This is a genomic window from Bacteroides sp. OM05-12 (assembly GCF_003438995.1).
Lineage (GTDB): Bacteria > Bacteroidota > Bacteroidia > Bacteroidales > Bacteroidaceae > Bacteroides.
Genome location: NZ_QSUN01000005.1, coordinates 1 through 57671 on the forward strand (window position 1 = coordinate 1; position 57671 = coordinate 57671).

General features: G+C 41.5%; 39 protein-coding genes and 1 tRNA gene (1 of these 40 running past the window's edge). 21 read left to right on the forward strand and 19 right to left on the reverse strand.

Features of this window, described 5'->3' with window-relative positions:
* Positions 1 to 30 precede the first annotated feature (30 nt).
* The 8 genes from DXB63_RS06045 to DXB63_RS06080 form a co-directional block, all read right to left on the reverse strand.
* Positions 31 to 924, reverse strand: a complete 894-nt coding sequence (locus tag DXB63_RS06045) for an IS3 family transposase (RefSeq protein WP_122125512.1) — start codon at positions 922 to 924, stop codon at positions 31 to 33.
* A complete protein-coding gene (locus DXB63_RS06050) occupies positions 855 to 1394 on the reverse strand; it encodes a helix-turn-helix domain-containing protein (RefSeq protein WP_122125513.1) in 540 nt (179 codons plus the stop codon). Before DXB63_RS06050 ends, DXB63_RS06045 begins: the two co-directional genes overlap by 70 nt.
* Positions 1395 to 1778: 384 nt before the next feature.
* Positions 1779 to 2954, reverse strand: a complete 1176-nt coding sequence (locus DXB63_RS06055) for a metallophosphoesterase (protein WP_122125514.1) — start codon at positions 2952 to 2954, stop codon at positions 1779 to 1781.
* A gap of 79 nt (positions 2955 to 3033) precedes the next feature.
* Positions 3034 to 3627, reverse strand: a complete 594-nt coding sequence (locus DXB63_RS06060; RefSeq protein WP_122125515.1) for a hypothetical protein — start codon at positions 3625 to 3627, stop codon at positions 3034 to 3036.
* 10 nt (positions 3628 to 3637) lie between these two features.
* On the reverse strand, positions 3638 to 4126 hold the full coding sequence (locus DXB63_RS06065; protein ID WP_122125516.1) for an RNA polymerase sigma factor: 489 nt from the start codon (positions 4124 to 4126) through the stop codon (positions 3638 to 3640).
* Positions 4127 to 4223: 97 nt separating this feature from the next.
* On the reverse strand, positions 4224 to 5108 hold the full coding sequence (locus DXB63_RS06070) for a vitamin B12 dependent-methionine synthase activation domain-containing protein (RefSeq protein ID WP_122125517.1): 885 nt from the start codon (positions 5106 to 5108) through the stop codon (positions 4224 to 4226).
* Between the two features lie 6 nt (positions 5109 to 5114).
* Entirely contained in the window at positions 5115 to 6458 is a 1344-nt protein-coding gene (locus DXB63_RS06075) for a dihydroorotase (RefSeq protein WP_122125518.1), read from the reverse strand.
* A complete protein-coding gene (locus DXB63_RS06080) occupies positions 6455 to 7198 on the reverse strand; it encodes a polyprenol monophosphomannose synthase (protein ID WP_122125519.1) in 744 nt (247 codons plus the stop codon). The genes DXB63_RS06075 and DXB63_RS06080 overlap by 4 nt, the downstream gene beginning before the upstream one ends.
* A gap of 118 nt (positions 7199 to 7316) precedes the next feature.
* On the opposite strand from DXB63_RS06080, the gene DXB63_RS06085 reads away from it, so the two are divergent.
* Positions 7317 to 8240 carry a site-specific integrase gene (locus DXB63_RS06085; RefSeq protein ID WP_233522809.1) on the forward strand — a complete coding sequence of 308 codons (924 nt, stop codon included), beginning with the start codon at positions 7317 to 7319 and terminating at the stop codon, positions 8238 to 8240.
* A 46-nt stretch (positions 8241 to 8286) separates the two neighbouring features.
* Positions 8287 to 11658, forward strand: a complete 3372-nt coding sequence (gene mfd / locus DXB63_RS06090) for a transcription-repair coupling factor (protein WP_122125521.1) — start codon at positions 8287 to 8289, stop codon at positions 11656 to 11658.
* 515 nt (positions 11659 to 12173) lie between these two features.
* Here mfd and DXB63_RS06095 read toward each other — a convergent pair.
* The 3 genes from DXB63_RS06095 to DXB63_RS06105 all read right to left on the reverse strand — a co-directional run bounded on the left by DXB63_RS06095 (position 12174) and on the right by DXB63_RS06105 (position 14692).
* Positions 12174 to 12250: transfer RNA gene (locus tag DXB63_RS06095), tRNA-His, on the reverse strand.
* Positions 12251 to 12417: 167 nt separating this feature from the next.
* Positions 12418 to 13203 (reverse strand): NAD(+) diphosphatase, encoded by a 786-nt coding sequence (nudC, locus tag DXB63_RS06100; protein ID WP_122125522.1) that lies wholly within the window; start codon positions 13201 to 13203, stop codon positions 12418 to 12420.
* A gap of 115 nt (positions 13204 to 13318) precedes the next feature.
* A complete protein-coding gene (locus tag DXB63_RS06105; RefSeq protein ID WP_122125523.1) occupies positions 13319 to 14692 on the reverse strand; it encodes an FAD-dependent oxidoreductase in 1374 nt (457 codons plus the stop codon).
* A gap of 172 nt (positions 14693 to 14864) precedes the next feature.
* On the opposite strand from DXB63_RS06105, the gene DXB63_RS06110 reads away from it, so the two are divergent.
* From DXB63_RS06110 to DXB63_RS06120, 3 genes are all read left to right on the forward strand, one after another.
* The gene (locus DXB63_RS06110; protein ID WP_122125524.1) at positions 14865 to 16715 is read left to right on the forward strand and encodes a hypothetical protein; all 1851 of its coding nucleotides are present in this window, start codon (positions 14865 to 14867) and stop codon (positions 16713 to 16715) included.
* Between the two features lie 102 nt (positions 16716 to 16817).
* Complete coding sequence (locus tag DXB63_RS06115) at positions 16818 to 17216, forward strand: hypothetical protein (RefSeq protein ID WP_122125525.1); 399 nt, start codon at positions 16818 to 16820, stop codon at positions 17214 to 17216.
* 43 nt (positions 17217 to 17259) lie between these two features.
* Positions 17260 to 22824: a T9SS type A sorting domain-containing protein gene (locus DXB63_RS06120; protein WP_122125526.1), complete on the forward strand. Its 5565-nt coding sequence runs from the start codon at positions 17260 to 17262 to the stop codon at positions 22822 to 22824.
* Positions 22825 to 23688: 864 nt separating this feature from the next.
* Here the strand turns inward: DXB63_RS06120 and cdd are convergent.
* Entirely contained in the window at positions 23689 to 24168 is a 480-nt protein-coding gene (gene cdd / locus DXB63_RS06125; RefSeq protein WP_122125725.1) for a cytidine deaminase, read from the reverse strand.
* Positions 24169 to 24275: 107 nt separating this feature from the next.
* Here cdd and DXB63_RS06130 point away from each other — a divergent pair, with 107 nt between their 5' ends.
* From DXB63_RS06130 to DXB63_RS06195, 14 genes are all read left to right on the forward strand, one after another.
* Positions 24276 to 25175, forward strand: a complete 900-nt coding sequence (locus tag DXB63_RS06130; protein ID WP_122125527.1) for a glucosaminidase domain-containing protein — start codon at positions 24276 to 24278, stop codon at positions 25173 to 25175.
* Positions 25176 to 25456: 281 nt separating this feature from the next.
* Complete coding sequence (locus DXB63_RS06135) at positions 25457 to 26704, forward strand: efflux RND transporter periplasmic adaptor subunit (RefSeq protein ID WP_122125528.1); 1248 nt, start codon at positions 25457 to 25459, stop codon at positions 26702 to 26704.
* Positions 26705 to 26731: 27 nt separating this feature from the next.
* Complete coding sequence (locus DXB63_RS06140; protein ID WP_122125529.1) at positions 26732 to 28039, forward strand: ABC transporter permease; 1308 nt, start codon at positions 26732 to 26734, stop codon at positions 28037 to 28039.
* A 1-nt stretch (position 28040) separates the two neighbouring features.
* On the forward strand, positions 28041 to 29330 hold the full coding sequence (locus tag DXB63_RS06145; RefSeq protein ID WP_122125530.1) for an ABC transporter permease: 1290 nt from the start codon (positions 28041 to 28043) through the stop codon (positions 29328 to 29330).
* 13 nt (positions 29331 to 29343) lie between these two features.
* A complete protein-coding gene (locus DXB63_RS06150; protein WP_122125531.1) occupies positions 29344 to 30597 on the forward strand; it encodes an ABC transporter permease in 1254 nt (417 codons plus the stop codon).
* Positions 30598 to 30603: 6 nt separating this feature from the next.
* On the forward strand, positions 30604 to 31824 hold the full coding sequence (locus DXB63_RS06155; protein WP_122125532.1) for an ABC transporter permease: 1221 nt from the start codon (positions 30604 to 30606) through the stop codon (positions 31822 to 31824).
* A gap of 23 nt (positions 31825 to 31847) precedes the next feature.
* A complete protein-coding gene (locus tag DXB63_RS06160) occupies positions 31848 to 32516 on the forward strand; it encodes an ABC transporter ATP-binding protein (RefSeq protein ID WP_122125533.1) in 669 nt (222 codons plus the stop codon).
* Positions 32517 to 32532: 16 nt separating this feature from the next.
* Positions 32533 to 33786 (forward strand): ABC transporter permease, encoded by a 1254-nt coding sequence (locus DXB63_RS06165; protein ID WP_158563646.1) that lies wholly within the window; start codon positions 32533 to 32535, stop codon positions 33784 to 33786.
* An 11-nt stretch (positions 33787 to 33797) separates the two neighbouring features.
* Positions 33798 to 35015 (forward strand): ABC transporter permease, encoded by a 1218-nt coding sequence (locus DXB63_RS06170; RefSeq protein ID WP_122125535.1) that lies wholly within the window; start codon positions 33798 to 33800, stop codon positions 35013 to 35015.
* Positions 35016 to 35038: 23 nt separating this feature from the next.
* On the forward strand, positions 35039 to 36331 hold the full coding sequence (locus DXB63_RS06175; RefSeq protein WP_122125536.1) for an ABC transporter permease: 1293 nt from the start codon (positions 35039 to 35041) through the stop codon (positions 36329 to 36331).
* 14 nt (positions 36332 to 36345) lie between these two features.
* Positions 36346 to 37590, forward strand: coding sequence for an FtsX-like permease family protein (locus DXB63_RS06180; protein WP_122125537.1), 1245 nt, complete (start codon positions 36346 to 36348; stop codon positions 37588 to 37590).
* Positions 37591 to 37757: 167 nt separating this feature from the next.
* Positions 37758 to 39233, forward strand: coding sequence for a TolC family protein (locus DXB63_RS06185; RefSeq protein WP_122125538.1), 1476 nt, complete (start codon positions 37758 to 37760; stop codon positions 39231 to 39233).
* Positions 39234 to 39276: 43 nt separating this feature from the next.
* Positions 39277 to 40644: a sigma-54 dependent transcriptional regulator gene (locus DXB63_RS06190; RefSeq protein ID WP_122125539.1), complete on the forward strand. Its 1368-nt coding sequence runs from the start codon at positions 39277 to 39279 to the stop codon at positions 40642 to 40644.
* Between the two features lie 19 nt (positions 40645 to 40663).
* Positions 40664 to 41965, forward strand: a complete 1302-nt coding sequence (locus tag DXB63_RS06195; RefSeq protein ID WP_122125540.1) for a PAS domain-containing sensor histidine kinase — start codon at positions 40664 to 40666, stop codon at positions 41963 to 41965.
* 800 nt (positions 41966 to 42765) lie between these two features.
* Here the strand turns inward: DXB63_RS06195 and DXB63_RS06200 are convergent.
* The 4 genes from DXB63_RS06200 to DXB63_RS06215 all read right to left on the reverse strand — a co-directional run bounded on the left by DXB63_RS06200 (position 42766) and on the right by DXB63_RS06215 (position 48647).
* On the reverse strand, positions 42766 to 45027 hold the full coding sequence (locus DXB63_RS06200; RefSeq protein WP_122125541.1) for a T9SS type A sorting domain-containing protein: 2262 nt from the start codon (positions 45025 to 45027) through the stop codon (positions 42766 to 42768).
* A 97-nt stretch (positions 45028 to 45124) separates the two neighbouring features.
* Positions 45125 to 46462, reverse strand: coding sequence for an MATE family efflux transporter (locus DXB63_RS06205; protein ID WP_122125542.1), 1338 nt, complete (start codon positions 46460 to 46462; stop codon positions 45125 to 45127).
* Positions 46463 to 46560: 98 nt separating this feature from the next.
* The gene (locus DXB63_RS06210; RefSeq protein WP_122125543.1) at positions 46561 to 48135 is read right to left on the reverse strand and encodes an Rne/Rng family ribonuclease; all 1575 of its coding nucleotides are present in this window, start codon (positions 48133 to 48135) and stop codon (positions 46561 to 46563) included.
* A gap of 236 nt (positions 48136 to 48371) precedes the next feature.
* Complete coding sequence (locus tag DXB63_RS06215) at positions 48372 to 48647, reverse strand: HU family DNA-binding protein (RefSeq protein WP_122125726.1); 276 nt, start codon at positions 48645 to 48647, stop codon at positions 48372 to 48374.
* A gap of 268 nt (positions 48648 to 48915) precedes the next feature.
* Between DXB63_RS06215 and mutY the strand changes: the two genes are divergently transcribed.
* Positions 48916 to 49962 (forward strand): A/G-specific adenine glycosylase, encoded by a 1047-nt coding sequence (gene mutY, locus DXB63_RS06220; RefSeq protein WP_122125544.1) that lies wholly within the window; start codon positions 48916 to 48918, stop codon positions 49960 to 49962.
* 701 nt (positions 49963 to 50663) lie between these two features.
* On the opposite strand, the gene DXB63_RS06225 is transcribed toward mutY, so the two are convergent.
* The 3 genes from DXB63_RS06225 to DXB63_RS06235 are packed head-to-tail and all read right to left on the reverse strand — an operon-like array spanning position 50664 to position 56756.
* On the reverse strand, positions 50664 to 53204 hold the full coding sequence (locus tag DXB63_RS06225) for a choice-of-anchor J domain-containing protein (RefSeq protein WP_122125545.1): 2541 nt from the start codon (positions 53202 to 53204) through the stop codon (positions 50664 to 50666).
* A 25-nt stretch (positions 53205 to 53229) separates the two neighbouring features.
* Positions 53230 to 54975, reverse strand: coding sequence for a T9SS type A sorting domain-containing protein (locus DXB63_RS06230; protein WP_122125546.1), 1746 nt, complete (start codon positions 54973 to 54975; stop codon positions 53230 to 53232).
* A gap of 44 nt (positions 54976 to 55019) precedes the next feature.
* Positions 55020 to 56756 carry an Omp28-related outer membrane protein gene (locus tag DXB63_RS06235; RefSeq protein WP_122125547.1) on the reverse strand — a complete coding sequence of 579 codons (1737 nt, stop codon included), beginning with the start codon at positions 56754 to 56756 and terminating at the stop codon, positions 55020 to 55022.
* A gap of 627 nt (positions 56757 to 57383) precedes the next feature.
* Here DXB63_RS06235 and DXB63_RS06240 point away from each other — a divergent pair.
* Positions 57384 to 57671, forward strand: the 5' portion of a protein-coding gene (locus DXB63_RS06240; protein ID WP_122125548.1) for a single-stranded DNA-binding protein. Its footprint extends 168 nt past the window's final position; 288 of the gene's 456 nt are visible here — the first part of the coding sequence; it begins with the start codon at positions 57384 to 57386; the stop codon falls past the right edge of the window.

The window sequence follows — 57671 nt, forward strand, 5'->3', positions numbered from 1 at the left end:
TGAACTGCACCCCAAAAGTTGGACAGTTAATTATTTGTTTCTATAATTGATTCTATATTTAACAGGACTCATTCCTTTCAACTTACTTTTGATTCTTTTATTATTGTAATATTTGATATATTTATTAAGTTCTTCAATGAATAGTTTGAGAGATTGAAACTTCTGCAAATATATCAATTCTGATTTTAAAATACCAAAGAAGTTTTCAATAACCGCATTGTCCAGACAGTTCCCTTTCCTTGACATACTCTGTGTGATTCCCCTTTGCTGTAAAAGGGATCTGTATGCTTTTGACTGGTACAGGCATCCCTGATCCGAATGCAGGAGTATTTCTCCCTGTTTTGGGAGTCTGGGGAATGTCTGCCTCATCATTCTCCTGACCATCTCCATATTTGGTTGGCGACTAATGGCATATCCGAGTATTTCCCTGTTGTACAGATCAAGTACGGGGGAAAGGTACACCTTCTGTCCGCAGATGTGGAACTCTGTCACGTCCGTGACCAGTTTCCTGCCGGGCATTGCGGCATGGAAACAACGCTTCAACAGATTGGGTGCGGTCTTTCCCACTTCCCCCTTGTAAGAGAGGTGGCGTTTGCATCTGACCTTGCAGCGTATATCCAATTCCCTCATCAGCTTGAGTACGGTTTTAGGGGTTATCCGTATCCCGGCCATTCTCAATGACAAGGTTATTCTGCGGTGTCCGTACCTGCCGCGGTGGATACGGTTAATTTCGGCTATCTGTTGCTTGATACCGGCATATTTATCCTCTTGGGAGAGTCGGGACAAGCAATAATAAAACGTACTGCGTGCCATCCCTGCCACTTCCAACAAAGCCGGAAGAGGATGGAAAGGCCTTAATTCCCGGATGACAACGGCTTTTTGGAGGATGACTTCTTTTCCTCCGCCAGAAGTAAGGCCCGCAATTTTTTTAAGTAGGCGATTTCTGTCCGGGCTTTTTCAAGCTCCAGCTCAAGTTCACGCTCACGGGGAGTCCGGGCACGACGGGATGTTTTGTTGCTTTTCATTGGTGCTTCTTTTATCCTTCCCCGCCTGCCTAAATACATGAAACCCGGCAGACCAACGCTACGGTATTGACGGAGCCAGTTATAGAGGCTGGTCAGGCTGACACCATAACGGAGGGAAGCTTCACACAAAGATAAAACATTTGATGAGATATCACGAACAATGCGCAATTTATATTCCGGACTGAAACAACAAGGAGATTGGAACTCCAAACCGGAAACGCCATGGGCCAGATAACGACGGATTAACGTACCCACATAAGAAGAGGAAATACCCGTGAGAGAGGAGATTTCTTTCTGACTCAAACCCGAGTGGTAAAGACGAATGACCTCTTTTTTCTCGGACAAAGAATAACAATAACTTAATTTCATGTGTAAGACTCTTTTTTGTCCAACTTTTGGGGTGCAGTTCAAAAAAAAATACCTTCACTTCAACTACTTATACAGCAATCTTTTAATCCGAATAGTGAAGAGGTGAAGGCAGTTTCAAGTAATTTAAAATATGTACAAATACGTGGATTTCAAGCCCCTACACAACAGCGTCTTCAATATCCTGAAGTTCCACCTATTTGGGGGCAATTGCATAAATGGTTAACCCCGCGGGACTATGAATTTGGAGTTTCTTTTCTTGCAGGTTCAAGATTCTCTTGGTAACTTGTCACTGTGTTTCTTCTAAATCCTGCAATATATTAACCATATTAATGGAAAACCGATTGGTAGAGTTAAATATGCGCTAATTTAATTCCGCCAACGGGTTTAACTATTTTCTTTTTCTAATGTAATAACAGTAATTTCGGGCCAAGCTCCAAATCGAAATGGCATACCGATAAATCCTAATCCTACATTTACATACAGGTTTTGCTTTCCCTTTGTATACATTCCTTTCCATTCTTTATATACCCATGAAGAAGGAGAATGTTGCCCTATTGCAAACTGCATAGCATGTGTATGTCCTGCCAACATTAATTCTATATCTGTCTTGGAAAGAACTTCAGCTTCCCAATGAGTAGGATTGTGGCTTAATAAAATTTTAAAACCGTCATCAACTCCCTGCATTGCTTTCTGCAAATCGCCTTTTCCGTTGAATGGAGGTATTCCCCAGTTTTCTACACCTATGAGTGCAATACTGTCATTTCCTTGATGCAAGTAAATATGTTCATTATTGAGTAGTTGCCATCTCATATTGGTTTCTCGCTGTTCAAGCTCTGCCAGATTATCAGCTTTCTCTCTTTGGCTATTCCAATGATAATATGGACCATAGTCGTGGTTGCCTAATATAGAAAAAATACCGTCTTTGGCTTTCATTTTAGAAAGAATATCTTCAAAGCCATTTAATTCTGTGGCACGATGATTAACTAAATCGCCGGTAAATACAATTAAATCCGGTTTTTGTGCATTGATTAATTGAACGGCTCTTTCCAACTCTTTTTCATTATTAGTCCAGCTTCCGATATGAATATCTGATAATTGAATAATTTTGTATCCATTGAATGATTGAGGAATATTAGGCGAACGAAATGTAATGTCTTTTACGTCGAACTTTGTTTTTCCTATAATTGAACCATATAAAATACCTATTAAGCATGTTGAAGCAATTATTACTCCTAACCATGAAAAAGGCATGAAACTCCATTTGGCAATATATTTTAAAGGTAAGTCAAAGATTGAACAAACAAAGAACATTAGTTTAGGCAAGGCAAATACCATGAAAGTAATAATAAACCATCCTAAACAATAGTTCTTATCAATCGTAAACCTCTGGTCTGCAAAACATACAATCCAGATCAGGCCGATTAACAAAAATAGTGATGGTATGAAGTAAAGCACCTTCAATAGTGTGCTATCTGTTGAGCGTATAATAAACATCCGGTAAATGTAAATATCCGGGATGATAAGGATTAATGTCAGAATAAAGAATAATTTATTTATCATATTGTTTTTAATGTGAAAGTTCTCCGACTCACGCCGGAGAAACTTTCTTGTTAGAGAGTATTATTAAAACGGCTTAGGTCTACTTAATGTCCTGTAAGTCTGCAAGATTTTTCTTGATATTTATGATCTTGTTATGAAAAGCCTTTTTTATAATCCAGAAAGCAATACATCCTCCCAATAGCCACAGAACGATAAACATAACTTGTTGTTGCCAGGTTTTATGAATAAGATCAGATGTATAAGCTTGAATAATAATGCAGGATAAGAAGAAAATGGCACTGACATAATATTCGCATATCAGATACTGATGACAGCGGGTAATCCTTTTTACTACGGTTTTTACAGGCATCTTTTCGATATTTGTATTACGTAAATAATAATATGTATAAGAATCCCATAGACATCCTAAAAAGAGAAAAGTAATAAAGTAAACAATAACAAAGCTCACATTATGATTTTGTTGAATGAAAAAGCTTGTAATAAGTATTACCATTAATAAAAGTCCGATGATAAGAGTTCTCCGGCCATTACGCAATAATTTGGCTTTGGAGTAATCCGCTAGTTCCTTATGTTCTCGGATTAGTTTATCTACCGATTCTTCATTTATCGGATTGTTTTTCTCCAATCGTTCATTTAGAACATTCCATGATTTTTTTAATTCATCCAATTCCATATCTTCATGTTTATTCGTTCTTCATTTTTCTAAGTTTATCCTTTATCCGATTTAGTTTTGTAGCAACATTTGTTGTTGTCAATCCTGTTATCTCAGCTATTTCTTCATAGCTTTTCTCTTCCAGATAAAGTAAGATGATGGATTTGTCTAATTGTCCGAGCTTGTTTATCAATCGATATAACTCTCTTAACATTTCTTTGAAATCGTCTTTTTCATTTGACATCCATTCAGCTTCATGAGTAAGAGTTACAATTTCCGGTATGTTTTTTTCCTTACGGATAAAGCTGATACAAGTATTTAAAGCAATGCGGTATATCCAAGTCGAAATTTTACATTCTTTCCGGAATTTGGGAAAAGCCTTCCATAGATTTAATACAACATCTTGATAAAGATCACTTAGTGGAGCTGATGGAGTGGTGTAGAGATAGCAGACTTTATATATTACCCGTTCGTATGAACGGATAACTGTAATGAATTCCTGCTCTACCGTTTGTTCCATTGTCCGTTTCTTCTCTTTTTGTTTATTTGTCGCCGTTAGGCCTTATTTATCACAAAATGATTGATATTTATTGGAGGATATTGGCATATTTGTCCGATTATAAGTTTGCAGCAAGGAATTGACGCATTCTTGAAATTGGCATATTTCTTCGTGAAGCATAATCCTGCAACTGATCTTCTCCTATTTTTCCTACAGAAAAATAAAATGAGTCCGGATGTGAAATCATAAACCCACTTACCGAAGCATGTGGGTTCATAGCTCCGTTTTCTGTCAAAGTAATGCCTATTTGTTTCATATCCAGAAGCTCATCCAGCAGAAAGTTGATCGATTGATCCGGTATGGATGGGTAGCCTACGGCAGGACGTATTCCTTGATATTTTTCGATAAGCATATCTTTCATGTTCAGATTTTCATCTTGAGCATATCCCCATACCTCTTTTCGCACATATTCATGCATTTTTTCAGCTGCAGCTTCGGCTAAACGGCTGGAAAGCGTTTGGACTAATAAATGTTTATAAGAATCATTTTTATAAAAATCGTCAGTTTCGGCATTAAAGCTTGTGGCGAATACACCTATCGTATCTTTAATACCGGAAGAGAGCGGACGGATAAAATCACTCAGACAAAGATAAGTCTCATTATTGTTATGAGGAGTTTGTTGCCGAAGAAAAGGAATTGTTTTATTATTTATGATAATATCGTTTCCATTAGAGTTGGCATCTAATAGTTGGAAAACAGTTTTTACTTCAAAGTCCTCATCCAGTTCATTTAGCATTCGATTAGCTTCTTTGAACAGTTGCATGACTTCTGCTGCTTTAGTACGTTCTTCTTCCGGGAAGTCGGCTAGCCATCCGGCCCTACAAGCATCGCATCCGTGTATATCTACGATAGTAGCGAAACGGGGCTGGAATCCCCATGCATGGAAAAAATATATCCAGTTAATGTATTCTGTTAGTTGATGTATTTTGTAGGTTATTACCATAAAATATTATTGTAGTCTGAATTTTAGCTCTTCTCCTCTGTAAGTCTCGTCTACCAAGCCGCTATCATAAACCAATTTACCGTTAACAAATGTCTTTTCTACTTTGGAAGTGAAGCGATGTCCTTCCAAAGGACTCCATGCGCATTTACTTAGTATATTTTGTGAGGTCACTTCCCATTCTGCATTTGGATTGACGAGGACTAAGTCTGCCTGATAACCTTCCCGTATATATCCGCGATGATGTATCTCATATAGTTCTGCGGGAGCATGACACATCTTTTGCACTAATTGCTCTATGCTTAATATCCCTTCTTTTACCAACTCCATCATAGTGACAAGTGAAAACTGAATCATGGGCATACCTGATGCGGCTTTTAATGTTCCTCCTATTTTTTCAGTGAGTAAATGAGGGGCATGGTCGGTTCCTATGACGTCAATTAAATTGGAATTTAGTGCTTTTCTGAGTGCATCCCTGTTTGTAACCTCTTTGATGGCAGGATTACATTTGATGCGTGTACCAAGCGTTGCATAATCGTCTTTCGAGAAGAATAAATGTGCGATACAGGCTTCGGAAGTAATTTTTTTATCTTTAATCGGTTTATCCTCAAATAGTTGTAGCTCTTTTCCTGTCGTTACATGTAAAATATGCAATCGTGCATCGGTCTTTCGTGCGAGCGAAACGGCTAATGACGAAGAAGAATAGCAGGCTTCTGCATTTCTGATAACAGGGTGTAAGCTGACATCCGGATCTTCTCCATATTGTGCTTTAATAGCTTCAGTGTTTTGACGGATAATATTCTGATCTTCACAATGAGCAGCTACTAATATATTTGCTTTATTAAAGATCCTTTCCAGTGCTGCCATACGGTCTACCAACATATTTCCGGTGCTTGACCCCATAAAGAGTTTAATACCGCAAACACGTGTTTTATCCAATGATTTGAGTAGTTCTGTATTATTGTTCGTAGCACCAAAATAGAAAGAATAGTTAATGATACTGTTTTTTGCACCTAATTCAAACTTTTGCTCTAAAGTTTCAAGGGTGGTGGTTTGAGGTTGTACATTAGGCATATCCATGAATGAGGTAACTCCCCCGGCTACAGCAGCACGGCTTTCGCTAAATATATCGGCTTTGTGAGTTAGTCCCGGTTCGCGGAAGTGCACATGATCATCTATAATACCCGGTAAAAGGTACTGTTGTCCGGCATCAATCACTTCGTCACAAGTGGCAAGTGGTTCTTTGCCGTCACGCAAGATTTCACTGATGATTTCATTTTCAATGATTACAGAACCATTAAAAACTTCATTCTCATTGACGATACGTGCGTTCTTTATTAATATTCGTTTCATGCTTTCTTAGGATATTTGCGGAACCAGCTGTTTACTTTTAGTTTGATAACACCGAACACAGCTTCGCCAAAAATACTACTGTTCATTTTTGATGTTCCGAGTTCACGGTTAATGAAAATAACGGGAACTTCTATAATTTTGAAACCACATTTATAGGCGGTGAATTTCATTTCTATTTGAAAGGCATAACCTTTAAAACGTATTTTGTCAAGACCTATTGTCTCTAAAACTTGCCGGCGGTAACATTTAAATCCCGCAGTGGTGTCATGTACGGGTAATCCTGTAATAATACGTACATATTTAGATGCAAAGTAAGACATCAATACGCGTCCCATTGGCCAATTTACGACGTTAACCCCGCTGATATAACGAGAACCGATGGCAACATCGCCTCCTTCTTGGGTGCAGGCATTGTATAACTTGGGTAAATCGTTCGGATTGTGAGAGAAATCGGCATCCATTTCAAATATATAATCATATTTGTGCTCAATAGCCCATTTAAACCCTGTGATATAGGCCGTTCCAAGTCCCAGTTTACCTTTTCGTTCGATCATAAACAGGCGGTCCGGGAACTCCTTTTGCAATTCTTTTACAATAACTGCAGTTCCATCGGGTGAATTATCTTCAATGATAAGTATATGAAAAACTTTTTCTAATCCGAATACTGCTCGGATTATATTTTCTATATTTTCCTTTTCGTTGTATGTAGGAATGATAACGATACTGTCGGACGCTTGCATATGTTTGGTTATTCATATATGATGTATGCAAATGTACTACTATTTATGGAATCGTCTGTTTCTTTTTGCGTTATTTTTAATTATACAGAGTTATATAAACCTCTAAATGTTATTAAATATGACAACAGTAAAGAAAAAAAATGTTCGACGTTCCTTTATTTTATTTCTAGATGAACAAATCTCCCGGTTAAAGGAAGAGAACCGTTTGGGAACAGTTAAGACTTATTCATGTGCTCGGAAGAGTTTCGTGAATTTTGCGGGGAAAGACATCAAGTTATCCGCTATTAATCGTGATTTAGCGATGGATTATGAGTCTTGGTTAAAGAAGAGAGGAGTTTCGCGTAATACGATTTCTTTTTATATGCGTATACTCCGGTCTGTGTATAATAAAGCTGTCGACTCCGGTTTGGTCAAGCAATGTTATCCTTTTGTCAAAGTTTATACAGGGGTAGACCGTACCTCAAAACGTGCTGTAGGAGAAGATATTATCATGAGATTGAAAAGTATGGACCTTGAACCTAACACTCCTTTATCTTACGCGAGAGATTTGTTTGTATTCAGTTTTTATATGAGAGGGATGGCTTTTGTGGATATAGCGTACCTGAAAAAAAGTGATAAAAGAGATAATAACATACAGTATGTACGACGTAAAACAGGACAGATGATGACATTACGGTTAGAACCCTGTATGTTGGAAATAATAGATAAATATGCTCCTCTTACCAAAGACTCGGAGTATATATTCCCGATTATTACTTCGGCAAATGACAGTATCGCCTATAATCAGTATAAGAATGTATTGAGTTATTATAATAAGTTATTAAAGCAGCTCTCTGACCTTTTAGATTTACCTTGCCCGCTTACGTCTTATGTTTCCCGCCACACTTGGGCTACAACTGCACGAAATAGAAATATTCCGATCTCCATAATCAGTGCCGGTATGGGGCATACTTCGGAATTGACAACACGCATTTATCTTGATTCGTTGGATGCTTCGGCTATTGATGAAGCAAACCATGCAATACTTCAAAGATTTATATGAATAATCTCTCAAAGTTTAGTAATTTTGTACCGCTATATATAAAGGTATGGAGATTACTGAACTGCAAAGTATATATTCCAAGCATCCGAATATAGGAACTTTGGAAAAGATATTGAGAGATAATTCCGTAAAAACGGTTTTTCTGAAGGGGCTTTGTGCCTCTTCCGCTGCACTTTTGGCTTCTTCTTTTTTGAAGAAGCAGGAATATCCTTTTGTGTTTATTCTCGGTGATTTGGAGGAAGCCGGTTATTTTTATCATGATTTAATCCAGATTAATGGAGAGGGGAGAACTTTATTCTTCCCTTCGTCTTATCGTAGGGCAATAAAATACGGACAGAAAGATGCCGCCAACGAGATCCTTCGCACGGAAGTCTTGAGTCGTTTGCAAAAATCATCGGAACCGCTTTGTATCGTGACGTATCCTGATGCACTGGCTGAAAAAGTAGTTTCTCTGCAGGAATTGTCGGACAAAACATTGAAACTTCATAAAGGTGAGCAGGTGGATACGACGTTTATAACGGAAGTGTTGTCCGGTTACGGTTTTGAAAGGGTCGATTATGTGTACGAACCGGGGCAATATGCTGTTCGTGGTAGTATTATCGATGTCTTTTCTTTCTCGAGTGAATATCCTTTTCGTATTGATTTCTTCGGAGATGAAGTAGAGAGCATCCGTACCTTCGAAGTGGAATCACAGCTTTCCAAAGAGCGAAAAGAGAGTATTGCTATTGTGCCGGAACTGACAAGGAATAGCGGGGATGAAATCTCTTTTTTGGATTTCCTGCCGGGCAATACAATGCTGGCTATGAAAGATTTCCTTTGGGTACGTGAGCGTATACAGGCTGTGCATGATGAGGCGCTTTCACCGCAAGCGTTGGCGATTCAGGAAGATGAGGAACGGGCGGAATTTAACTTGGAAAAGAAACTGATAGACGGTAGTGAGTTCACCGTAAAAGCGTTGGACTTTCGTCGTATCGAATTTGGTAATAAGCCCACAGGTACGCCTCAGGCTACAATCACTTTCGATTGTTCTCCGCAACCTATATTCCATAAGAACTTTGACTTGGTAAGCACTTCTTTTAAGGAATATCTTTCTAACGGCTATACCTTATATATATGTAGTGACAGTACGAAACAGACGGATCGTATCCGTGCTATTTTTCAAGACCGTAATGATGATATTCCTTTTACGGCATTAGACAGAACATTGCATGAAGGGTTTGCCGATAATACGTTGCGTTGTTGTTTCTTTACCGATCATCAGATATTCGACCGTTTCCACAAATATAATTTGAAAAGTGACAAGGCAAGGGGAGGTAAGGTGGCACTGACTTTGAAAGAGCTGAACCAATTCCAACCCGGCGACTTCGTTGTGCATACCGACCATGGTATCGGACGGTTTGCAGGACTTGTCCGCCTGCCGAATGGCAATACGACGCAGGAAGTTATCAAGCTGGTTTATCAGAATGAAGATGTTGTTTTCGTGAGTATCCACTCGCTTCATAAGGTTTCCAAATATAAGGGAAAAGAGGGGGAACCTCCGCGCTTGAATAAGTTGGGAACAGGAGCTTGGGAGAAGATGAAAGAACGGACAAAGACCAAGATTAAGGATATTGCCCGTGATTTAATCAAACTTTATTCGCAACGAAAAGAGGAAAAAGGTTTTAGTTTTAGTCTGGATTCTTTTATGCAACATGAACTGGAGGCTTCTTTTATTTATGAGGATACTCCCGACCAGCTCAAGGCCACCCAAGAGGTAAAACAGGATATGGAGAAAGACCGTCCGATGGATCGTCTGATTTGTGGGGATGTGGGATTCGGAAAGACGGAGGTTGCCATTCGTGCGGCATTTAAGGCAGTTTCGGATAATAAGCAGGTCGCAGTATTGGTTCCTACTACGGTGTTGGCTTATCAGCATTATAAAACTTTCAGTGAACGCCTCAAGGGTTTTCCGTGTAAGGTAGATTACTTGAGCCGTGCCCGTAAACCAGCCGATGCAAAAAGGGTTCTGAAAGAGTTGAAAGAAGGCGAAGTCAGCATTTTGATCGGTACGCACCGTATTATTGGAAAGGACGTCAAGTTTAAAGATTTAGGATTACTGGTTATTGATGAAGAACAGAAATTCGGTGTAGCGGTCAAAGAAAAGTTGAAACAACTGAAAGTCAATGTGGATACCCTCACGATGACTGCAACTCCCATTCCCCGTACTCTTCAATTTTCATTGATGGGTGCGCGTGATCTTTCTGTTATCAGTACGCCACCTCCCAACCGCTATCCTATACAGACGGAGGTGCATACCTTTAATGAAGATATAATCCGGGAAGCGATTAATTTTGAGATGAGTCGTAACGGACAGGTATTCTTGGTGAATAACCGTATTCAGAATCTTCCGGAATTGGAAGCGATGGTGAGGCGGAATGTTCCGGATGCTCGTGTTTGCGTTGGGCATGGGCAACTAGAGCCAGAAAAGCTGGAAAAGATTATCCTTGATTTCGTGAATTATGATTATGATGTGCTTATAGCCACAACTATTATAGAAAGTGGTATAGATATACCTAATGCAAATACCATTATTATTAATCAGGCTCAAAACTTCGGCTTGAGTGATTTGCACCAGATGCGCGGGCGCGTGGGGCGTGGAAATAAAAAGGCCTTTTGTTATTTGCTGGCTCCTCCTTTAAGCAGTTTGACACCGGAGGCAAAGCGCAGGCTACAGGCGATTGAGAATTTCTCGGATTTGGGAAGCGGGATTCATATTGCCATGCAAGATCTTGATATACGTGGTGCCGGGAATATGTTAGGGGCGGAACAAAGCGGCTTTATTGCGGATTTAGGTTATGAGACTTATCAGAAGATACTGAATGAAGCAGTAAAAGAACTGAAGACAGAAGAGTTTGCGGATCTCTATGCAGAAGAACCGGAAGTGGGTGAGGAGAAGATAAGCGGCGAGAATTTTGTCGATGAATGTACGGTTGAGAGTGATTTGGAATTACTATTCCCGAATGAATATATACCGAGTAGCAGTGAGCGTATGTTGCTTTACCGCGAACTGGATAATATGGAACTGGATAAAGACGTATCGGAATTTAAGCTGAGACTTGAAGATCGCTTCGGCAAGATTCCCTCCGAAGGTTTGGAACTTTTAAGAATCGTGCCTTTGCGCCGTATTGCCAAACGTCTTGGAGTGGAGAAAGTATTCCTGAAAGCGGGGAGAATGACTCTTTTCTTTGTGAATAATCCTGATAGCCCTTACTATCAAAGTGCGGCTTTCGGTAAAATCATTGATTATATGGGGAGGTATCCGCGTGCCTGTAATTTGCGTGAACAGAATGGGAAACGTAGTATGGTAATTAAGAATGTGGAAACAGTGGAGATTGCCGTCAGCATTCTTCAGGAGATTGTATCTTTGAAGGGAGAGTAATATTTCTTTTTGTATGTTCTCAAAGTAACTATTACCTGCAAGCTTCATCCTTCAGCTTGCCGATTTTATATTGATACTGAATGAGTTATCCTGAAAGATGGAATCATTCAGAATATTACTCATCATTCATTATCGGCTGAACCTTTTTTCTAAAGAAAGTTCAGGATAACGAACTGGTAATCAAACCTGAATTCACAAGCTGAAAGATTGAAGGTTGATTGAGGGTAATTCGTTTTTTATACTGTTTTTCACCGATAAACATCTTGATGTTTTTTTAAATCATCAGGTTGTTTGAAAAAAACATAAGGTCGTTTGATTACGAAGATACGGTCGATTGTTCGCAAACGATAGGAGTTTGTAGACAACCGACCGTATCCTAAACAATGGCTGTTTCCACCAACAATTAATCAACAACTACAAGAATAGAGGGTATTTATTTAAGTTTTGGCACTGAATATAGACCTTGGCGTAAAAGAAAAATCCTCGACAATCTATTGATTATCAAGGATTCTCTTTGGGGTGGCAGATGGGACTCGAACCCACGACATTCAGAACCACAATCTGACGCTCTAACCAACTGAACTACAGCCACCATATTTGCTTTCTCAAAAGCGATGCAAAGATAGATATTATCTTTTAATCTGCAAATGTTTTAGACGTTTTTTTAATAATAGCACGAGAATTTTACTCCGTTCCCTGTCTATGCAATTTATGGCGGATTACAATCCCATTGATTGCCAATAGGGTAGGTATTTGTATTTACTGTTGGGTTTCCAACCAATGGTCAATTAATCTCCTTGCCATGCTTAGTTTTCGGGGCAATTCCGGTAAGTTGTCTTTGGTGTAGAATGCTCCGGAACTTAGCTCCTCATCTTGAAGCTTGATTTCTCCGCTTACATAATCGGCTGTGAAACCTACCATAAGGCCACTTGGATAGGGCCACGGTTGGTTACCGAAATAAGTGATGTTGTTGATGGTCAGTCCGGTTTCTTCCATTACTTCACGTTTGACGCATTCTTCGAGCGTCTCACCGGTTTCAAGGAAACCTGCTACCAAACCGTGGAAAGTGCCTCGGAAGTTACGGGCATGCACTAGAAGGATGGAATCATCTTTACGTATGAGTACGATAATTGCCGTAGCTATTGCCGGGTAATACTCTTGCTTGCATTGAGGACATTGCTTACAAATAGGAGTGGTTTGGATTGTTTTGATTCCGCATGCCGGACAGTATCGGCTATTTTTATCCCAATGTAATATTTCGGCAGCTTTGCCTGCCATATTATAGAGTTTTTCTTCAATATAGTCATAAGAGGCGCGTAACCCCATCATTACATATTGGTCGGATTCTTCAACCGGATGGTCTAAAGAGAGCGTTTTACAAACAATTCCGTCCAAAGAGGCTACTTCATGGACAATCACATTTGGGAGTGTCGGGATAAGAGAGTCATATTCGTTAGGGATGGTATGTTTTCCGTTTCTCTTTTCCAATAGGATATTGTCTTTATAGAAGATAAACCAGAATGATTTACTGTTATTTGCAGTCATTATCGTAGTATTTATAATTGGACTGCAAAAGTAGGAATAATATTTTGAAATCTGTTTTTAAAAAGACCGGAGTTTACCGTGTATAAGATATTTATGTGGCAAACTCCGGTGATTATTAAAAGTTAAATAAATCATTCAGTGCCTCGCTTACACTTGGATGTGTATATATGGAATCCCGTAAGATGGTGTAGTCCTGTTGGGTACGCATAGCGAGTGTGACAAGATTTATAATCTCATTGGATTCCTCGCAGAACAGGGTACACCCCAGAATCTTGTGAGTATTTTTATCGATTACGGCTTTCATCAGTCCGTCCGTATTCCCTAAAGTCTTAATCCGTTGGTTGTCTGCCGCAGGTATTTTGACAACAGTAACATCCAAATCCCTTCTTAAAGCCTCTTCTTCATTTATACCTACATGTGAGAGTGGAGGATCGATGAAAACAGAATAGGCTACTATCTTGCGGTCGGATACTTTTCGGGTTTTATTTCCGAATATGTGATCCAATATGATACGTGAATCATCTAAAGATATATAGGTGAATTGCGGCCCTCCTTTTACATCTCCCAATGCGTAGATGTTAGGGACATTGGTTTGTAGAGAATCATTGGTAAGAATAGCCCCTTGAGCGTTGGTGGTGATTCCTGCAGCCGAAAGGTTTAATCCCTTTGTGTAGGGTCTTCTGCCTGTAGCCAATAAAACGGCATCCGCTTCCACATGATAAGGCAAATTATCTTGTGTATCGGTGTAAGTGATTGTAGCTCCGTTGGCGGTATCATATACAGTTTGAACTTTCGCATTCATCTTGAACACGATTCCCTTTCTTTCGAGCGATTCTTTCACACTGTAAGCTATGTCACGGTCTTCCCGGGGAATAAGATGATTGCCGGATTCCAGTACAGTGACTTTTGAACCGAATTCGGCATACATGGAAGCAAATTCAAGTCCGATATAGCCTCCTCCGATAATGACCAAATGCTTAGGCAATTCCGTTAATTCCATGATAGAAGTGCTGGTATATACAAATTGGCTCTCCTTTACTCCGGTTATATCAGGTATGACAGTTTCCGAACCGGTATCGATGAATATATATTTCGCTTGAAGTTCAATGATCTCTTTATCAGTCTTTACAGATACGGTTTCTGTTGAAACAAACGATGCCTCTCCATTATATACGGTTACATATCCGGTATTGATTAATTTATTGTAATTGTTGTCCCGAAGTTGTTGGGTCAGTGCGTTCTTCTCATTAATAGCCTGACGATAGTCACTCGCTTGTTCCAGAAAGTTCCTGAATTCATTACAGCTGTAAGTCTTGGCTTTGTGGATTAAGAATTTGGTCGGGATGCATCCTATATTCGGACATGTGCCTCCGTACATCTTGTTGGAACGTTCTATCAGAGCGATTGTCCATCCTCTTTGGGCAAACTTGGCAGCAAGTGTTTTACCGCCTTTTCCGAATCCGATGATAATGGCATCGTATTGTTTCATATCTTTTCTTGTTTTATGGTTTTTATTCTAAATGTTTAAACAGTTGAAAGGAAGATTCTGTTCGATTGGTTTTCAATCTTTCTTTCTCTTTAAAAAGAGTGTAATTTAAGCATAAATTTTCATGAATCAAATTTGTTACTTATATTTGTCAATATGCTTTAGATTTATTGCCATGAAACAGATACTTCTTTTCCTTTTCTTATTGGGTATATCTTCAGGTATGTCCATGGCTTCAAATGATACGGATCCGACTATACGCGATTCGGTTCGGATAAAATTAAACCAGCCCTGTGAGGATGTGGGTGAGCTCTTACTTTCTGTGAATGATTTTATATTGAGTCATGCACAAGAGGATGCTCAACTGCGTTTTGACCTGATAAGGCAGGAAGTGCTTCCTTTTGCATTGAAAAAGGAAAATCAAAAAGCCTATAAAGGTATAGCGTGGTTGTATTTTAACCTGTCATTGCTGTATGAGGAATGGGAGAAACATGTAGAGGCGTTGGCAATGATGGATTCTGCTGTGTATTGGATTGACAAATCGGGAGACCGTGCCCGGCAGGCGAGACTCTATTATGCTTATGGTGATCGCCAGATATATTGCGGCAGTGTTGCAAAAGGGCATGAATATTATTATAAGTCTATAAAACTTTATGAAGAGTTAGGAGGATATGAGAAAGAAATTTCAGCTTGCTTCTTTCAATTGGCTACAGGCTATTTGCAGATGCTGGATATGGACGGATTAAACAGAATTGTAGAGAAAATGACGGAGTTGAATAAAAGGAAGACGCTAATACCTTGTTCGTATGACCTTTATTCTGTATTGACGGCGAAATATTCCATGTTGTCGGATGAGCATCCTGAAAACAAGTCTTTCCTTGATTCTATTATTTACTATTCTCATAAGTCCATCGAACTGATAGAGAAACACGGTGATGAATTGCCCGGAACCATGCCTGCATGGAACTATTATAATCTGGCGTGTATCTATGATGACAAATTCGATCCTCCGCTTTATGACAGTATCTCCTATTATCTGGATAAGGCAATAGAAGTGAAGAAATATACCGAATCCGTGCGTCGTGAAGTCAATATCAGTGTATTCGACCTTCAGGCTTGGGTGTTCTATCAGCAGAAACAATATGCGCAGGCGGAGCAAAAGATGATGGAAGTTATTAGTTTGCTGGAGGAAAGCGGGGATGTTAATTCTCTGATAACGGAGTATGGTGAGGCATACGGGTTGTTGGTAAAGATTTATGAAGAGACGAACCGTCCGGTGCTTGCGTTGAAATATCAGAAACTGATGAATGATATACATCGGAAACGTTTCAATCAGGAGAAGATGGAAGCGTTGAAAGAGCTTGAGGTGAAGTACGAGGTGGAGAAAAAAGAAAACCAGATAACATGGCTGGAAGAGAAAAATCAGGCGGCCCGTAAGACGATTATATTGGTGGTTTTTTTCCTGATTGCTTTATCTTTTGTGTTGATATTGATTTTGGTTTTATTCAGACTGCGTAAACGTAATTTGGAACAGCAGGTTTATGAATCCGCACTTCTTGCCGAGTTGAAACAGGATGAACTGGTACAAAGCAGTTCGGAAAAGAAACGTTTGCAGGAAGAGTATGACAAACTTTCGGCACTTGCCCGTGAAAATGAGGATTTAGCAAAGAAATATGAGGTGCAACTCAGTACCATTAAGCAACAGATCAATCAAGGTACGGTAGCGTCCGTAATCGGTAAGATGGTGGATATTGTGGAGCACTCTTTATTGGATACGGAAACCAAACAACTTTATGCAGGAAAACTGTTTTCTCTGGATACTGATGAAATGGAAAAGTTGTTTCTTCCCGTAGGAGATAAAATGACTTCTATGGATATGAAATATATCCTTTGTTTCTATGTGGATATGGATGCGAAAGACATCGGATTGATGTTTAATGTGGAAGCGGCAAGTGTCTATACGGTTCGTTATCGTATCCGTAAGAAATTCAAGGATTATCCGTCTTTCAAGTTCTTAATGGGCTAAAATAAGCGTATTTAGCGGTATCTGACAAGTTTAATCTATATTTGTCTATATTTTATTTGTCTGTTTAGGTCTAATTTTGTTTCCTGTTAACAAAATTGGATTATGGGACAAGATTCTATAAAAGAGAACGAGACTGTTGTGCAATTATGCGACGGACAAAAAAGCGTATCTACGCGAAGTATGAGCCGTACGGTCATAGCTGCTATGGCAAATAAAATCATAGATATGATTCTTCACGCACCATTAGAGCCGGATTTGAAAGAAAACTATTGCAGAAAATTGTCCGGCCTTGCTTCAGACGAAGGTTTAATCATGATTTTTCTTTCTTGCGATTGCAAGATTACGCCGATGGATATGAAATATATTCTCTGCTTTTACATTGATATGATGGTGAGAGATATCAGCCTTACTTTCAATGTGGAAGTAGCCAGTATATATACGGTTCGTTACCGAATCCGCAAGAAGTTCAAAGACAATCTGGCTTTTCAGTTTTTAATGTAGATTCTTCTTATATACCTTATTATATATTTAAAACTTAATAATTATGAGACTGAGACTTTTACATCTGTATGGTAGTATGATATGCATCGGATTATTGTCCGGACTACCGCTGCAACTTGGTGCTTGGAATGTTTCGTGGGGAGATATTCTGGTTAAGCAGTATGCGTCAATCACTATGGTAGAGTATATGGAACAGCTGGATGCTTCCTCTCAGACCTATAATGTAGTGCTTCCTCCGGCAAGCTATTTTTATGATTTTGACGGAAATGGCGAGAAAGGATTTGCGAATGTAGTGCAAGTCGATGGTTTTGAAGGAAGGACGGCAACGGACTATGTCTATTTGTACAATGGCGTATCCTCTGGATTTTCACAAAGCCCCGGAGGTACTTATGTCATTCAAAGCGGTCGTAATGACTATACCGAACTGCAAGCCATAGAGGATGTAAACAGGGACGGGTATCCTGATTTCGGTGTGAAATCGGTGACGGACAGATGGGGGAATACCTATATCGGAATGACATTATTGAGCAACCCTGACGGGAGTTATAATCTGCTGCCTGTCAACCTGTTTAATAACTGGGATATAAACGGAGACGGACGTGTGGATTTGATTTCGGAAACAAAGAAATCGGTATCCGAATCCTCTTTTTATATTCATGAACAACAGCCGAATAAAGAGTTTGTGAAGCAGCCGATGAAGGTGGTTTCTTACGCTGAATATACAAGTAATTTTGATCCGACGGCATGGAATGAACAACAGGAATCTTCTACTGTGGGCAAGGCCACTCCTCCGTTGACAGGAGGTAATTTCTCTGCTGCATGGCTTGACCCGGGTGGTCCGGTTATTCCTTCAAAACTGCCTTCGATTAATATTGATTTGAACCGGGACGGCTTTCCGGATTTAATAGACCCTTCGTTGGGAACAATTTTCTACGGCACATCGAATGGCACTTATGTGATGTCATCTGTAAACGGAGCGGTTATCTCCAAAGATTTGAATGATGACGGTATCTCCGACTTTATTATTTACGGAGGCAAGGAGGGAATCCTTAAAACATTGATTTATCAGGGTGGAGGTGAGTTTAAAGAGACACAGCTTCTGGAAAACCTTGCAGCTGACGATGAAATCTATTGCTATGACTTCGATAAGGATGGAGATATAGATATATTGGTTACTTTCAGCAGTTGTAATACGGACGGAACGGCTTATCTGTTATTCTATGAGAATGACGGTAAGGGAAACTTTACTTCCCATGAGGATGCCGTTGCCAAAAGTTGGGTGTTCGGTAATTGCAGAGACGTAGACAATGACGGCTATTATGACCTGCTGATTGCAGATTATGGAGACAGTCATAATGAGGGAGATTACTTGTCTCCTAAAGTAAAAGTAATGCTTAGAAGAGGGCAGGCAGGCTTCAAGTTTGGAGAAGCAGAAGAACTTTTTACTCCCGACTTTAATACCTATTATTTGTATAACGATCTAAAGTCCATAGGCGCAGAAATCTATCAGTCAACGAAAATAAATGTGGAAGATATTGATAATGACGGAATTCAGGAAGTATGGTTCTCTAATAAGAATAATACTCAATCTCCTCAGACCATTATTCATAAAATGACTTCGGTTGCACAAATTACGACTCCTTCACGCCCATCGGCTCCGCATATCTTATATAATACAACGATGGGTAAACTGGATATCAGTTGGAGTGCAAGTAGTGACGCATTGTGCAGCAGTAAAGACCTGACGTATGAGGTTCGCATCGGCAGTGCTTCGGGTAAGGGAGATATGGTGTATGCTCATGCCAATGCAGACGGTTCCCGTCGTAATTTCCTGGAAGGAAATGCCGGAACGAATCTGAATAAGACATTTGATGTACGTACTTGGCAACCGGGTACTTATCATGTGGCTGTTCAGGCAATCAATCCGAATCATAAAGGCTCTGCATGGAGTGAGGAAGCCACATTTGTACATTCTTATGTTCCAGCGGAATTTGCAGTCAGTGATAAAGCACTGACGGTCTTTGATGTACTTGCCGTAAGCTATACAGCAACGGATGGTTATCAATATGTATGGGATACGGATGGAGCAACGCAGTTGGCTGCACTCCATGACGGAGAGGTCAGATTGCAATGGAATACAGGTGGAAAGAAGACCATAAAGCTGACTGTAACCGCGCCTGACGGTGCTTCTGCCGATTATACGGAAGAAGTCACTGTATTTGATAATAAGGTTTATCCTTCGGAAAAACAGATTATTTTCTCTGAGAATTATGCCGACTATGATATGGACGGATATATGGATTTTTCGCATGATACTTATCTGTATGATGATGTTACTCCCGGACTTTATCATAATGACCAAAACAATAATTTCACGAGAGCGGTAGGAATCTTTAATCAAGGATTGAATTATAAGGAGTCGGTATGGATGGATTATGATATGGATGGAGTGTTGGATTTGTTTTATCGTGACGACAATTATGAGAACACAAAGTTCGGGCTTTTGAAGAATAATCTGAATGGTAGTTTTACCAAGAATACCTCGTTAGGGCTGAGTGTAACGAATGCATCGACCGGTGAGCCTTATGCTTATTACTATCAGATGCCTTTAGATTATGGGGTGGATTGGAATAATGATGGCTTAATGGATTTTGGCGGACAGTATATCAATCATGGTAACGGCAAGTTTGAATATCGTGAATCCGGATTGACAGGATATGACCCTACTAAACCATTGATAGACTGGGATAATGACGGATATTGGGATTACTATCAGATAGATGGAACTACTGCCGATTGGGGAACGGCAACTTGTTCGAAGTTGGATATATATCACAATGAAGGAAATTTGCACTTTGTAAAAACATCGATACCATTCGAAAGAAGGGTTACACATGATGTGTTAGGAAATCCTTTTGTCCTTCTTGATTTTGACAATGATGGTTATCTGGATATTCTTTTCTTTAAGAATGACCGTGTGATGCACGTTTTGAAGAATGAAGAGAACAAACGCTTTGTTGAAGGATATGATATTGTTCTGGATGAAAACTTCGGTTTTAATTATAATAAGTACAATGGTAAGTTTGAGTCTCCAAGAGTCGGTTGGTTCGATTTGGACAACAATGGTTATCAGGATATTATGTTTGCGGCGAAAGATAAATCGAGAGCGGATTCCATCGGGTTGGCTGTCATCTATGTAGATGAACCGGGAAAGTACAGACAGGGATTTATCTCCGATTGTGCCAATGAATACAGAGAAAGGCCTTTGATTACTTTATCTCCGGAGGGTGTACCCGTTATTGATGCCGGTTCTAAGGATTATAATGGAAAAACATATTATTATAATGACCACCGGACTACTGCGACCAATACCCGCCCGGAAGCTCCTAAGATGGTGACTGCCGTACAGCAGGATGAAACCTTGCTTATTCAGTGGAATCCGGCTAAAGATAAAGAAACGCCGACAACACAAATGCGCTACAACCTTTCTGTGAAGAAGAAAGGTGAAACAGGACCGGGAAGTTATATCATTTCACCATTGAACGGTGGCAATGCGAATATGCTTGCCATGCCCGGTAATTATTCTACGGCTACCCGTTTCGAGATTCCGTTGAGTGTTCTGCCGATAGGTGAGTTGGAGATACAGGTACAGGGAATAGACCGTTGGGATGCTATGTCGGAATTTTCTGCTCCTGTCACGGTACAGATTGTAAATCAGCCTTTGATTCAAGCTCCGGCTACGGCATGTTTCGAGTCTCCGGTGACAATTTCCTATAAGGGAACACAAGGTGGAGGCACTGCCCCTGTATGGAATTTTGACGGTGGAACAGTTCTTTCCGGTAGTGGTTACGGACTGTATGAAGTGCAATGGGATCAGTCGGGTGTGAAGAAAGTGTCCGTCACTGTCGGTAGCGAAACGTCCTATACCAATATACGGGTTTTGGATGATTATTCGGCAGTCTTTACCATGCCGTCACAGGTGTTCTTTGATACGGAAGTAGAGCTGATTTTGCCGGAAGTGCAGGCAGATGCTACTTTCGCATGGAAATTGGGTGGAGGCGAACCGTTATTCAAGGAGATGGAAATCAGTGCAATTCCGGGTAAGAAGAAAGGAACGCTTCGTATTATCCGTTTCCCGGAAGTAACCCGTCGTAGTTTGACGCTTACCGTCAGCCAGAACGGATGCAGCAAAGAGTATACATATGATTTCACTGTGCTTCCCAAGATGGACCCACCTGTACTTTCTTTGGTATATGCTGCGAACAATAAAAACGTGATTACGTGGAATCCAATCAGCATGCCTGCTTCCTGCTCGCAAATCATTCTGTACAAAGAAGGTAATTATCTGAATGATTTCAGAGAAATAGGCAGAGTAGACAAGAGTGTGGCGGAATTTACGGATGTGGCTTCGAATGTGTCGGTGAAGAATGAACGTTATGCTATCTCCATGCTGACTGCATCGGGAGTGGAGAGTCCGATGAGTGCTATTCACCAGACAGTCCATTTGACTATCAACCGGGGTATGGCGGATAACCAGTGGAATTTGATTTGGAATGCTTATCAGGGACGTACCGCCGCTTCTTACAAAATATTACGTGGGGCGAATGCGGATGCTCTCCGGGAAGTTACAACGCTGGCAGGTTCGGCCACTTCATATACGGATATGGCTCCGGATGCTTCCGAACCTTATTATGCGCTGGAATTTATTCCGCAGGAAGAAGATTATTCGGCTGCATCCGGTCAGATGAAAGCGGCAGGTGCGGTGTCCAGTGGTGTACGTTCCAATGTGGTATATACGGGTGATGCACGTAATATTAACTATGTAAACAGCTTGGAAATCATGACGGTGGAGAAAGAAGCTGTCTTGAATGAGCAACAACAGACGCTTTATTTATATGCTGAAGTATATCCGGTGAACGCTACTTACCAGCAGGTGGCATGGAGCATTGTTTCCGGTGCGGATATTGCAGTGATAGACAGTTACGGAAAATTGCAGGCAACAGGTAAGGGAGGCAGTGTGACCGTTCAGGCGAAAGCTGTGGATGGCAGTAACGTAGTTGCTACCCGTACGATTCCTGTATCCGGATTTGTGGTGACAGTAGAGCCTCCAACCAATCTGAAAGCCACTGTGACAGGACAATCCGTTGTCTTGACGTGGACCGGTAATGCTCCGGAGTATGAAGTGGCATATTGGGCGAAAGGAACTACGGATTATGTGGAACATACGTTTACCGGTTCCACAAGTTTTACTCCGACCCGATTTACTACCGGAGTAGCTTATGAGTGGATGGTACGTTCAAAGAATGGTGATGTCATCAGCGAAGCTGCCTACGGTACTGAATTTACGGTAAGTCCTCCGGATAATTTGTCGGATGTGAACTACAAAGAGTTTACGTTCTACCCGAATCCGGTAATGGATTACATGTATCTTGAGTATGAGGGATGGGAAGCAGATAAAGTAGAGTTAGTCAATATACAGGGAGGTCTTTTGCAAGTATGGAGTGAGAATCTGAACAGGTTGGATTTAAGCTCCGTAGCTCCGGGTGTCTATCTGCTTAAAGTCTACACCGGACAAGGTGTCGTAACGAAGAAGATAATGAAAAAGTGATGAGTGAGTTTTAGCGCAGGTTTTAAAGGATTATTATTGCCTGTTGGGATACTGTTCAGCATACGGTCGATTGTTTGCAAACGATAGGAGTTTGTAATCAATCGACCGTATCTTTGTCTACAAACGACCTGATGTTTTTTTCAATCAACCTTATGTTTTTAAAAAGCATCAAGGTGTTTTTTATAAGCTCCACGTTGTTTTTACACTAAATCGAATTTACTTGAGCTTACCTTCACCTTATCACGATTTGAGTCTTAGTGACTGGGAAATAGACTGTTAGAGTGAAGGCGAGTTTTTTTAGTTGAGAGTTGAGACAAAAGCCGATGGTTCGCGGATGACGCGGGTTGAGCAGATGAAGACGGATTTTAAAATTATTAATCCGCCATAATCCGTCTTATCAGCGTTATCCGCGAACCAAGTTCTTTAAATTCAGACATGAAAAGCGTAGAGGGAAAGCTTGGAATAGCTTGGACTATCAACGCTTGGCGAAACAAAAGGGGCTGCGCCCCCTGTTTATAGAGGGAGTCCCCGCAGGGGGGAGGGAGTTCTTCTTTGAGTTAAGAGTTAAGGGTTGAGAGTGGAAGAAACTTGAGGCAAAACTATCTCAATTCCCCCGCTTGAGCGGGGGTAGGGGGTGTGTGACTTTAATAGTTTAATTAATCAAAGAAAAATCACACACCCCTTAATCCCCGCTCAAGCGGGGAAACTTGGATGCTTTGACTTTTGACACTCAACTCTTAACCCTTAACTCTTAACTCAAAAAAACTCTCCTTCACTCCAACCACTTATTCAATAGTAATTTACCCCGAAAAGTGATAAGGTGAAGGAAGTATCGATATAATTTAAAATATGCAACTAAACAGATTATTCCATCTCCGAACCGTCAAAAGATAGCGGGAGCAAATCTCTTATGCCTTTAATCAGGTAGATTTCTTTTTTGCCGTATAGCAAGATGCGTACCGGATGTTTGTATCTTGTTTCTGTTTCCAGTATCACTTGTCTGCATGCTCCGCAGGGAGGAATGGGGTTGTCAATGAAATCTTGTTCGGTTCTGGCAGCAATCGCCAGTGTCAACACCGCTTGGTCGGGATATTGCGAGTTGGCGTAGAACAATGTCGTTCGTTCTGCGCATAAGCCCGACGGGTAAGCCGCATTCTCCTGATTACTTCCGGTGACAATAGCTCCGTTGGCAAGCAGAGCTGCTGCTCCGACCTTGAACTTTGAATAAGGGGCATAGCTATGTTGAGTCATTTCTTTGGCTTTATCAATCAGCTGTTTATCTTGATCGGACAGCTCATCATATTGACAGACTTTGATAATGGTTTGGATGTTTAGGTCTTTCATTTCCATCTGTTTTTAGGGGTTATTTCACAAAGTTAGTAAAAGAGATTGGTATTTTCGATTATTTTTATGACTTTTGTGCGTGCATAACATTATAATAAAGTCATAAGATGAAAGTATCACGTATAATTCTCCCCATCGTTCTGTTGTTTGTTTTTGCTTTTTCAGCGCAAGCGCAACGTCGCAACAAACTGTATCTGGAATATATTGCGCAATACAATGAAATAGCGGTGGAACAGATGAAGCTGCATAAGATTCCCGCCAGTATCACTTTGGCGCAAGGACTGTTGGAGTCCGGCGCAGGACAGAGTACACTGGCAAGGAAATCCAATAATCACTTCGGAATTAAATGTGGAGGAAGCTGGAAGGGACGTTCCGTGAGGCATGACGATGATGCGAGGAATGAATGTTTCCGTGCCTATCGCAATGCAAGGGATTCTTATGAGGATCATTCTAAATTTCTGACCGGAGGAGCGCGTTATGCTTTTCTTTTCCGATTGGATATTACCGATTATAAAGGCTGGGCAAGAGGACTGAAAAAGGCGGGTTATGCCACCGATCCGTCGTATGCAAACAGGCTTATTCAGATTATAGAAGATTATGAACTGTATAAGTATGATTCGAGTTCCCGCAAAAAGAAGACAGGAAAAGGAACGGCAAAACTGGTACCTCATCAAGTTTTCCTCGCCAATGGCCTGCTGTATGTAAAGGCCCGTAGGGGAGAATCTTTTGAAGATATAGCGAAAGAGTTTGATACACGTGCCAAGAAGCTGATAAAATATAATGATTTGCACAAAGACTACACGTTGGCGGAAGGTGACATTATCTATCTGCATGAAAAGAAAAAGAAAGCGGATAAGAAATATACCGTGCATATCGTAGGTGACGATGATTCCATGCACAGCATATCCCAGCGCTATGGTATCCGTTTGAAAAACCTCTATAAGATGAATAAGAAAGACCCGGAAAAATATATTCCCGAGGTAGGAGACAGACTCCGGTTGAGGTAATTCTTCCCGGAAATAAAATCGTTGAATATTGCTCCTTTAGGCGATAGCTAACGCTCCCTTGAGTGATGGCCGACGCCCCCTTGAACGATAGCCAACGCTCCCTTAGGTGATGACTGTCGCCCCCTTAGGCGTTTGCGGGTTTCTTTTAAAAGCGTACGGAGTGTACGGAATCGGACACTTCTTGCTTTCTTCTCTGTTCTGAATTTCAATTAGTTAACATTCTGGCATATCCTTTGCTTTTAAATGTATGTATTAAAATGTACCAATAGAAGCTAAAGAATATGGATAGAGAAATTCCGAAAGAAGTTCACGTAAAGGAGCGCAATAAAAAGATTATTCGTTTTTCGATTACTGCCATTGTGATAATAGGCGTGATAGCCCTTCTTATCTCTTTGATGCGGAGCAGCGTAAATAAAAAAGATATATCCTTCTCTACTGTGGACAAGGGTATCATAGAAGTTTCCGTGAGCGCATCGGGAAAAGTGGTTCCTGCCTTTGAAGAAATTATCAATTCACCGATAAATACACGCATCATGGAAGTCTACCGTAAAGGTGGCGATTCCGTAGATGTTGGTACTCCCATCCTGAAACTGGATTTGCAAAGTACAGAGACTGATTATAAGAAGTTGCTGGATGAGGAACAGATGCGCCAGTATAAATTGGACCAGCTTCGTGTGAATAACCAAACGAAACTGAGCGACCTTGCCATGCAGATAAAAGTATCGGCGATGCAGCTCAACCGGATGGAGGTGGAACTCCGCAATGAACATTATCTGGATAGTTTGGGAGCAGGTACAACGGATAAAGTTCGTCAGGCGGAATTGAGTTATAATGTGGCTCAGTTACAGTATGAGCAGTTGAAACAGCAGTATGAGAATGAGAAACTGTCGTCTGCCGCAGATATGAAAGTACAACAACTGGATTTGAATATCTTCCGTAAAAGTCTTGTCGAAATGAAGCGTACGCTTGATGATGCGCAAATACGCTCTCCCCGGAAAGCCATTCTTACCTATATCAATAATCAAGTGGGGGCACGCATACAGCAAGGCGAGCAAGTAGCAGTTGTGTCGGATTTGACACACTTTAAGGTTGACGGTGAGATAGCCGATACGTATGGTGACAGAGTAGCCGCCGGCGGGAAAGCGATCGTGAAAGTCGGTTCGATGAAATTGGAAGGAACGATAAGCAGTGTGACTCCGCTGTCCAAGAATGGGGTGATCTCGTTTACCGTACAGTTGAAAGAGGATAATAACAAACGTCTTCGTTCCGGATTAAAGACCGATGTATATGTGATGAATGCCGTAAAGGAGGATGTGATGCGCATCGCCAATTCTTCCTATTATGTGGGGGCGGGAGAGTATGAACTGTTTGTAGCCGACGGAGAAAATCAGATAGTCAAGCGTAAGGTGAAGTTGGGCGACAGTAATTTTGATTATGTGGAGGTTATCTCCGGCTTGAAACCGGGTGAACGTGTAGTAGTGAGCGATATGTCTAACTATAAGAACAAGGCGAAACTGAAAGTGAAATAACGAATCTAACCAAATCTTTCTGAGAATATGATAAAACTCTATTTTAAACAAGCGTGGCGGTTATTGAAACAGAATAAGCTGTTCAGCAGTATCTATATAATAGGTACGGGACTGGCTATCTCCACAGTGATGGTACTCGCTATCATCTATTACGTAAAGATAGCACCGATATATCCGGAAGTGAATCGGGATAGAACTCTATGCCAAGAGACACTTAGACTTGAAAATACAAAAGGTTCGATGCAGATGGGATTTGTATCTGTAAAAGCGATGAATGAGATTTTCTATCCGTTGCAAACACCGGAGGCTGTAACAGCCATAATCCCCGCTATGGAAGGAAATGTTACGATACCGGTTACGATGGAGGATATTCCTATCTTGGCAATTGCTACGGACAGCGCCTACTGGAGGGTATTCGGATTCTCATTTATTGAAGGCAAACCTTTTACGGGAAGTGATGTTCGTTCCGGAATAAACGTTGCGGTTATTTCTGATATTCTTGCCAGGAAAGTATTTGGCTCGGACAGTGCTTTGGGAAAAACTATAACGGTCGACTTTTATGACTATCGTGTGTGCGGTGTTGTCCGCTCTCCTTCTTATATCACTCCGAATAGTTATGCGGAGGTATGGATTCCGTATACTCGTTTATTTGATAACCGTTATGAACTACAAAGAGGTGATGACCCTTGGAGAAGTTGGTTCGGTAGTTTCAAGGTGTACATGTTGGCACATTCTTCGAATGACTTCAAGGCCATACGAAAAGAAATAAATGAAAGAATTGCAAAACAGAATACAGTGGATATCACTATGGTGATGAGTACAGACGGATATCCGGACGAACAATGGCAAACCATGTATCGTGAATTATCCGATTATGACTCTGATTGGAATACAGGATTAAAGAAAACGGTGGCGATGTTTCTTTTATTGTTGCTGATTCCTGCCGTTAATCTTTCCGGTATTATCTATTCCCGTATGGATAAGAGAATAGGAGAAATGGGTGTCCGTAAGGCTTTTGGAGCACGCAGGTATTCGTTATTCAATCAGATGATTTTCGAGAACCTGATATTGACTTGCTTAGGCGGACTGTTTGGGCTGTTGCTCTCTTATCTGATTATTGTTTTCTCTCAGGACTGGATATTCGATATTATGACAGAATATGTGGAGGTGGTACATGATGAGGCTAAAGTTTCTTTATCATTGTCCATGTTGCTTAATCCTACTGTCTTTACCGTGACTTTTCTATCCTGTTTGGTTTTAAATCTCTTTTCGGCGATGTTTCCTGTGTGGAGACTGATGCGTAAGAACATTGTAGAATCTTTAAATACGAAATGATATGGGGGGAACGATATTAAGACAGATGTGGCATCAGCGTAAACTCAATCTCTGGATTATGACGGGATTGGTGCTGATAACGGTGGTTGTTTGGTTTATCATTGACCCGTTGTTCGTGTTGTGTTACAATCGTTGGGCGGTCTCCGATGGTTTTAATGCGGATAATCTTTATGTTCTTTCTATAAGACAGTATCCGGAACATTCCGGTTTCTACCATGAAGATGAAACCGATTCCACCCAAGTATTGACGGATTTTCATCGTATTTTGGATATTCTGAAACAACAACCGGACGTAGACGCTTATACGGTTGTGGACGACGCTGCTTATCCCTTTTGTGATTGGTATAACTACAGGGATATAAGTAGGTATGAGAACGACTCGATGGGGATTTCAATTCAGTTTATGAACTATTATGGTGAAGGGGATTATTTCCGGACTCTCCGTATTCGTTCGGCGGTGGACGGGAGCTTTTTGCCGGAGTCTGCACCGGGCACCGTGTATGTGTCGGAGAATATGGTAGATTCCTTTATCGGGAAAGGGAATGTCATAGGTAAAGAACTGGCTGAGATAGATGGAGAAACCTATAAAGTGGCGGGAATCGTTCAAAACGTGAAAGTATCTACCTACGAATTGCCCGGAGCTTTGGTCTATTGCCCGAATGGAAAAGTCGATGAAAAGTATATCGGTGAGAATGGTTTTATAAAGATTGTGTTTCGGGTTAAAGACGATGCTCTGAAAGGAGTCTCTTTCAAGGATTACCGGAAAAAGATGACGAAGTTGTTAAGATCAGGTATTTTGTATACGGAGATGAAGCCGTTTGATAAGATCCGGCAGAATTATGAGATTGCTTATGGTGTTACCAATAAATTCAGGGTACAAACCTTTCTGATGTTTTTCTTCCTGTCGAATATGCTGTTGGGTATTATCGGCACATTTTGGTTCCGTTGCCGTGCCCGTCAAGAGGAAATCGGTTTACGGATGGCTTTAGGGTGTACAAGGAAAAGGATAGCGTTATGGTTTTTCACTGAGGGTTTTATATTGTCCACTTTGGCAGTTGTTATCGGAGTGTTTATTGTCATTCAATGGATCTATTTTGAAGGGATGTACAGAACCAGCGGACATATGTTCTTTGTGGGAAAGGGTTATCTTACGGATAGTGTGATGTTGCACTTCTGGTGTGTCTTTTGGATTACTTATCCATTGATATTACTGACTGTGGCGGCAGGAACGTTTTTTCCGGCTTGGATTGCAACGAAGGTTAATCCGGCGGATACATTGAAAACAGAATGAAACAGGAAAGAATATGGTGAAACAATATTTTAAACAGGCATTCATGCAGTTTCGTCAGAATCGTTTTTACAGTATTCTGATTATAATAAGTACTTCTGTCAGCATTGCTTTTGCGATGGTTGCTTATATGGCTTATAGTTTGGGTAGTGATGATTTGCCCCCTGAAGTGCATCGTTCCAACTCTTTTTATTCGGATGACGCGTGGAGTTACCGGACGGATAATCAATCGAACATGAATTCCGGTATGTGCATGAAAACGGCGAAAGCCATTGCCGACTCTTTGACCTCGGCACAACTGGTCAGCTTTCATACGAGGAATTACCCGCGCACTTGTCAGAGCATGGGTGGTGAAGGAGACCGGAAGAGACGCCGTGTCCGTATGGTGGACAGGGAGTGGTGGTCGCTCTTTCAGTATGATTTTCTTTTCGGTCGCCCTTTTCTGAAAGAGGAGTATGATGCGGGGAGTAAGGTAGCAGTCATAACGGAACGGACAGCCAGAGAGGTGTTTCACACGGACAATGCGGTGGGAAGGACTTTATTGGTCAATTTTATCCCTTATACTATATGCGGTGTCGTAAGGGATGTCAGTTCACAGTTTTCCATTGCCTATTGTGAGGTATGGACAAATCTTTCTTCCACTACTGAGTATGAAGCGATGTATGGTAGTGAGTATGTTGCCGGTGAGATACGTTTCATCGTTGTGGCAAAAGACGGGAAATGTGAAGAATTGGGACAAGAGATAGAACAGAGAATAGATAAGTTCAACCAAACGTTACGTGAAACGACTTTTGAGGCAAACATGAGATCCCATACGGACTATACGTTTTATAGCCTGTTTGAAATGTCTCCTATGGTGATGTATTTCCTTTTGGCATGTATCTTTCTTATTATTCCCGCCATGAGCATTTCCGGATTGGTCTATTCTATTCTGAGCAAACGTTTCTCGGAGATTGGAATCAGGAAAGCGTATGGTGCTTCCGCCCGTTCTGTTATATGGCAATTCCTGAATGAGAACTTCTTGCTGACTTTAGTTGGAGGACTGCTCGGCGTTCTGCTTTCTTTTGGTGCACTTTATCTCTTTCGGGGATGGTTGCTGGGCGTTTCGTTTGCGTATTCGTCGGATTTGCAAATGGAGTGGTGGATGTTTTTCCGTCCTGTTGTTTTTGTCATTGCTTTTTCCTTATGCTTATTATTTAATTTGTTTTCAGCTCTGTTCCCTGTATGGTATGTCTCAGGTAAAAACATTGTAGAAGCATTAAAAGATTAATTCAGTATGATAACAGCATTAATAAAACGAATTTGGTGCCAACGCCGTGCAAACGGATGGATATTTGCGGAACTGTTTCTGGTGTTCATCATATTATGGTATGTGATTGACTTTCTGATCAGCTCGTTTATCTGTACGAGTGAACCGAAAGGCTATGACACGCATCATGTTTATCACGTTTCCATATCCGTTAATCCGAAGATGGCCGGTAACGAGGACGGTTGGGAGGATAACTATCTCTATGCCTTGAAACTGATAAAAGAATATCCGGGTGTGGAGTCGGTTTGCTATTATAGTGGAACTGTTCCTTATGAAGACGGTGGTGAGATTATACAATCATATACGGTGGATAGTACCCGTGCTATAACTGCTTATATCCGCTATGTGAGTAAGGACTTTTTTGATGTGTTCCGGGTTGATGTTCCCAATGTTGATTTGAGCTATTGGGATGTAGCTTCTTATCCCGTTCCGGCCGTTGTGAGTAAAGACCTTGCGGATTCAATTTTCATGGAAACTCCCCGATTAGGTCAGGCGTTTGCCGATTATTATGTTCCGGAAAAGAAGTATACGGTTGCAGGTGTTGCCGCTCCTACCAAATTGACTGAATATGACCGTTATTCTCCTCTTATCTATGTCCCGGTAGAGAAATGGATGTTGAGCCTTCCTTATTGGGTTCCGATTGTTGCTATTCGTGTGAGTCCGGAGGTAGAAGAGGGATTTGCCGATCGTTTTATGAAAGATATGCGCCGTCGTCTCGATATCGGGGCACTTTATCTATCGCAGATACGTTCGAATGACGAAGTAAAGGCCATCTACGATACACAGATAAACAACTATATCCGAAGCGCTTATGCCATCATCTCTTTCTTTGTTTTCAATGTCTTTTTAAGTATTATGGGAACTTTTTGGTTCCGCACGAGACGGCGGAGAAGTGAAATAGGACTGCGGATGGCAATGGGAGCCTCTAAAAAGAGTATCGGAAGCGAGCTGTGTGGAGAAGGAATTTGTCTTTTAGTCTTGGCTGTGATCCCGGCACTTATAGTGTGTTTTAATATGTATTGGGCGGATTTGACGGTAAATATGTTGTCGGATGCTACTCCTGCACGCTTTCTATCAGGTATTGCGATTACATTTTCTTTGTTGGCGGCTATGATTCTTATAAGCATCTGGTATCCTGCTTATCAGGCTATGAAGATAGAGCCTGCCGAAACTTTGCATGAAGAATAATCAAACAATAAAAATAAACTATTATGATTAAGTTAACGAATTTAAGTAAGATCTATCGTACGGACGAGATAGAGACCGTAGCATTGGAGAACGTGAATATGGAAGTGGCTAAAGGTGAATTCCTGAGTGTGATGGGACCGTCCGGATGTGGCAAGTCTACCTTGCTCAACGTTATGGGTTTGCTGGATACGCCTACTACCGGCACGGTTGAGATTGCAGGTATCAATACAACGGAAATGAAGCGTGACAAGGACTTGGCTGCTTTCCGTAACCGTAAGCTCGGCTTTGTTTTTCAGAGTTTTCATCTGATAAACTCTTTGAATGTACTTGATAATGTGGAGCTGCCCTTGCTTTACCGTAAGGTAGGCAGTACGGAACGCAGAAGGCTTGCTACTGAGGTTTTGGAACGCGTTGGCCTTACTCACCGTATGCGCCATTTTCCTACACAGCTTTCCGGCGGACAGTGTCAGCGTGTGGCGATAGCCCGTGCCCTTATCGGGAATCCGGAGATTATCCTTGCCGATGAGCCTACGGGTAATCTTGATTCCAAGATGGGTGCGGAGGTAATGGAGATTCTTCACCGCTTGAATAAAGAGGACGGACGAACGATTGTGATGGTGACGCACAATGAAGAACAGGCAAAGCAGACATCGAGAGTCGTTCGTTTCTTCGACGGTAGGCAAGTGCTATAAATACATAGAGACAAATATGATTAAACAATATATCAAACAGGCTTTTTATCTGCTGAAAGAGAATAAGTTGATTAGCTTTATCTCGATTGTGGGAACGGCATTTGCCATTGCGATGATTATGGTGATTACCATTCTGTTTCAGATAAAGAATGCGGATTATCGTCCGGAGGTGAACCGTAGCCGTACGCTTTATATCCAGTTTGGCGAGAGTTTTATGAAAGACAATCCGGAGAGACGAAATTCGATAAACTTTTTCCTTTCCCTTGATTTTATGAAGGAGTGCATCTTGCCTTTAAAGACTCCCGAGCGGGTAACTCTTGTGTCCAGAATGAATGTACCTTTGTCTATTCCTTCCGGTGATGAACGTATTCCCGGTATGGTCAAGTATACGGATACATCCTTTGACGGCTTTTATGATTTTAATTATCTGGCAGGAGGAATGTTTTCTGAAGCAGATTTCCAGTCCGGTGTAAAGAAAGCGGTGATAAGGGAATATGTTGCCCGGCAGTTGTTTCATACGACGGATGTTGTCGGTAGGGAAATTTATATAGACGGCATACCGTTTACTGTTTGCGGAGTTATAGAGAATTTCTCCAGATGGGCTTCTTTTGCTTTTGCTGATGTATATGCTCCTTATACGTATAGGGAACAGTGGTGGGGTGGTAATGAACAAATTCAGGGTAATTTTACTGCGATGATTCTTGCTAAATCTCCGGATGATTTTGAAGCGATACGTAGAGAGATTAATATGGCTGTAGAACGTTTCAATCAACATCAGACTACGTATACTATCGGCTTACGTGAACAACCTTATTCTCATTTCCAACAACTGTTTTTCCGTTGGGGTGACGGACTGCCGGATGTGACCGAGAATGTGACGAGATATGGTATTATCTTATTGATATTGTTGCTTGTCCCGGCTATAAATCTGTCAGGGCTTACCCTGTCGAGGATGCAACGACGGATGGAAGAAATCGGTGTTCGCAAAGCTTTCGGGGCTACACGTTGGCAGTTGATGAATCAGGTCTTGTCGGAGAATCTGTTATTGACCTTATTGGGTGGATTATTGGGTTTGGTACTTTCTTATATCGCCTTGTTTTTAATGAAAGACTGGCTATTGGACGGCGGTAAGTTTATTTCTTTCGAGATGATCGCTTCACCGTTGATTTTCTTATTGGCTTTCTTGTTTTGCTTACTGATGAATCTGCTTAGTGCAGGAATACCGGCATGGAGTGTAGCTCGCAAGAATATAACAGATGCACTTAAATAACTGACACGGATATGATAAAGAATATATTAAAACAGTTGTGGAACCAACGGCGGTCGAATTTCTGGATTGCACTGGAGATAGCGCTTGTATTTGTTTTTCTGTGGTTTATACTAAACTTTATATTTAAACAATATGAGGCGTTTAATCGTCCGATGGGATTTAATATCGAAGACGTTTATGAAGTGAAGATTAACAATCTGCCGGCTTCTGCTGCGAACTATGTAAAACAGGAGGAATTTGGAACTACTTCCAATGAGGATCTTTTAACATTATTGAGCCGTCTGCGTAGGGTAGAAGGGATAGAGGCTGTAGCACCCACTTCATGTTCCAGACCTTACAGCGGTTGCAATGGTACTCGTATGTTTGCATCTATTCATGGAACGGATACGATAGCAAGGGGGGGAATGTTTCGTGTTGTAACTCCGGAATATTTTGATGTCTTCCGTATACTGACACCGCAAGGCATTCCTGCCGGGCATGAGAATAATATCATGCTTGTGCTTTCAAAGAATCTGGCAGATACTTTGCAAGTGGCAAGGGGAGATTCGGCATATCTGACTTTTAGTGAGACGGATTGGAGACCTTTGGTTGTGGGTGTCAGCACGGAGATGCGCTATGCGGAAACCTGGCCTGATTTGGATAACGGGTTCTTAGTCTTGCCGGAGGCAACCTTTGTAGGGGAAAGATGGCCGGATGAAATATGTGTACGTCTGAATCATGGTCTATCGGAAGATCAACGCACTGCCCTTTGGGAACAGGTGAAACAAGTTTGCCGTATCAATAATCTTTCCTATTTTTATAATACACCTTTCGAAAAGATGCGTGAGAACTATTTGCGTAATGCGACAGACGAGGTTAAGGCGCAATGTTGGTATGCCGTCTTTTTGTTGATAAACATATTCTTGGGCGTTATCGGTACGTTCTGGTTTCGCACACTGCATCGTCGGGGTGAGATCGGGCTTCGCATTGCTATGGGGGCAACACGTACTTCTATCTTTAGTTTCCTGATAGGGGAAGGGATATTGCTCCTGACTGTGATAACTCCTGTTGCTATTGTCCTTATGTTCAATATCGTTCATTTTTTAATAGAAGACACATCGATACTGACTTTTATTACAGGATGTGTAGTTACATGGGTATTAATAGCGGTCATGATGTTTCTGGGTATCTGGTATCCTGCCTATCAGGCAATGAAGATAGAACCCGCCGAGGCATTGCATGACGAGTAATGAATTTATAAATAAGAATCCTCATGATTAAACACTATTTTATGCAGGCTTTATCGCAACTGCGCCAGCAACCTATCATTGGTGTTGTAAACGTGTTGGGAACGATGCTTGCTATCTTTCTCATCATGCTGGTAGTGATGATACAGCAAGTGAAAGTAGCACCTTTCCCGCCGGAGAGTAATCGTGACAGATTGCTTCATGTGCAGGGTGCGAGCATTGTCAGAGCAAGTACAGGGAACGGAATCGGTAATGGTGGGATGAGTGTACAGACGGCTAAGGAGTGTTATAAGTCTTTGGAAACGCCCGAGGCAGTGTCTATTTATAGCGGTTATGCCGTGACTGTTCCAGTCTCCATACCTAAAAAACCGGCTATCAGTTCGAAACTTTTACAGACAGATGAGGCTTTCTGGCAGATATTTAACTTTACTTTTATAGATGGGAGCCCCTATGATAAGGCCATTTTTGAAGCGGGGCAACCTGTTGCGGTTATTACGGAAAGTATTGCCCGTGCTTTGTTTGGTATGGTTACTGTGGTAGGAAAAGAATTTCAGTTGAATTATGCTCCTTATCGGGTGATTGGCGTAGTAAAAGATGTATCAACATTGGCAAATACAGCTTATAGTCAGATCTGGATTCCTTATACTTCGACTGATATTGCAGAAGATACGTGGGTACATGGACATATGGGAGCAATGAGCGTTGTGATTCTTGCATATAGTCAGCGTGACTTTGCTGCCATTCGTCAGGAGGCTAAAAAGAAATTGGAAACTTATAATGCGATTCTGGAAAAAGAAGACTATAAGTTTATAGATCGTAATCGTCCTTATGATCAGGAGAAACAGTCGATTGCTTTCGGGGCGAACTGGGAACCGGATTTAAGAGCAGAACGTTGTGACCGAATTATCGTGTTACTTGTTCTGTTATTTATCCCGGCTATTAATCTTGGGAGTATGACGCAGAGTCGTTTACGTCAACGAGTGTCGGAAATAGGAATTCGTCGTGCTTTCGGTTGTACCCGTTTGGAAATAATGGGTCGTATTATAATGGAGAACTTCATTGTCACTTTGTTGGCAGGAGTTCTCGGTTTATTGTTTAGTTTGGGTTTTGCCTATTGGGGAGCTGATTTCTTGTTTATGCAGCCTTTCAGTGATGCGTCAATACCGACTATGGTGAATGGTACTATCTTATTTCATATTTCTACTTTTTTGTATGCATTGTTGTTTTGCTTCATTTTGAATTTGCTTAACAGTGGAATCCCTGCCTGGAGAGCTTCAAAAATCGGTATTGTAAAAGCCTTAGCAGGGAAGTTACATTAGAAACAGGAAAGAATATGAGTAAAAAGATATATACGCAAATAAGAAATGAATGGCATTCCAACTGGTGGTTGGCATTGGAACTGCTGTTGGTGAGTGTCGTGATGTGGTATGTGGTAGATTATATGTTTGTAATAACGAATACTTATAATGAACCGCATGGTTTCGATGTCTCACATTGTTATCTGATTGAAATGGGAAAGTTAACGGATAAAAGTTCGGATTATATTCCTAATGATACTTTGCTTGTCGAGGAGATAGAAACACTGGTCGATCGTTTACGTCATAGACCGGAAGTAGAAGCGGTAAGTCTTTCGGCAAACTCTTATCCTTATAATGGGAGTAATAGCAGTATAACAATCCGGTATGACACTTTGCTGTCTGATTATTGCATAGTCCGTTCTGTAACTCCGGATTTCTTTCGGGTTTTTCGTTATGAGGGAATTCGTGGAGAAACACCGGAAGAACTGGCGCAAATGTTATCGGACGGGAACTTTATGGCTTCGGATAATCTTTTTCTATCTAAATATGATCAAAGGTTAACCTCATTTGTAGGGAAGTCTTTCTTTTTAGGTAATGATTCGGCACAGACTTTCCGCTTAATTGCTTCTTTAAATCCTGTGCGTTATAGTGATTACGAACCGGTTTGGTCTTGGACTTCTTGTTTTGTGGTTTCTTTGTTACTGCGTGATTGGTATGACACTAATTTGGAACTATGTGTCAGAGTAAAAGCAGATCAGGATGTTGACTTTATCGAACGTTTGAGGGCGGATAGTGAGAAACAATTTCGTATCGGTAATGTGTTTATTGCCGATATTGTACCTTTTGCAAATATAAGGCGTGATTATCAGATGGATGAGACAATCCAGATACGTAATTATCTTTTCGGCATGGGCTTTCTCCTGCTGAACATTTTCTTAGGCTTGTTGGGAACATTTTGGTTTCGTACACAGCAACGGCGCAGTGAGATTGCTTTGCGTAAGGCTTTGGGCAGTACGAACCGGGATGTATTCAGACGTTTGCTGGCAGAGGGAATGGTAATATTGGTGATTGCCACGATACCTGCTGTTATCGTTGACTGGAATCTGGCCTATGCGGAGTTGAATTACTGGATGAACGGGACGACACTGGAGCCTGTACGGTTCATTATTACGGTGGCAATCACGTTTTTGCTGATTGCCCTGATGATTGTGCTGGGTACATATATTCCCGCTCGTAAGGCAATGAAGATAGAACCCGCCGAAGCATTGCATGACGAATGATAAATGTATGTGTTACGGGAGGGTAGGAGTGAATTTATTTTTCACCCTGACGAAACGAAAGTTTCACAAAATATGGAACAAAAGTTTCATATATTATGAAACAATAGTTCCATATATTGTGGAACTCGGTGCGGTCAAGGGGGCGTTTATGAATATAATATAGGATTATGAGAAAGAAAAGGTTTGGTGTATTGATATGGGCGGTGGGCTGTGTGGCAGTCACCCTGTCGGCGCAACGGGAACTGACGTTGAACGAGGCAATCGCCATTGCACGGACGAAAAGTGTGGATGCGGCTGTGGCACTCAACGAGCTGAAGACGGCTTACTGGGAGTATCGGACGTATAAGGCGGATTTGCTGCCGGAGATGAACTTCACGGGAACATTGCCGAATTACAATAAAAGTTATACATCCTATCAGCAGGAGGATGGTTCCTATACTTTTGTCCGCAACAATAATCTGGGGTTAAGCGGTAATCTTTCTATCGACCAGAATCTTTGGTTCACGGGCGGTAAACTGTCGCTGAATACCTCGTTGGAGTATATCCGGCAGTTGGGCAGTGGCGGACAAGACCATTTTATGAGCATCCCGATAGCGTTGACATGGACGCAGCCTATCTTCGGAACGAACGATCTGAAATGGAAACGACGCATAGAGCCGGTGCGTTACCGGGAAGCTAAAGCTGCATTTCTGACAGCGACGGAGGAAGTGACGATGAAGACGATTACTTATTTCTTTGAACTCTTGTTGGCGAAAGAAAATGTGGGGATTGCCCGTCAGAATGTGGAGAATGCCGACCGTTTGTATGAGGTGGCGCAGGCAAAACGCCGTATGGGACAGATTTCGGAGAACGAACTGTTACAGCTGAAACTGGCGGCATTGAAAGCGCGTGCCACACTGACCGATAATGAAAGCAACCTGAATGCGAAGATGTTTCAGTTGCGGGCTTTTCTCGGACTGGACGAGCAGGAACGGATAGAGCCCGTTGTACCGGAGTCTGTGCCGGAACTTCGTTTGCAGTATGGTGATGTGCTGGACAAAGCATTGGCAAACAATAGTTTTGCCCTCAATATCCGCCGCCGTCAGTTGGAGGCAGATTATAGCGTGGCTACCGCCAAAGGCAACTTGCGCAGTATAGACCTGTATGCTTCCATCGGTCTGACGGGTGAAGACCGGATATTCTCGGATGCTTATGACCGCCTCAAGAACAATCAGATTGTAGAGGTAGGCGTCAAGATTCCTATTCTCGACTGGGGCAAACGGCGGGGCAAGGTGAAGATTGCGCAGAGCAATCGGGAAGTGGCGGCATCGAAGATCAAGCAGGAACAGATGAACTTTAATCAGGACATCTTCTTGCTGGTGGAGCAGTTCAACAATCAGGCGGCACAGCTCCGTATTGCCAATGAGGCGGATACCATCGCCCGTCAGCGTTATCGCACGAGCATCGAGACGTTTATGATAGGTAAGATAAATACGCTCGACCTGAACGATGCACAGGTCTCGAAAGATGAGGCAAGGCAGAAGCATATCTCGGAACTCTATTACTATTGGTATTATTTTTACCAGATACGGAGTCTGACGCTATGGGACTTTAAGAATAATCGGGAATTAGAGACGGATTTCGATGCCGTAATAAAGGGATAATACGTATCTTTACCACCGTTACTTTGATAAACAAGAACAAATTATGATATTAATAATAGATGATGACAGTTCGATTCGTTCCTCGCTGACGTTTATGCTGAAACGTGCGGGATATGAGACGGAAGCCGTGCCGGGCCCGAAAGAGGCGATAGAGGTAGTTCGCTCCACTGAACCGGAACTGATTCTGATGGATATGAACTTCTCGCTGAGCACATCGGGAGAAGAAGGGCTGACGCTGCTGCGCCAAGTGCGCATCTTCCGTCCGGAAGTACCTGTCATCCTGATGACGGCATGGGGCAGCATACAGCTTGCGGTACAGGGTATGCAGGCGGGAGCTTTCGACTTTATCACAAAACCTTGGGTGAACAGCGCTTTCCTTAAATCCGTAGAGACGGCACTTGCATTGAACCGCAAAGAAGACATCGCTCCTGCGTCCAACCGTGGAGAAATGGACGGGAAGTTCAGGTTTGATAAGATTATAGGGCGGTCTCCGGCATTACTCGGCGTACTCAATACCATCGGGCGTATAGCCAAGACCAACGCTTCCGTGCTGATTACCGGAGAAAGCGGAACGGGTAAGGAGCTGATAGCCGAAGCCATCCACATGAACAGTCCGCGTGCAAAGGAAGGTTTTGTCAAGGTCAATCTGGGAGGCATCTCCCAAAGTCTGTTTGAGAGTGAAATGTTCGGACATAAGAAGGGAGCATTCACGGATGCGGGAACCGACAGGATAGGGCGCTTTGAACTGGCAAACAGGGGGACGATATTTCTGGATGAGATAGGAGACTTGGAACTGGGTTGTCAGGTAAAGCTGCTACGGGTGTTGCAAGACCAGACATTTGAAATGCTGGGCGACAGTCGTCCGCGCAAGGTGGATGTGCGTGTGGTGAGCGCCACCAACCGTGACCTTACGCAGATGGTGCATGAACATACGTTCAGGGAAGATCTTTTTTATCGTATCAATCTGATAACCGTCCATCTGCCGGCGTTGCGGGAACGGCGGGAGGATATTCCTCTGTTGGCGCATTATTTTGCCGACAAACAGAGCGAGCTGAACGGATTGCCCCGTGTGGAGTTTGCTTCGGATGCGGTGGAGTTCCTGAAACGCTTGCCGTATCAGGGCAATATCAGGGAACTCAAGAATCTGGTGGAGCGCACGATGCTTGTCAGTGGAAAGGAGTTACTCACGGCACAAGACTTTGACGCGCAATATCTCCGTCGCGATGAACCTGCGCAGGCGGGTTTCCGTCCGGGCATGACGCTCGAAGAGATGGAGTGCCAGACTATCTTGCAAGCACTGGACAAGTACAATAATAACCTGTCGCAGGTAGCTTCGCAACTGGGCATCAGTCGTGCGGCTCTTTATCGTCGTCTGGAGAAGTACAACATTACGGTGAACGACCGCCGCTAGGCATTAAAAACATCCGGTCATGCGAATCAGATATTACTTCCTTATCTTCGTCTTGCTCTTGCTGGTAGTCCTCTCTCTGATGACTTATCTGATGGCGGGTAATGGCACGACGCTGTTTTATGTCATGGAGTCCGTCATCTTCCTGACCATTGTGTTCCTGATCGTCTTCTACCGGAAGATAGTAAAGCCCTTGAACACGATAAGCAATGGTATGGACTTGCTGAAAGAACAGGATTTCAGTTCGCGCCTCAGCCCCGTGGGACAGTATGAGGCCGACCGTATCGTAAAGGTGTTCAACCGGATGATGGAGCAATTGAAGAACGAACGTATCAACCTTCGTGCACAGAATCACTTCTTGGATTTGCTGATACAGGCTTCTCCTATGGGGGTGGTTATCTTTGATCTGGACGGGCATATCGTCTCTTTGAATCCTTCCGCCGTGCGTATGTTCGGTTTCACTGTAGAAGCGGAACTGCTTGGTAAGATGCTTGCGGAGATAGATACTCCCTTGTCGCAGGAACTTTTGAATATGCGTTCGGAGGGGGTGCGTACGGTGCGTCTGAATGATTCCACCATCTATAAATGTACGCTTTCCTCTTTCGTGGACAAGGGGTTCCGCCATTCCTTTATTCTTATCGAGAGTCTGACGCAGGAAGTGATGAAGGCGGAGAAGAAAGCCTACGAGAAGGTAATCCGCATGATAGCCCACGAGGTAAATAATACGACGGCGGGCATTACTTCCACGCTCGACACGGTGGACTCTGCCTTAGGCGGAATGCCCGACACGGACGATATACGTGAGGCGATGCAGGTATGCATAGACCGTTGCTTCGGCATGAGCCGTTTCATTACGAACTTTGCGGATGTGGTGAAGATTCCCGAACCGTGTGTCTCTCCCGTCAATCTGAATGAGGTGGTACTTTCCTGCAAGCGGTTCATGGAGACCGTTTGCCGCAACAGGAACATCAGTGTGCACGTGGAACTATGTGAGAAGCCGTTGGACGTAAGTCTGGATACGGTTCTTTTCGAGCAGGTCTTGGTGAACATCATGAAGAACGCGGCGGAGAGCATCGGCACGGACGGCGATATTTATATACGTACTACCGCCGCCCCTGTCAGCCTTGAGATTGCGGATACAGGCAAGGGGATAGACAAGGAGACGGAGACAAAGCTCTTTACTCCGTTTTTCTCCACCAAACCGCATGGACAGGGTATCGGACTGATTTTTATCCGTGAAGTCCTGTTGAAACATAATTGTACTTTCTCCCTGCGCACCTATGCCGACGGGCTGACGAGGTTCAAAATCCGCTTCCCCGCATGATATAGGTAGGGGCATCTGTAGGTCGCTTTTCTCTCCTTTTCTGTTCACTATGGCACGAACGTATGTGTTCGCTATGGCATGAACGTACGTGTTCACTATGACATGAACGTATGTGTTCACTATGGCATGAACGTATGTGTTGCGGTAGGTCAAACTAAATGCCGAAGGTTCGCGGATGACACGGATCGGGCGGATAGGAACGGATTCAATCCGTCTTTATCAGCTTCATCCGCGTCATCTGCGAACCCTGTTCTTATGGAGAAGCCAAGGAAGCTCTCCATCTGTTTATAGAGGGAGTACCCCGTAGGGGGGAGGGAGTTCTTCTAAGTTGATAACTCCTCCGTCACTTCGTGCCACCTCCTCTATAAACAGAGGAGGAGCTGTCCCCCCTCTTAATGCCGAAGGTTCGCGGACGACACGGATCGAGCGGATAGGAACGGATTCAATCCGTCTTTATCAGCTCCATCCGCGTCATTCGCGAACCCTGTTCTTATGGAGAATCCAAGGAAGCTCTCCCTCTGTTTATAGAGGGAGTACCCCGTAGGGGGGAGAGAGTTCTTCTAAGTTGATAACTCCTCCGTCACTTCGTGCCACCTCCTCTATAAACAGAGGAGGATTTGGGAATCCTCTTAATGCCGAAGGTTCGTGGACGACACGGATCAGGCGGATAGGAACGGATTCAATCCGTCTTTATCAGCTTCATCTACGTCATCCGCGAACCCTGTTCTTATGGAGAAGCCAAGAAAGCTCTCCCTCTGTTTATAGAAGGAGTACCCCGTAGGGGGAGGGAGTTCTTTCTATTACATCTTCATGAATTTCCGTACACTTCTCTTGTCATCCTTGCCGACGATAATCACGGCATAAACACCCTTAGACAGATTTGCTGTGTCCACCACCTGCATGTTTTGCGATGCAGACACTACTGCTCCGTTCATGGAAACGATTTGCAAAGAAGCAATCTCACCGTAAACGATCAAGGCAGTCTCGGTCTGGTACATATCGAAGGATTCTTCTTTGGCGGAATCTATGGCAGAAGGATCGTCGTCATCATCATTCTCCACCTCTTTATAACCCGAAACATACAGGTCGGTGATGTACATATCGCCGCCTTTGGTGTTCGTCAGCTTGACAAGAATCGGTGATTTCGTTTTTGTACATAGGGCTGCGATATCCTGTTCGGCAGAAGTGCCCGTGCTGTAATCCTTTGTCTTATCTGCCGACCATGTAGCACCGTTGTCCACAGAATAATTTACCTTTAGCGTTCTGCCGCCCGTGCAATAGAGTGTTGCTTTCAGTGAGCGCAGACTTGGCAAGGTGAATGTAACGGAAGTCTCCTTTTGGATGCGGAGGGCACCTTTGCTACCGCCGTAATTACTGTTGGGCCGGTCTTCGGGGGCATCACCTGTTCCGTCTGCCGATTTACCTACATAGGCCGGTTTTACGTTGGCAGATAAATCCCCGATGACGGAAGATATGGTTTGAGGAAGGGCGGCATCCTGAAACTTATACCAGTCGATGAATACATCCTCTGCATAATATTTACCGTTTTCTTCCCATTCATTGTCACCCGGTTCTACTTCGGGCACACTACCGTCGTTCTCAGGCATTACGAGCGTATATTCATTGTTATCCGTGCCATATTCAAAAGCACCCATATCGGCTGTTCCGTTGTGAGGAAGCGATAGCGTAATCCCGTAACCGGTCTTTGTGCCGCAAAGTTTATATTCCTCTTTATCGCAGTCTTCTGTTTGCAGGTTATCGATGTTCGTTCCCTTATCTTTGAAGATACTGTTGGCGGTCAGTCGTCCGAACTTCAGCGGAAGTTGTCCGTCTGCTTGTCGCTTTGCAATGGCATCCTCATATGCCAGACTGATAAATTCGGAAGTATGGTCGTTGACCTTTTTGCTATAAGATGCCCCGGTGAACGGGTCGGTACCGTCACGGTCGCTATACGGACTTGCACCGTCGATATCCGTCCAACTGCAAGTCTTTGTATCTACAGTGGAGATGGTGTTCTTGTTAGTTTGGAACTGATGGTTGCGTTCCTTTCCGCCGAATCCGACGCAGTTGTACACGTGCCATTTGCCATTGGCGGGAGCAGCCATGTTGAACCCGAAGTTGATACCGTTTCTCACGGAAACGCAGTTGAGCATATACGTTCCTTCATTATGATTGTTTTGGTCGAAGCCCTTATTCAGATTATCCGCCGATATACAGTTTGTAAAGACATGTCCGCCGTAAGACCTTGTTTTCTCATTGCTTCCGCCCATCTTGAAACCATTGCCGTTTCCTTTGTTGTAACCGTTCTTCATGGTCCAGCAGTTATCTACGACAATCGGGAATACCGTATAATAGAAGTCCCATCCGTCATCCGAGTTGTACCATGAGCGGCATCCGTGAAACTCGTTTCCCGGTCCGGGAAATAATTTTACGGCAAATCCGTCGGCATCACCGCCGTTGCTCCACACATCACAGTTATTATAAGAATCACAGTTGAGCACGATGTTATAACGTCCGTATTCAAACTTCTGGTTACGGGTGTTCTCCCCGTTGCTTCCTTTTCCGAATCCCTGCTGCAGTCCTGTATCACCGTTATCATGGAATGTACATCTTTCAATCACACAGAAGCTGCCTTCCAGTTTCATGGCATTGTCCGGAGCATTGCAGAATTCCAAGCCCTTGTAGTGCCAGTAGTTGGCTCCTATCTTGTGATAGATACCGCGATTGGCTTTGGCTACATCCTCCGGGGTATTTGCCAGCTTCTCGAAATTGATGACCGGCTTCTCGTCTTCGTAAGCAAACAGGCAGATACGTGCATCCTTTGTTCCGGTTTGCGTCACATTGATGGTAGCTGTGGGGTAGTAAGTTCCTCCTCTTACATAGCAAATATCTCCCGCCTGAAGCATGGATATCGCTTTCTCGATGGTAGCGAAAGGAGCTTCCAACTTACCGGAATTACTATCTTTCCCATCCGGTGAGACGTAATAAGTCTTTGCATCAATATGGGTTATGTTCAGTATCAGGCATACTGCAATCATTACATAGGTCAGTTTGTTTTTCATTCTATATTCCTTTTAAGTTTAACTTATCTGAATGCAAAACTATGCTTTATGCTGCAAACCTATGTGAACATATTAATTTTCTATGTAGAGAAATTGACTAAATCCGTTTGTTCTGCCATTTCCCTTTCTTCATGTACCACCATGAGAAAAGGTAAATGAATCCGCCGTATACATGCTCGGTAGTCCAGCACCATGCCACGTCTATTCTCAGGTAGAATATCATATAGCACACGTAGAGGACATAAATAATCAGCGTAGTAAACTCAAGCATTAATGCGGAGCGTGTATTCCCTGTACCGGATACGGCTTGGAAATAGATATTCCCCGGTACGAGGAACAAGTAGGCGGAGCATAATACCCAAAGTGCCGGAGTGGAAGCATATACCAATTCCTGGGAGTTGGTATAGATGTGTAATATCAGCGATGGAAATACGGCAAAGATGATGATGATGGGTGCTACGAAGTAATAAGCCATCCTGATAGTCTGCTTTAGTGTACCTCTCACATATTGTATATCACCTGCTCCGATAAGGTTGCTGATTAACGTGCTTGTCGTCGAGGCAAAAGCGATAACCGTCATGAAGGGAATAGCTGATACATTACGGATAATATTGGTGATGGCGAGCGAACGTTCTCCAAGATGTTCTACTGCAATGAAAAATAAGAACCAAGTGGACATGGACAGGAAGTTCTGTATCATCGTCCATAAAGATACATTCAGAATGCGCTTTAATATTCCCCACTGGATGCCGGAGAAGTGGTTTAAACCGTATTTCCTGAAATCTATCTTTCGACAGGTATAAATGATAAAGAAGATGACGGATACCAGTTCCGCTAAAGATGATCCGATAGCGGCTCCTGCGATACCCAATGCCGGGAAACCGAATTTACCGAATATCAATATGTAATTGAATATCACATTGGAGAGCACCATTACGATGGAATTCAGAGTCAGAGTTTTGGTTTGTGTAGTACCTACGAAGAATGCGCGGAACATAACTCCGATGAAAGAGAAGAAAAATCCGTAGACACGCCAGTTGATATACGAAACGGTAGCATGAAATACTTCATTCGATTGGATGATATCTTTCAGGATATATGGGGAATACAGTTGGGATAAAACAAACATGACAACGGCCAATGATAACAGGAATACCACTCCCTGATAGAATATGGAACCGATTTGCTTGTAGTTACCTTCCCCATTACGTCGCCCGATAAGAATCTGTGCTCCGATACTGAAGCCGAAAGCTATCATGAAGATTATCATGTAATAAACTCCGGCAAGGGCGGATGCACCCAGTTCGATTTCTCCTACGCGTCCCAGGAAAGCTGTGTCCGTCATGCCTATCAACTGCTCCATAATCAGGCTGACAAGGATAGGATAGGTTATAAGCCATATTTCTTTATAGCTGTATTTTGTTGGTGTGTTCATATAGAATTTTGTATGTATGATGATAGTAATAGTAAATAGATAGAATGGGATGAAAGGAAAAGAAAAGCTGTTCTTTTATCCTAGAACAGCTTTATCTTTTATTTAATTTCAATTTCCTCTTTCATATCGATCTCGTCTTTATTGGAATCATAGAATTTATATTCCAGAAAGGCGAGGCTCTGATCGGGGATAATCTTAATACCAAAGCCGTACTTCATTTGCCATTTACGCCGTAAGGAAATAACTCCCTGATTAACGTAGGCTGAAATATACGGATGGATGTGTAGTTTGAATTTCTTAATCTTCAGTTTATTGACCAGATAGTCAATTTTACTCTCTAATGTGTCTGTGAATAGGATAGAGGGTTTGATAGTACCTTTACCAAAACAAGTAGGGCAAGTTTCGCTGGTATTGACATCCATGGCCGGACGTACCCGTTGACGGGTTATTTGCATAAGTCCGAATTTGCTGAGTGGCAATATATTATGTTTCGCTCTGTCCAACTGCATGTTTTGACACATACGTTCATAGAGCTTCTGCCTGTTTTCAGCTTCGTTCATATCAATAAAATCAACTACAATGATACCTCCCATATCTCTCAGGCGAAGTTGGCGTGCCAGTTCATCGGCTGCACCAAGATTTACGTCAAGAGCATTGGCTTCTTGTCCGTTGCCGGATTTGGAACGATTACCGCTATTTACGTCTACTACGTGCAGAGCTTCGGTATGTTCAATAATAAGGTATGCACCGCTTTTATATGATACGGTTTTGCCAAAAGATGATTTGATTTGTTTGGTAATACCAAAATTGTCGTAGATGGGAAGCTGACCTTTATATAACTTTACGATTCCTGCCCGTTCAGGAGCAATGAGAGTCACATAGTCTTTTACTTCTTCATAGACCGCTTCATCATTGATATGGATGCTTTCAAATGAAGGATTGAAAAGGTCACGTAATAAAGCAACGGTACGGCTGGTTTCTTCATAAACCAATGTCGGTAGTTTTGTCGCTTTCTGTACTTTTACAATGCTTTCTTCCCAATGTTTCAACAAGACTTTAAGCTCGGCGTCAAGTTCCGCAACGCGTTTTCCTTCTGCAACTGTACGTACGATTACCCCGAAATTTTTGGGTTTGATACTTTGTAACAGTTGTTTCAGTCGGGCACGTTCTTCGCCTGATTTAATTTTTTGAGATACGGATACCTTATCATTAAAAGGGATTAAAACCAAATATCTTCCTGCAAAAGATAGTTCGCAGGTCAGTCGTGGTCCTTTTGTTGAGATAGGTTCCTTTACGATTTGAACAACAACTTCTTGTCCTACTTTCAGCGCTGTAGATACAGTACCATCTTTATCAATATCAGGAAGAATGGTTGCTTTGGAAATAGGATTGAGTTTTTTTCGATCGCTTATCGTCTGTCTTACATATTTGTCTAGAGAGTTGAATTGAGGACCTAAGTCTAAATAATGAAGAAAAGCGTCTTTTTCATAACCAACATCCACGAAGCAGGCATTCAAGCCGGGCATCAATTTCTTAATGCGGCCTAAATACATATTGCCCACGGAGAAAGAAAGATTTCTTCCTTCCTTTTGAAGTTCCACCAGATTCTTGTCTTCAAGAAGTGCGATGGAGATTTCTTTGGGCTGTACGTCAACTACTAATTCGCTCGTCACGGTTACTTTTTTCTTAATTAATTAAACTTTACTACTTAAACAAAGAACAAACCCGAAAGACTATTTCTTTGCAAGTTTGTTCTTTATTTCTGTTTTGCAGACTAAAATTTATTTTTTGCTTTTATGTCTGTTCTTTCTTAGTCTTTTTTTACGCTTGTGAGTAGACATTTTATGTCTTTTTTTCTTCTTTCCGCTTGGCATAGCTTCAAAATTTTATGGGTTAATACTCTTGTTTGTTATTTTTTTACTGCAATTGTAAATGTCTTTGCAGGTTTGAATGCGGGTATATTGTGCTCTGGAATAATGATTGTAGTGTTTTTAGAGATGTTACGAGCTGTTTTTTGTGCTCTTTTCTTCACTACAAAGCTACCAAACCCGCGGAGGTATACATTATCTTCTCTTTCTAAAGAGCCTTTTACAGCATCCATGAATGCTTCTACGGTTGTAAGCACTGTTGTCTTATCGATGCCGGTATTTCTGGCAATCTCGTTTACGATATCAGCTTTTGTCATTTTACTAAAAATATAGTTATACGTTCTCTTAAAATTTTGGAATGCAAATATATAGCTTTTTAGTTTCTCAAAAAAATATATTATGAACATTTTTATAGAAAATCTTTTCAGGGCATGTTTGAACGTTATGATTATTCATGGTTCGGTTGCTTTATATTAATAATGTATGAATGATATTTCTTGTATTCTGTAAAAAGAGTAAAAGAGAGATTGTCTATATCCCGAATGGTTGTATCTTTGCCGCTACAATCGGAAATGAAAACAATTGATGAAAGATTTCAGTAATACGCTTATTGATTGGTATGGCAGTAATAAGAGGGATTTGCCTTGGAGAAATACTACCGATCCGTATCGGATATGGATTTCAGAGATCATTTTGCAGCAAACGCGAGTAGTACAGGGATATGATTATTATTTGCGATTCATCAATCGTTTCCCCACGGTTGATGTGTTGGCGTATGCAAAGGAAGATGAGGTGCTGAGGCTTTGGCAGGGCTTGGGTTATTATTCACGTGCCCGCAATCTGCATGCTGCTGCGCAGAGCGTAGCGGGTCGGGATTTTCCTAAGACTTATGAGGGTGTGCGTGCGCTTAAAGGTGTTGGCGATTATACGGCTGCTGCTATTTGTTCCATTGCTTACGGGTTGCCTTATGCAGTTGTTGATGGAAATGTCTACCGTGTTCTTTCCCGCTATTTTGGAGTTGAAACACCGATAGACAGTACCGTTGGAAAGAAAGAGTTTGCCGCTTTGGCGCAAGAACTATTAAATAAGGAGTGTCCGGGTTTATATAATCAAGCTATTATGGATTTCGGAGCATTGCAATGTACGCCTTCCGCATCGGATTGCCTGTTTTGTCCGTTGGCAGACAGTTGTGCCGCATTGTCGAAAGGTCTGGTAGATAAATTGCCTGCAAAACAGAAAAAAACGAAAGTCCGTAATCGTTATTTTACTTATTTATATGTTCGGATAGGGGAGTATACCTTTATAAATAAGCGGGCTGATGACGATATTTGGAAAGGATTGTACGAATTACCTTTGATAGAAACGGATATGGCGTTGGAGGGAGAAGAACAGCTATTTGCACTTCCGGCTTTTCAGACTTTTTTAACGAAGGATGAACAACCGGTGTCGGTTCGTTTGCTTAAAAAAGGAGTAAAGCATGTTCTTTCCCATCAGATACTTTATACTGATTTCTATGAAGTGGAACTCCCTGAAGATTCTTGTTCTTTTGCCGGATTTACTAAAATAAAGCGGGAAGATTTGCCGGATTATGCTGTTCCCAAGTTGATTCATTCATTTTTAGAGCAGTTTTAAATTGGTGAAATTTGCCTTCACCTTATCACTATTTGAAGGTAAATCGTTATATAATAACAAGTTAGAGTGAAGGTAACTTTTTATGCGGTAAAAGCCGATGGTTCGCGGATGACGTGATCTATTTTTTGGGGTAGTTCATGCGTGATAAATGACAAAAGCTCCCTCTGTTTATAGAGGGAGTACCTCTGAAGAGGGGAGGGAGTGTCTTTTTCTCAATTCTCAACTTAAAAAAGAACTCCTCCGTCACTACGTGACACCTCCTCTATAAACAGAGGAGGAACTTTAATTCTGACTTGTCCATTTTTTTGTGCAGTTCACAAAAATAGTACCTTCACTCTAACTGAGTAATAATCAATCACAAAGGCGCAAATAGTGATAAGGTGAAGGCAAATCAAAGTAAATTGAATAATAGCTAAATCAGCAAAATAAGCAAGCCAAAACGCCTAAGGGGGCGTTAGCTTACGCTCCAGTAGATGTAAGCTATCGCTCCCTTAAGCGTTAGGCAATACTCCCTTGAGCGTAGAACATCATCCCCTTAGGAATTAAAAACGACCTTGATGTTTTTTTCAAACATAACGGGTCTCTTAAATAATCATCAGGTTGTTTGAAAAAAACATAAGGTCGTTTGATTACGAAGATACGGTCGATTGTCTGCAAACTCCTATCGTTTGCAATCGATCGACCGTATGTTCTTTGGACTATTATTTAACTAATACCTTAGCCACTTTCGTCCCGGCTTTGACAATGTAACTACCTGTTGATACACTGACTGTTACACTTGAATCGGATTTAGATGAACTGTAAACTAACTTACCGTCTACTGTGTAAATCTGTATCGGTTCATTAGTTATACCGGAGATCTTTATTCTGCCTTCACTTCCTGTGATAATAATATTTTCGGCTGAAGTTGATTCTATGGCATTTCCTATTACATTTATACTGATTTCATTCGAGTATAATGATTCACCCTTGTCATATACAGTCGTTACTTTGTAGGTATGTGTATTTTTACCTACTGTATTGTCGGCGTAAGTTGTTGCGTTGACCGGAGTTTCCGTTATTTTTGTTCCATCGCGGTAAACGTTATATCCCTTCAGTGTCAAACTTTCCATACCGTCCTTATATGAATAATACAAATCGTCTATTAGCAACGCGCTTACATCTGATGATATACAATGGATTGCAAAGTACTTGGCATTATCAGGAATAGTGAATGTATAGGATGTCCATTCTCCCGGAACACTTGTAACTTCTTCTAATTTTGTAAAGCTGGTTGTTGCATTATCGGTAGTAGAGGTCAGCACTTCAAATGTTTCGTTTCCTACCTTAGCATCCGCTGTTTTTGCATAGAAAGAGATTACTTGTCCGCCTGTTACGATCTCCGGAGAGATTAACCAGTCGTCATTTGTTGCCGGTCCGTCAAAACAAACTAACATTTGTTCGCCGGAATAAGGTTTCCACATTTCGTCATCGGCTACTCCTGCAGAAGCAGGATTGAATACCATATAGGCTTTCGGGGCAGTTGCATTATCATACGTGCCTTCTCCTGCTGCACCGGTCTCTCCTTCATCACCGTCTACCATCGTCCAATTACCTATGTTTGTTATGGCAAATGCTGTGTAATCTTCAAATCCGTCGGTCATAGATTTTGAGATAGGAGAACCTGCACTGTAATCCGGAGCTGTCCAACTTAAATTAACCGTTCCCTCATCTTCACTACCATTTAAATCTGTTACAGTAGGATACTTCGGAGTAATGATTTTAATGGCTATCTCGTCGCTGTTGTTGTTACTATTATCCAAATCTGCACTCCATTTGATAATTGCGTGATAGTTGAGAATGCCGGAATCTTCCAACTTCGTTTTTATAGTGAATGCAACTTTTGATGTCTTGCCGGGATTCACTTCGGAACCGGCTTTGGACTCTAATACCGTTTCCCCGCTATATAGTTCTACGGTATAACCCGAAGCTGTTAATGATCCCATGTTTTTTACATTGATGTTGATTTCCGCATCATTCCCTGCCTTTACTTCCAATGGTGCTTCTACGGATTCCAAGAACATGTCATAGCCTATGTTTTGTTCAACTTTTATTTGGTCGAGTTGTAGCTGGAACTTTCCTGCATCACTACATGCTTGGAAGCCGATGTGATAATCTCCATCTGCGGGGACAGAAACCGTTACTTTTATCGTATGCCATTCACCGTCTGTAAGTTCCATTGGAGATACCAACTCCGTGGTCATACCTTCAACGGTAGGAGCTGTGCCCATTGCTACTTTAATACGCTCTGCATCTCTATTTCTATTACCGGTTTTGAAACTCAATGTATATAAGGAATTTGCTTTCAGCTGGATAGTCGGAGTTATTAACCAGTCATCTGCACCATTGGCCATATTGAATTGGTAGAAAGCTATTTGTGTCGATTCATTATATTGCCAGGTTCTTGCGTCATCATTGGCATTAATGATTGTCATTGTATTAAAGTCTTCTTCCGTATCGAACGATTGATAGTAGATGATTCGATCGCTACTGCAATCCACTGTCACTTCATTAGAAAAATCAGATTCTACTGTTTCTCCACCTTTATCATAAAAAACTGTAACTTTGAATTTGTATATTATAGGTTCGGTACCTACATACGTATATGCAGCCTTAGTTATATCTTTCAGGTCGGGGTTGGAATTATCAGTAATAGATACTCCGTTAAGATAGATATTATATCTGAAAAAGGCAATAGAGTCTCCGAACACAGGAGCTACCCATGATAAGGCTATATCCTCACCAATCTGCTCTGCTTTTAAGTTTGTGACTTTCGGATAAGTGGGGCGAAGTATATTTATTTCTTTTGTTTCGGATGTATTGTTTTCTTTATTTACGTCATCCCCTTCTATTTTAACATAATATTTCTGCTTGGCATTGAAATTCAAGTTCGGTGTGATACTGAATTCTATGTTAACTTCCGCTCCCGGTTGTAAACGTGCTTCGGAGCTACCTCTTGCAGGGCGATGCATTGCAAGGCTGTTATTGTTTTCGTCACATAAATTGACTTCCCAAAATTCTTCTGTAACAGGTGCTGTATCTCCGACATTTTTTACTGTAACTTTCACTATACCGGTGGTCCCGATTGTTATTTGAGATGGAATCTGAAAATCGGTTATAGCATAATCTACGTCTGCATATAGTCCGTATGGCAACAATAATGCCATCATCATTCCGGCTAATAAATCCTTAATTCTTTTCATGATCGTTTATTTTTAGTGTTAGTATTTATTTCACAATTACTCGTGTTGATTTGCTATCCTGTTTAGTTTGGCATCTTATGATATAAATGCCACTCCCTATATTTGCCTCTTTATTCCAAACGATGGTATGCATTCCCTGTGTGATTACACCGTCATATATAGTTGCCACCTTTTGTCCGGAGACAGAGTATACATCTACTCGGGCTTTTCCGGTTTCTTCGATGTTCAACGTTATCTCTGCCTGCTTATCAATTAAGGTTGGAATAACCGACAGTGATTGACTATTGTTTATTTCATTGATTGCAATTCCATCCGGACCTTTTTCTTTATATCCTAATGAACCGTCAAGGTTAATTCTTTGCATATACGTTCTGTTGTCGACTGTGACACCCTCTATTTCCCGTTTGTCTTTCCACATAGTAACCCAGTACCAATTGTCTGTCAACGGAGATGACTCGAGATCACCCTTATTGCAGGCAAAAGAAGAAAAACACATACCATGTCCGTCTGCATCCACATTCGTAACTTGACCATCGGCCTTATTCATAAGAGTCATATAGGCTTTTACGTCGACCCATGCGGCTTCCAACATATAGAATGCAGCGACTTGTCCGTTGCCTGCTTTTTGTATAGATTGATAACCTATGGCAGTCGATGAATACGGAGCAACAATAGCTCCCGTTTCTTCCCATTTTAGTTCACCGGTCATTGCCATTTTTTGCCCCATCAAACGAAAGTGGTTTTGATTTGCATTCTTTTCAATCCAACATGCGAAAAGCGTATTATCCTCTTTATCGTAGTAAAGCTCCGGTCGATAACCTCCCAATCCTTCCGTATAACCTACTCTCTCTCCCTGATTACCGGATACAAAACCGTAATCTCCGTCGGATTTTATATAAGATACGTATGGGGAAGGAAGCTTCGGATCATTGCGGAAATCATACCAGCTGACGAAAACTCCTCCGTTGTCCGGGTCAGGAAATGCTTTTACTACAGCATAAAAAGGTATATTGGAAACATCCGATGGTAATTGTCCGCTAAAAACAGTTGTTTTCCAGATTTCTTCACCGTTTGCATTGAATTTTTTGGCACTGATGCCGCCTCCGCTATAAACAATAATGAATTCATTATTGCCGGCTTTGCAGAGGTAAGGATAGACTCCACTTAGATAATCTTTTTTCCATAAAATTTCTCCGGAAGGTGAGATACAGCGTAGCATCGTTCCGCCCATTCCAAACCAGCTGACAATATAATTGCCATTCTCCAATTGAATCATTTTGAAGAAACCTTCAAGATCGGTAGTTTCTCCATCTTCTAGATCAAGTCCGTCTTCAGACCAAAGCATTTCACCTGTTGGTGATACTTTATAAAGAGTATAGCTTAGATTTTGGTATTCTGCCGGAGAATTACGGCTATCGCTTATAGCAATAATGGCATTTCCGTCTTTATCTACAAGTAGTCCTTCATTTACCATCACGTAGGATCTGCTTCGCTTTCGACTGATTATTTTACCTTCATCTTCTGTGAATAGTTTTTTGCCTTTAATGTCCATTATCTGAAGATGTACGATAACCTCGCATGGGTCATCGTAAATTGGGGTCTGATACATTACATAGATGGTTCCGTCAGGAGCTATTTGGAATTGGTGATTCCAAACTTCATTGCCTATAACCGATATCCTGTTGTTCTTCAGGGGGTTACTTGACCATTGAGCTGTCATAGTGATTGTGCCGAGTAAGCACACACATAATGTTAGTAAAAACTTCTTCATACATTTAAAATTTAAAGGATTAGTATTATAAAGCGCCTTGTTCTCTAATTAATAATGAATTTGAGTGTTTTCATATAGTTACCTTGCTCTATATTGAAAAGGTAAACTCCGGTTTTTAGTTCCCCGAAAGGATAAATTTGCTTGTATGTTTCGCCGGATCTCACAAAGTTGTGTTCACAGAATAGTTTTTCTCCTATCAGGGAATAAACGGTGAATATTGCTTTTCCTGTGCTTGAGGGCTTAAAATTGAGTTCTATATTTTTATTATCAGGATTTACCGTAATTATAGCATCGGATACAATTTCTTTATTTGTTATTGCTGAAGGCAATGATGTATAAAAGAAAGCCCGTGTGCCTGCCAATGTAATCGAATAATTTTGAGCGATAAGATCGTGATTATCCTTGTATAGTTTGAAATATCCCGGTGGATTCTGTATCCCGTCTCCCCAAGTGTCTGTAATTTCGAAACAATAATTTTTGTTTGGCTCTAATTGTGCACTCTCTTGATATACTTCGCTTTTACCACTCTCATAAGGACCAAATTGTTTTATAATCTTTCCATCCTGATCTTTTATCGTATATGTATTCTCTTCGGAAGACTTATCTGTCTTTAATTCAATAAAGATTATCGGAGTTGATTCGATGGGTTTGGAGAAATCTCCTTCTAAAACATTTCCGTTGAATGCTGTTCCATTGATAGCGGTTAATTGAATTTTGTATTTATTACTTCCTTTTATGGTATACGATGATACGGGAATTTTTATAGCTGTTGTTGCGAAAGAAGCAATGTTTCCTGTCCAACCGGCATTTTGCTCTTCCTCGTTGATGGTAACTTTAAAGTCTGCTGATGTAATGGGTTGATCGGAAGTATTAGTTAGCTTAACCTCAAAGAAATTGTATCCGTAACGTCCGTTGATAACCATATCTGGTTCATATAACTTTCCTCCAATCGGTTTGGAATAGTTATTATAAACCGGTTTCCCTCCGGTAACATTTTGTACGACTTTATCTTTCGTCGTGACGAATGCCAAAACTTCTATATCTTCCGGCTTAACTTCAACCGAATTTATGTCGGCAGGAACTGTATATGTATATTCTTTGGTAAAATAGCTTCCTTTGGCTGGTGCCGGACTGATTTCATCTCCCCATATTGGAGTAACGTATCCTCGTAGCATGTGTTTATGAACATAAGTTCCACTTGCTGTTTGACTTCCGTTTTGTGGACCCAGTATATTGTTTTGAATCCATGCTACATTCAAGTATTGTTCTGTATCTTCTACTTCTGAAGTATAATATCCTTCAACTTTTATTTTAAGTTCCTTGCTATTCCCATCATAAGAACTACTAATCCAAAGGTTTACAGGAGCATCCTCCTCATGTATTATTTTTGCTTTTTTGATCCATTGGGAACGGCTTATAAGTATTGATGTTGAAATGTCAGAGAAAAATGTCCTGTTTATCATTCCGCATGGATAGCCCGCCTTGTTGGCACCCATAGCAACATCAAGTTGTTCCCCTATTTCGGTGCGAAAATCGGGTTCACCATTGCTCGGTTCTGCATAATATCCGGAATGTATGGCGATTACATACGCATTTTCCGGATGGAAAGTTGCCAGAGTATTGGCAATAGCATGTCCGTCAGGACAATTTCCACAATGAATTCCGGTAAATTCTTCTAATAAAATGTTCTTTTTTTGAACGGTAGTTGGTACTTCATATCCATATATAGGATATAGTGTTAGTAATACCAATGCTAAGCTGAGAAGTAGTAAGTGTTTCATGTGCGCATCTTTTTTGTAAACTAAAATTTTGTTTTGTTCTCTGTGCTATGAAAACAAATTTAGTTGCTGTTATTCATTTTACCTAATAAATCACCATTACTCAGCTACGCTAATTGTTTAAATATTTTATCCATTTACTACGCTAATATAAACTAAAAGATTATAAATTAAATATTTAGTAATCTGATTGGATAAGTATATTTTTAATTTTAAAATGAGATAAATGATAGAATAATGTTATTTACATTGTTCTTTGATGTTTATCTGCTATGAATTATAGGGAAATAAAACTGTTATCTTGAAGATTAATATAAAAAGAATGCGTTTTATTATAGATTGTTTGTATAGGTTGCTTCTGTGTAAGCTAAAAATAGGAGAGGAGATAGTTATTCTCGGATATGTTTTTAAAGGTATTCGAATCGTTTCATTAAAGTGAAATTTGTATTTGCTTGAGGTATGTTGTGATGTGATTGAGAAATAACTATCTTTTGGAGATGAAATGATTTATCAATATAAGTGCTTATTTTAAATTTATAGGCGGAAAACATGATGAATTTGTATCTCAAAGTTTGTTTTATATTGTAATTCTAATTAATTTTGGCGTCAAATAACTAATAAAGTAAGATTATGTCATTGAATAAGATAATGTTGATTGGCAATGTGGGGAAAGAACCTGAGGTAAGATATTTGGATTCTGGAGTAGCTGTGGCTACTTTTTCTTTGGCAACAACAGAAAGAGGATACACATTGCAAAATGGTACGCAAGTACCTGATCGTACGGAGTGGCACAATATCGTGCTGTGGCGCGGATTGGCAGAAGTTGCTGAAAAATATGTTCACAAAGGTGACAAGCTTTACATTGAAGGGAAAATCAGAACTCGCTCTTATGATGATCAAAATGGTCAAAAAAGATAT

Coding starts and splice junctions, on each gene's coding strand:
- DXB63_RS06235 (WP_122125547.1), bottom strand. CDS start 56,756: ATGAAACACTTACTACTTCTCAGCTTAGCATTGGTATTACTAACACTA.
- DXB63_RS06080 (WP_122125519.1), bottom strand. CDS start 7,198: ATGCAAGCGTCCGACAGTATCGTTATCATTCCTACATACAACGAAAAG.
- DXB63_RS06050 (WP_122125513.1), bottom strand. CDS start 1,394: ATGAAATTAAGTTATTGTTATTCTTTGTCCGAGAAAAAAGAGGTCATT.
- nudC (WP_122125522.1), bottom strand. CDS start 13,203: ATGACTGCAAATAACAGTAAATCATTCTGGTTTATCTTCTATAAAGAC.
- DXB63_RS06160 (WP_122125533.1), top strand. CDS start 31,848: ATGATTAAGTTAACGAATTTAAGTAAGATCTATCGTACGGACGAGATA.
- DXB63_RS06170 (WP_122125535.1), top strand. CDS start 33,798: ATGATAAAGAATATATTAAAACAGTTGTGGAACCAACGGCGGTCGAAT.
- DXB63_RS06230 (WP_122125546.1), bottom strand. CDS start 54,975: ATGAAGAAGTTTTTACTAACATTATGTGTGTGCTTACTCGGCACAATC.
- DXB63_RS06065 (WP_122125516.1), bottom strand. CDS start 4,126: ATGGAACAAACGGTAGAGCAGGAATTCATTACAGTTATCCGTTCATAC.
- DXB63_RS06145 (WP_122125530.1), top strand. CDS start 28,041: ATGGGGGGAACGATATTAAGACAGATGTGGCATCAGCGTAAACTCAAT.
- mfd (WP_122125521.1), top strand. CDS start 8,287: ATGGAGATTACTGAACTGCAAAGTATATATTCCAAGCATCCGAATATA.
- DXB63_RS06155 (WP_122125532.1), top strand. CDS start 30,604: ATGATAACAGCATTAATAAAACGAATTTGGTGCCAACGCCGTGCAAAC.
- DXB63_RS06055 (WP_122125514.1), bottom strand. CDS start 2,954: ATGATAAATAAATTATTCTTTATTCTGACATTAATCCTTATCATCCCG.
- cdd (WP_122125725.1), bottom strand. CDS start 24,168: ATGAAAGACCTAAACATCCAAACCATTATCAAAGTCTGTCAATATGAT.
- DXB63_RS06060 (WP_122125515.1), bottom strand. CDS start 3,627: ATGGAATTGGATGAATTAAAAAAATCATGGAATGTTCTAAATGAACGA.
- mutY (WP_122125544.1), top strand. CDS start 48,916: ATGAAAGATTTCAGTAATACGCTTATTGATTGGTATGGCAGTAATAAG.
- DXB63_RS06135 (WP_122125528.1), top strand. CDS start 25,457: ATGGATAGAGAAATTCCGAAAGAAGTTCACGTAAAGGAGCGCAATAAA.
- DXB63_RS06085 (WP_233522809.1), top strand. CDS start 7,317: ATGACAACAGTAAAGAAAAAAAATGTTCGACGTTCCTTTATTTTATTT.
- DXB63_RS06185 (WP_122125538.1), top strand. CDS start 37,758: ATGAGAAAGAAAAGGTTTGGTGTATTGATATGGGCGGTGGGCTGTGTG.
- DXB63_RS06200 (WP_122125541.1), bottom strand. CDS start 45,027: ATGAAAAACAAACTGACCTATGTAATGATTGCAGTATGCCTGATACTG.
- DXB63_RS06195 (WP_122125540.1), top strand. CDS start 40,664: ATGCGAATCAGATATTACTTCCTTATCTTCGTCTTGCTCTTGCTGGTA.
- DXB63_RS06110 (WP_122125524.1), top strand. CDS start 14,865: ATGAAACAGATACTTCTTTTCCTTTTCTTATTGGGTATATCTTCAGGT.
- DXB63_RS06105 (WP_122125523.1), bottom strand. CDS start 14,692: ATGAAACAATACGATGCCATTATCATCGGATTCGGAAAAGGCGGTAAA.
- DXB63_RS06165 (WP_158563646.1), top strand. CDS start 32,533: ATGATTAAACAATATATCAAACAGGCTTTTTATCTGCTGAAAGAGAAT.
- DXB63_RS06115 (WP_122125525.1), top strand. CDS start 16,818: ATGGGACAAGATTCTATAAAAGAGAACGAGACTGTTGTGCAATTATGC.
- DXB63_RS06130 (WP_122125527.1), top strand. CDS start 24,276: ATGAAAGTATCACGTATAATTCTCCCCATCGTTCTGTTGTTTGTTTTT.
- DXB63_RS06175 (WP_122125536.1), top strand. CDS start 35,039: ATGATTAAACACTATTTTATGCAGGCTTTATCGCAACTGCGCCAGCAA.
- DXB63_RS06150 (WP_122125531.1), top strand. CDS start 29,344: ATGGTGAAACAATATTTTAAACAGGCATTCATGCAGTTTCGTCAGAAT.
- DXB63_RS06205 (WP_122125542.1), bottom strand. CDS start 46,462: ATGAACACACCAACAAAATACAGCTATAAAGAAATATGGCTTATAACC.
- DXB63_RS06215 (WP_122125726.1), bottom strand. CDS start 48,647: ATGACAAAAGCTGATATCGTAAACGAGATTGCCAGAAATACCGGCATC.
- DXB63_RS06225 (WP_122125545.1), bottom strand. CDS start 53,204: ATGAAAAGAATTAAGGATTTATTAGCCGGAATGATGATGGCATTATTG.
- DXB63_RS06190 (WP_122125539.1), top strand. CDS start 39,277: ATGATATTAATAATAGATGATGACAGTTCGATTCGTTCCTCGCTGACG.
- DXB63_RS06140 (WP_122125529.1), top strand. CDS start 26,732: ATGATAAAACTCTATTTTAAACAAGCGTGGCGGTTATTGAAACAGAAT.
- DXB63_RS06120 (WP_122125526.1), top strand. CDS start 17,260: ATGAGACTGAGACTTTTACATCTGTATGGTAGTATGATATGCATCGGA.
- DXB63_RS06180 (WP_122125537.1), top strand. CDS start 36,346: ATGAGTAAAAAGATATATACGCAAATAAGAAATGAATGGCATTCCAAC.
- DXB63_RS06070 (WP_122125517.1), bottom strand. CDS start 5,108: ATGGTAATAACCTACAAAATACATCAACTAACAGAATACATTAACTGG.
- DXB63_RS06075 (WP_122125518.1), bottom strand. CDS start 6,458: ATGAAACGAATATTAATAAAGAACGCACGTATCGTCAATGAGAATGAA.